Below are 57,226 nucleotides of genomic sequence, written 5' to 3'. Positions count from 1 at the left end.
CAGCAACGAGGTTCTGGATATTGAGGCCCTGTCGATCATCGAGGGTGCACTGCAGGTCTCGGACATGCAGGTCCGCGACATTATGGTGCCGCGCTCGCAGATGACCACCATCAAGGCGACCCAAAGCCCGCGTGAATTCCTGCCGGCAGTCATCGAGGCAGCGCACTCGCGCTTCCCGGTCATCGGCGAGAGCATTGATGACGTGCTCGGCGTGCTGCTGGCCAAAGATTTGCTGCCGCTGCTGCTGGAAGAAAACACCGAACGCTTCAACATCAAGGACATCCTGCGCCCGGCCACCTTTGTGCCTGAGTCCAAGCGTCTGAATGTGCTGCTGAAAGAGTTTCGCGCCACCCGCAACCACATGGCCGTGGTCATCGACGAATACGGCGGCGTTGCCGGCCTGGTAACCATCGAGGACGTGCTGGAGCAGATTGTCGGTGACATCGAAGACGAGCACGATGTCGACGAGGACAGCCAGATCAAGCCGCTGCCGAGCGGCGATTATCTGGTCAAGGGCCTGACCCCCATCGACGAATTCAACGAGCACTTTGAAACCAGCTTCCCCGACGAAGAGTTCGATACGGTCGGCGGCCTGGTGATGAATGCCTTCGGCCATCTGCCCAAGCGCAACGAGGTGGTGGAGCTGGACGGCTTCCGGGTGCGCGTGCTGAACGCCGACAGCCGCCGGGTTCACCTGCTGCGCGTTACCCTGGTCAACCGCTGAGTCCATCGCGATAAGGAACACCCCATGCACGCCCTGCTGAGCCGCCTGCGCGGCCCCGGCCTCGTCGGCCACCTGATTGCCCTGGTCGCCGGGGCGCTCAGCACGCTGTCCTTCGCCCCTTACAACCTCTGGCCACTAGGCATGCTCTCGGTGGCGCTGCTGTATCAGGGGCTCAAGGAGGTCACGCCACGGCAGGCGGCGCTGCGCGGCGGCGCCTGGGGGCTGGGGCTGTTCGCCTCTGGCGTGTCCTGGATCTATATCAGCATCCATCTGCATGGCAACGCGTCACCGCCGCTGGCGGCCTTCCTGACCGGCGGTCTGGAACTGGGCCTGGCCTGTTTCTTTGCCCTGATGGCCTGGCTGTGGGTGCGCTTTTTGCGCCCCGCCGGCGCCTGGCTCGGCAGCCTGAGCTTTGCCCTGCTGTGGTTTGCCCAGGAGATGTTTCGCAGCTGGTTCCTGACCGGCTTCCCCTGGCTGTATCACGGCTACGCCCACAGCCACACCTGGCTGGCCGGCTGGGCGCCGGTGGGCGGCGTCTGGTTGCTGGGCGTGCTATCGGTTTTCATGGCCTGCCTGCTGAGCGAATGGCGCCTGGCGCGCAAGCCGCTGCAACTGGTCGGCGCGGCGCTGCTGTTCGGCTTTATCTGGGGCGGGGGGCTGCTGCTGTCCTACATCGACTGGACCCAGCCAACGGGCAAGCGCCTGAGCGTCAACCTGGTGCAGGCCAATATCGCCCAGTCCAATAAATGGGACCCGGCCTACATTACCCGCACCCTGGAGCTGTATCGCGACCTGACCTACGCCCAGCCACCCACCGACCTGGTGGTCTGGCCGGAAACAGCGGTGCCCATTCTGCAGAGCCAGGGCCAATATTTCGTCGACGGAATCGCCGCCAACCTGGCCGAAGAGGGCCGCACCCTGATCACCGGCATCCCGGTCGACACCCAGGACGCCGATGGCCTGCGCATCTACAACGGCATCATGGTCGGCGGCAGCGAGCCACGCAGCCAGTACCTGAAGCAAAAACTGGTGCCCTTTGGCGAGTACGTACCACTCGAAGACCTGCTGCGCGGGCTGATCGACTTTTTCGACCTGCCCATGTCCAGCTTCAGCCGCGGCCCGGCCGACCAGCCGCCACTTCAGGCTGCCGGCTACGCCCTCGCCCCCCTGATCTGCTATGAGGCCGTCTACCCCGACTTTGCAACCAGACTGGCAGCGCAGAGCGAGCTGCTGATCACCATCAGCAACGACAGCTGGTTTGGTTCTTCGATTGGCCCGCTGCAGCACCTGCAGATGGCACAGATGCGCGCCATTGAGGCCCAGCGCTGGATGATCCGCGCCACCAACAACGGCGTTACCGCACTGATTGATCCACGCGGCAGCATCCGCGAGCGCATACCGCAGTTCCAGCAGGAGGTGCTCATTGGCGAGGTGCAACCCATGACCGGCCTGACGCCCTACCTGCGCTGGCGCAGCTGGCCGCTGGTAGTGCTGGCTGCCTTGGTGCTAGTGCCGTGTACCCTGCGGCGGCGCCAGCCCCGGTAAAGGCGTACGCTCGGCCAGCGCACAGAGTATTTGTTGCAGTAGCAACAGGTCAGCCTCACTAAGGCCCTTGAGCTCCAGCTCCGAGGGCAACTCTGCGTTACCGCCCATCCACTGTCGCGTGTGCGCCATATCCAGAGCCTGATCCAACCGTCGCAGCAAGCGGCTATAGCCACTGTCGGCAGAACGACTGGCCAGCGTCTCTGAAATTCCTGCGCACATGCTGTCACCTCCCGAGCGGATTTGCCCGTACCAGCAGGGTGCGGGCTTTCCTAGAGAATAGACGCGGTTGCGCCCTTGCCAGAGGCCCGACGACGAATGGCACAGCGACTACCTGAGCCGCCCCTGGTGGTGTATCCTGCCCCATTCCTTTTTCCTCCGTACGAGTCACCAGACCCACGCCATGCAAGAACAGTATTCACCAAGTGAGATAGAAGCCGCAGCCCAGGCCGACTGGGACAACGCCAACGCATTCAAGGTTACCGAAACCCCCGATCAGGACACCTACTACTGCCTGTCGATGTTTCCGTACCCCAGCGGCAAGCTACACATGGGGCATGTGCGCAACTACACCATCGGTGACGTGATCGCCCGCTACCAGCGCATGCAGGGCAAGAATGTGCTGCAGCCCATGGGCTGGGACGCGTTCGGCATGCCGGCAGAAAACGCCGCGATGAACAACAAGGTAGCCCCGGCCGCCTGGACCTACTCCAACATCGACTACATGCGCACCCAGCTGAAAAGCCTGGGTCTGGCAATCGACTGGACGCGTGAGATCGCCACGTGCAAACCCGACTATTACCGTTGGGAGCAGTGGCTGTTCACCCGCCTGTTCGAGAAAGGCATCATCTACCGCAAGAACGGTACCGTGAACTGGGACCCGGTCGACCAGACCGTACTGGCCAACGAGCAGGTGATCGACGGCAAGGGCTGGCGCAGCGGCGCAGTCATCGAGAAGCGCGAAATCCCGATGTACTACTTCGCGATCACCAACTACGCCGACGAGCTGCTCAGCTCGCTGGATGAACTGACCGGCTGGCCGGAACAGGTCAAGACCATGCAGCGCAACTGGATCGGCAAGTCCACCGGGATGGAAGTCCAGTTCCCGTACGACAGCGCCAGCATCGGTCATGACGGCACCCTGAAGGTCTTCACCACCCGTCCCGACACGCTGATGGGCGCAACCTACGTTGCCGTCGCCGCCGAGCACCCGCTGGCCAGCCAGGCCGCCGAAGGCAACGCCGAGCTGCAGGCCTTTATCGATGAGTGCAAGCGCGGCGGCGTGGCCGAGGCGGATATTGCCACCCAGGAAAAGAAAGGCCTGCCGACCCCGCTGTACGTGTTGCATCCGCTGACCGGCGAGAAGCTGCCCGTGTGGGTCGCCAACTACGTACTGATGGGCTACGGCGAGGGCGCAGTGATGGCCGTGCCGGCGCACGATGAGCGCGACTTTGCCTTTGCCAGCAAGTACAGTCTGCCGATCAAGCCGGTTATCCGCACCTCCGCCGGTGACCAAACACCCGAGCCGTGGCAAGACGCCTACGGCGAGAAAGGCGAGCTGATCAACTCCGAAGAATTCGACGGCCTGGATTACGACAGCGCCTTCACCGCTATCGGCGAAGTGCTGAAGCAAAAAGGCCTGGGCGAGCCGCGCACCCAATTCCGCCTGCGCGACTGGGGCATCAGCCGTCAGCGTTACTGGGGCTGCCCGATCCCGATTATCCATTGCGACAGCTGCGGCGACGTACCGGTGCCGGATGATCAACTGCCCGTCGTACTGCCCGAAGACGTGATCCCCGATGGCGCCGGCAGCCCGCTGGCGAAGATGCCTGAGTTCTACGAGTGCACCTGCCCGAAATGCGGCGCCGCTGCCAAGCGCGAAACCGACACCATGGATACCTTCGTCGAGAGCTCCTGGTACTACGCGCGCTACGCCAGCCCGCAGTACGATCAGGGTATGGTCGATCCGGCTGCGGCCAACCACTGGCTGCCGGTTGATCAGTACATCGGCGGTATCGAACACGCGATTCTGCACCTGCTCTACGCCCGCTTCTTCCACAAGCTGATGCGCGACGAGGGCTTGGTCAACAGCAACGAGCCGTTCAAAAACCTGTTGACCCAAGGCATGGTTCTGGCCGACACCTACTTCCGCCTTGAAGCCAATGGCTCCAAGACCTGGTACAACCCGGCCGACGTTGATATCGAGCGCGACGGCAAGGGCAAAATCATCGCCGCTACCCTGCGCAGCGACGGCCAGCCGGTCGAGATCGGCGGCACCGAGAAGATGTCCAAGTCGAAGAACAACGGCGTTGACCCGCAGGCCATGATCGACCAGTACGGTGCCGATACCTGCCGTCTGTTCATGATGTTCGCCTCGCCGCCGGACATGAGCCTGGAATGGTCCGACTCCGGTGTTGAAGGCGCCCAGCGCTTCCTGCGCCGCGTTTGGCGCCTGAGCCAGCAGCATCACGCCAAGGGCCCGGCAGCAAAAGCCGACCTCAGCAGCCTGAGCGACGACCAGAAAGCCGTCCGCCGGGCCATCCACCTGGCCATCAAGCAGGCCAGCCAGGATATCGGTCAGCACCACAAGTTCAACACCGCCATCGCCGCCGTGATGACCCTGATGAACGTGCTCGAAAAAGCCCCGCAGGACGCCGAGCAGGATCGCGCGCTGCTGCAGGAAGGCCTTGAGACTGTCGCTCTGGTGCTGGCCCCGATTGCCCCGCACATCAGCCACAGCCTCTGGCAGTCACTGGGCCACAGCGACGCCATCATTGATGCCCGCTGGCCGCAGGTCGACGAGAGCGCACTGGTTCAGGACAGCCTGCAACTGGTGATTCAGGTCAACGGCAAGCTGCGCGGCCATATTGAAGTCGCCGCCGATGCCAGCCGCGAGCTGATTGAAGCCACCGCCCGGGATAACGAGAATGTGCTGCGCTTTACCGAAGGACTGACGATCCGCAAGGTCATCGTCGTCCCCGGCAAGCTGGTCAACATTGTCGCCAACTGATTTTGCAACGGAGAGCCAAGATGTCACTGACTACACCCCGCCTGCTGCTCAGCTGCGCCGTGCTTGGCGCAACCCTGCTCGCCTCCGGCTGCGGGTTTCACCTGCGCGGCACTGGTGTCGACAGCGTTGAGCTGAACCAGCTCGATGTCAGCGCCCACAACCGCTATGGACCAACCTACCAGCAGGTACTGCAAGCCCTGGAAATTGACGGGGTAGAAGTTACCGCGACCGCGCCCTACCAGCTGCAGCTACTGGAAGAAAACCAGAGCCGCCGCGCCGTCAGCTATACCAGCAGTTCCACGCCGGCCGAGTATGAACTGAGCAGCAGCCTGACCTTCCAGATCGCCGACCGTCAGGGCCGGCCGCTGGTCGGCCCGGAAACCCTGGGCACGCAGCGCACCTACGTCAACGACAAGGACAACATCATCGGCACCACCGAGGAAGAGGAGCTGCTGCGCCGGGAAATGCGTCAGGATCTGACCCGTCAGCTGCTATTCCGCCTGTCCAGCATCACCGAAGGGCAACTGTCGAGCTACGAGTCTCGCCTTAACCAGCAGGAAAACTGAGCACCGCATGAAGCTCAACGCGCCCCAGCTGGGCAAGCAGCTCAAGGAAGAGCTGGCGCCGGTCTACGTGGTCAGTGGTGATGACCCACTGCTGTGCGGCGAGGCCTGCGACCTGATTCGCCAGGCCTGCCGCGCCGCCGGCAGCGAAGAACGCCAGGTGTTTGATGTAGACCGCAGTTTCGACTGGGCGCAGCTCTACGAAGCCAGCCACAGCCTGTCACTGTTCGCCCAGAAGCGCCTGCTGGAGCTGCGCCTGCCCTCGGGCAAGCCCGGCGACGCGGGCGCCAAGGCGCTGATCGCCTATCTTGAGCAACCCGCCGAGGACACCACCCTGCTGATCAGCCTGCCCAAGCTCGACGGCAGCACACAGCGCAGCAAGTGGGCCAAGGCGCTGATCGATCATGCCGACAGCCGGTTTGTGCAAATCTGGCCGATTGAGCCACAGCAACTGCCCACCTGGATTCGCGACCGTCTGGCCCAAGCTGGCCTGCAGGCCAGCCCGGACGCCGTCGAGCTGCTCAGCGCCCGGGTAGAGGGTAACCTGCTGGCCGCCGCCCAGGAGATCGAAAAGCTCAAGCTCTACTGCCCTCAGGGGCAACTGACACTGGACACGGTGCAACAGGTAGTCGCCGACAGCGCGCGCTTTGATATCTTCCACCTCAGCGATGCCATGCTGCAGGGCCAGCCACAACATGCCTTGCGCATGCTGCAGGGCCTGCGCGGCGAAGGCGTCGAGGCGCCTGTGGTGCTGTGGGCGGTCAGCCGCGAACTGCGCTCGCTGACCGACATGGCACAGCAGCAGGCGCGCGGCATCCCGCTGGACAAAGTGTTTTCCAGTCAGCGCCCGCCGGTCTGGGACAAGCGCAAGCCGCTGCTGCGCGGCGCCCTGCAACGCCACCCGGCCGATGCCTGGGAGCGCTGGCTGAATGCCGCGCAAACCGTGGATGAGCAAATCAAGGGACAGGCACCGGGCTCACCCTGGGATGGCCTGGCGCGCATTCTAGTTGAAGCGGCCGGCGCCCGCCTGCCGCTTTAGAGAGAGCCGATCAGCGCAGCAGCAGTAACGGACAGTCGGTGCGCTGCAGCATGGCCGTGGTGGTGCTGCCGACCAGGAACTGACGAATCCGCGAGTGGCCGTAGGCGCCCATGACGATCAGATCCGCATCCAGCTCACGGCGACAACCAAGCAGCACGTCCTGCACATCGCCGGCCCGGATATCAGCGCTGGCAGTAAAGCCCTCCTGCTGCAACCGAATGCGTTCGGCCTCGAGCGCCTGCCTGGCGTCAGCGGTATCTGCCCCGACCATCAGCAGGTGAATCGACAACCCGGCAAGCAACGGGCTCTGCAACAACAGATCAAGCCCCTTGCGCACGCTGGGGCTGTTGTCGAAGGCGACCAGCACGCGCTTGGGCACACGAAACTGTCCCGCCGTAACCAGAATAGGTCGATGCAAGGTACGAATGACACTTTCCAGCTGGCTGCCAACCTGACTCGCCGCACTGTCTCCGGCCTCACCCTGCCGCCCCATGACCAGGAGCCGAACCTCAGCTTCGATCTCCTGCAGCGTATCCACCAGGCGGCCATGGCGCTGGCGCACAATCGGATCGCTCACCCCATCAGCGCGCACGCGCTCAGCGGCCGCGTCGAGCATCACCTGACCCTGCTCGCGCAGCAGGCGTGCTCGACGCTCGTCAACTTCAGCCAATTCGCTCAACAGATGCTCACGGCTGCCCAGTCCGATGCTGCCAGACAGGTCAGCCGGGGCGCAGGCAAGCATGGGTTCAAGTACGTGCAACAGCGCCAATGGCGCATTGAGTTGAAGACTGGCCCAGGCGGCGTAGTCACAGACCGCCTCACCCGCTGTAGAACCGTCGATACACGCCAATACCCTTGCTTCACTCATGCTGCTCTCCCTGCCGTCAGTTACAATCAGTGACCGCCAAGGTGGTCTACTGCATCCGGCTTATCATGCTCGCCGAAGCGATCAACGATGGTAGCGCTGGCCTCGTTCAAACCGATCAGGCTCACTGAGGTACCCTCACGACGGAACTTGATAACCACCTTGTCCAAAGCACCAACCGCCGTAATATCCCAAAGATGCGCCTTGCTCAGGTCAATGACCACCCTATCAAGGGCTTCCTTGAAATCAAAGCTGGCAACAAACTTGTCAGCTGAGCTGAAGAAGATCTGCCCCACCACCTGATAGCGACGCTCGCTGCCGTGGGCGTTCAACTCGCTGCCAATGTGCAGGTAGTGGCCAATCTTGTTGGCAAAGAACATCGCCGCCAGCAGCACCCCGACGAACACGCCGTAGGCCAGGTTATGGGTCGCTACAACAACCGCCACGGTCGCCAGCATCACCAGGTTGGTCGACAGCGGATAGCGGCTCAGGTTGATGATCGAATCCCAGCTGAAGGTACCGATGGACACCATGATCATCACCGCGACCAGCGCAGCCATCGGGATCTGCCCTACCCAGTCGCTGGCAAACACCACCAGCACCAGCAGCACGGCGCCGGCAACAAAACAGGACAGGCGGGTACGACCGCCGGATTTCACGTTGATCACCGACTGGCCGATCATCGCGCAGCCTGCCATGCCGCCGATCAGGCTGGAGGCAATGTTGGCCACGCCCTGCCCCTTGCACTCACGGTTCTTGTCACTGCTGGTGTCAGTCAGATCGTCAACGATGGTAGCCGTCATCATTGATTCGAGCAGCCCGACCACGGCCATCGCCGCCGAGTACGGCAGAATAATCTTCAGCGTTTCCAGGTTCAGCGGCACATCCGGCCAGAGGAAAACCGGCAGCGTGTCGGGCAACTCGCCCATGTCGGCCACGGTACGGATATCCAGCCCCAGATAAATTGCTACCGCCGTCAGCAGCAGGATGCATACCAGCGGCGAGGGAATCACCTTGCCGACCCAGGGCAGCAGCGGGAACAGATAGATAATGCCCAGCCCCGCCGCGGTCATGGCATAGACATGCCAGGTCACGCCAGTCAGCTCGGGCAGTTGCGCCATGAAGATCAGAATGGCCAGCGCGTTTACGAAACCAATCACCACCGAGCGCGAGACAAAGCGCATCAACGACCCCAGCCGCAGGTAACCGGCGCCAATCTGCAATACACCGCACAGCAGTGAGGCGGCGAGCAGGTACTGCAGGCCATGCTCACGCACCAGCGTCACCATCAGCAGCGCCATGGCACCGGTAGCGGCCGAGATCATCCCGGGGCGGCCGCCGGTAAAGGCAATCACAACCGCGATACAGAACGAGGCGTACAACCCGACCTTGGGATCTACGCCGGCAATGATGGAGAAGGCAATCGCTTCCGGAATCAGGGCCAGCGCAACGACCAGGCCCGACAGCAGATCACCGCGCACGTTGGAGAACCACTCGCGGCGGACGGTTTCAATCAGATTCATAGGGTGTGTTGCCTGTACAGAAACAAAGAAAACAAAGCATAAGCAAGGTATGCAAAGAGGGTGCGCACGCGTGCACTGCACCAGCCGTGCAGGGCTGGGCGAAGGGCAAAGGTCTACGGTGGCGTAACGCCGTTTTGCTGCAGCATGGGCATTCCGGGCGAGGGTCCGTTAGAGGCCGCGAACTCTAGCACAAATGGCCGGATGAAGCCATTTGCGGGCCTTGCCGAGCAAGGCTGCACCTGTCATTGTCATGGTTTGCTGCCGGAACCTTTGCCGCACTTGGATTTCAAACCGCTCAAGCACGGGGCTTACGCAGCGCCCGACAGAACAGACAAGACCTCAGGGAATCTGCATGCCCACACCCGCACGCCGCAAGGCCCAACTGCACCTGCTCGCCTCACTCAGCCTGATCAGCCTCGGCGCCTGCGCTGACACCCCCACGACCGCCCCGGCCCAGCCCGCTCCCGCACAAATAAGTGCAGCCGCCGCACCACAAGCGCAGACTTTCAACCAATGGCGTGACGCCTTTCGCCAGGAAGCGCTGGACAAGGGCATTGATGCCAGCCTGTTTGATCGTGCATTCGACGGCGTCACCCCCGATGCGGACGTTATCAAGGCCGATCGCAGCCAACCCGAATTTTCGCGCCCGGTCTGGGCCTACCTGGACAGCGCCCTGTCAAACCAGCGCGTAGCGACCGGGCGCAGCCGCCTGAGCGCACAGGAAGAGACTCTGGATGCCATCGAGCAGCGCTACGGTGTCGACCGCCACATCCTGGCCGCTATCTGGGGACTGGAGAGCAACTACGGTCAGAACATGGGCAGCCGGCAGGTGATTCGCTCGCTGGCCACACTGGCCCACGAGGGCCGCCGCCCCGGCTTTGCGCACGACCAGTTGCTGGCCGCGCTGGATATCCTGCAGCACCGTGACATTGAACCCAACGGCATGCTTGGCTCCTGGGCCGGCGCCATGGGGCAGACGCAGTTTATCCCCACCACCTACAACCAGTTCGCGGTGGACTTTGACGGCAACGGCCGACGGGATATCTGGAATTCGCCCGCTGACGCACTCGCCTCGGCCGCCAACTACCTCAAGGCCTCCGGCTGGCACAGCGGGCAGCGCTGGGGGCAGGAAGTGCGCCTGCCTGCCAACTTTGACTACGCGCTGGCCGACCCTGGCGTGAAGAAATCCGTCGCCGAGTGGCAGGCACTGGGCGTACGTCCGACCAATCAGGACAGCTTTGCCGGCAACATGGCCGATCAGCGCGCAGCCCTGCTGCTGCCTGCCGGGCACAAGGGGCCAGCGTTCCTGCTGCAGCACAACTTCAGCACCATCATGCGCTACAACAACTCGTCAAGCTACGCGCTGGCGATCGGCCTGCTGTCCGACCGTTTTCAGGGTGGTGGCCAGATCCAGGGTGACTGGCCGACCGCAGACCGTCCGCTGTCACGCAGCGAGCGTCTGGAGCTGCAGCAGCTGCTGACCCAGCGCGGCCTTGAGCCGGGCGGCATCGACGGCATTATCGGCGCCAACACCCGCAACGCCATCCGCCGCTTCCAGCAGCAGCAAGGCGTACCGGCTGACGGCTACGCTTCTGCCGCACTGCTTGAGCAACTGCGCAAACAGTAGCGTTCCAGACCGGCCCTGCCCTGCTCTGCAGGTCCCGCAGGGCCGCACGCTGTGGTAAACTTCGCGACGGCCAAAAGCCGCCCGTGCCGACCGGCACCCCGTGGAGCCCTACCAGGAGTCCTACCCCCCATGTCCGACAGTTCGCAGAAATCTGTTGCCAGCGGCGAGAAGTTCCGTAACGCCCAAGGCATTGCCGCCATCAAGGACGGCCAGAAGCGCCGTAACAACGCCGAGCCTCAGGTATTCAGCCCCAAACCCAAGTGGCTGCGCGTCAAGGCACCCGGCGGAGACCGCTTTGAGGCGGTCAAGCGCAACGTCAGCGAACACCGTCTGAGCACCGTCTGCCAGGAATCCCATTGCCCCAACATGGGCGAGTGCTGGTCCAACGGCACCGCCACCATCATGCTGATGGGCTCGGTCTGCACCCGCGCCTGCCGCTTCTGCGCGGTAGATACCGGTAACCCGAACGGCTGGTTGGACAAGGAAGAGCCGGAAAACACCGCAAAATCGGTCGAGCTGATGGCCCTGCGCTACATCGTACTCACCTCGGTTGACCGTGATGATCTGGATGATGGTGGTGCGGCGCACTACGCAGCCTGCGTCCGCGCGATTAAAGCGCGTACCCCGCAAGTGGTGGTAGAAGCCCTGACCCCTGATTTTGACGGCGAGCTGAGCGCCATTGAGGCGGTAGTCGATTCCGGCCTTGAAGTCTTTGCCCAGAACGTCGAGACCGTCGAGCGCCTGACCCATGAAGTACGCGACCCGCGCGCCGGCTACCGCAAGACACTGGACGTGCTGGCCCACGCCAAGAAGCACCGCCCCGAGGTGCTGACCAAGACCAGCCTGATGGTCGGCCTGGGTGAAACCGACGACGAGATCCTTGAGACTTTCAGGGAGCTACGTGAGATCGGCGTCGACATCGTCACCCTTGGCCAATACCTGCAGCCCACCCGCAACCACCTGTCAGTACAGCGCTGGGTCAGCCCGGAAGAGTTCAACCGCTACCGCGAAGTGGGGCTGGAGATGGGCTTTATGGAAGTGGCGGCGGGCCCGCTGGTACGGTCCAGCTATCGCGCCGACCGGGTATTTGAGAAGAACAATCTGGGCCTGGCAGCACCGGCACCGGTACCGGGCCAGGCGGTTGACGCCAGTCTGATTCCGACGCTCAACCTCAGCTAAACCGCACAGCAGATTCGGGCGCGCAGCCACGCTGGCGCGCCCGCCCTGCTTTACGCTGCGTCGTACCCCAGACGCTTGCGCAGCACTGACGCCAGCTGCTGCTCTACCTGCGCCACATCAACCGGCTCACTCACGTGCTCACTCAGCTGCGTCATGCGCAGGCCCGCGTAGCCGCAGGGGTTGATGCGCCGAAACGGCTCCAGATCCATATCCAGATTCAGCGCCAGCCCATGAAATGAGCAGCCGCGGCGGACCCTCAGGCCCAGCGAGGCGATCTTGTCGGCGCCAACATACACGCCGGGGGCATCAGCCTTGGGCGCCGCGTCCACGCCGTAGAGCGCGAGCAGATCAACCAGGCTCTGCTCCATCGCTGTCACCAGCTCACGTACACCCAAATTCTTGCGACGCAAGTCCAGCATCAGGTAGCCCACCAGCTGGCCCGGACCGTGATAGGTCACCTGCCCACCACGCTCGACCTTGATGACCGGAATATCGCCCGGCGCCAGCACGTGCTCGGCCTTGCCGGCCTGCCCCTGGGTGAAGACCCGGGGGTGCTGCAGCAGCCATATTTCATCGGGGGTATCGGGGCCACGTTCTTCGGTCAGACGCCGCATGGCCTCCAGGGTGGGCTGGTAATCCACCAGCCCGAGGTGGCGAATCACCAGCTCCGGAGACGCTGCCATCAAAGCACCATGTGCACGCGGCCGGTTGCCTTCAGGTCACGATGCAGCGCTTCAAGCTGCGCCTGCCCGGTCGCGGTGATGACCAGGCGCAGGGACAAAAAACGCCCGTTCTTGCTGTCCTTTACATCGATAGTCGTGGTGTCGATGCCGGGGGCGTGCCTTTCCACCACCTCACAGATAACCTCGGCAAAGTCGTCGCCCGCGGTGCCAATCACTTTGATCGGGTACTGGCAGGGAAACTCGATTTTCGGAGCTTGCGGCTCGTTTACATCAGCCATGGACGTTCTCCTCAATCAAACAGGCCATAGAAGAACAGGCGGATGCTGTCCCACAGACGACCCAGCAAGCCTGCCTCTTCGACAGCCGACAGGGCGACCAGCGGCGCCTTGTGAACAACCTCGTCACCCAGCTTAACTTCTACCTCACCCAGTACATCGCCGACCTGGATCGGCGCGAGGATCGGCTTGTTCAAGGTAATACCGGCCTCAAGCTTGTCGGCTTGGCCCTTGGGCAGCGTCAGCATCAGACCATCTTGCAGGCCAAGTTCAACCTTGTCCTGCTCACCTTTCCAGACAGACTCTTCAGCCAGCACCTGACCCGGCTGGTAGAAGGTCTTGGTTTCGAAGAAGCGGAAGCCCCAGGTCAGCAGCTTCTGGGTTTCAGCGGCACGCGCAGCTTCGCTGGTCGTGCCCATGACCACCGAGATCAGACGCATGTCATCGCGCTTGGCCGAGGCCACCAGGCAGTAACCGGCTTCTTCGGTATGGCCGGTTTTCAGGCCGTCCACCGTGCTGTCACGCCAGAGCATCAGGTTACGGTTGGGCTGGCGGATCTCGTTCCAGACAAATTCCTTTTCGCCGTAAATGGCGTAATGGGATTTGGGGTCATCACGGATGATCGCCTGCGCCAGGGTGGCCAGATCGCGAGCCGAGGCGTAATGGTCTTCAGCCGGCCAACCGGTGGCGTTAACGAAATGGCTGTTGGTCATGCCCAGACGCTGGGCCTGCGCATTCATCAGGTCGGCAAAAGCATCTTCACTGCCGGCGACGTGTTCGGCCAGGGCAATACTGGCGTCGTTACCGGACTGGATAATGACGCCGCGCAGCAGGTCGATGACCGGCACCTGGTTACCCACACGAATGAACATCTTGGAGCCGCCCATACGCCAGGCCTTTTCGCTGACCAGCACCTGATCGTTCTCGCCGATCTGGCCGCGCTTGATCTCCTGGCTGACGATATAGCTGGTCATCATCTTGGTCAGACTGGCCGGCGGCAACGGGTTGTCGGCGTTGTTCTCGACCAGCACCGCGCCGCTGTTGGCGTCGATCAGCAGGTAGCTGGTGGCCGCCAGATCCGGCGCCGACGGCACGATCGGTGCAGCCGCAGAAGGCGCGTTGAGCGTCGGTGTGGCCGGGCTCTGCGCGTGGGCTGCGCCGGTCAGGACAACGGCAGAGGAAATCAGCAGGGTCGAAATCAGTTTTTTCAACATGGTGCTCACAGTTGGTGGTGAAGTGCGTTGTTATTCAGGTACAGCTAATCAGTTAACGGTAACCAGCGTGGGCGTGCCCAGGTTGGCTACGCGCAGGGTTTCGATCATGCGTCGCGCCTCGTCCTGGCTGGACAGCGGCCCAACCCGCACACGGTGAAGGGTACGCGTATCGACCTGCACCGGGCTGACCCAGACGGTACCGCCGACTACGCCCTGCACGCGCTGGCGCAGGGCCTCGGCCGCCTGGTTGGAGGAGAAGGCGCCGACCTGTAGATAGAGGCCGGTCTGCACGTTTTCAACCGGCTCTGGCGGCAGGGCTGCTGCCACCGGCGCCTCACTGACAGCCTCACGGGTTACCAGGTAATTCGGGTTGTTCTGTTGTTGCCAGGCTACCGGATCAATGCCCTGCACCAGCACGTGGGCAGTACCCTGATCGGAATAACCAAGCTTTTTGGCGGCAGCAAAGGACAGGTCGATGATGCGGTCTGAGTAGAACGGGCCACGGTCATTCACCCGCACGATGACCTTGCGGCCGTTTTCCAGGTTGGTGACCTCAACATAGCTCGGCAGGGGCAGCGTCTTGTGCGCGGCGGTCATGCCGTACAGGTCATACAGCTCGCCATTGGCGGTGTTCTGGCCATGAAACTTGGTGCCATACCAGGAGGCCGTCCCCTCCTCGCGATAACTGCGCCCGTCCTGCATCGGATGGTAGCGCTGGCCAAGCACGGTATAGGGCGACGCCTTGTAGGCACCGGTGTGCGGCGTAGGTACGGCGTCGGGAATCTGCGACACATCCTGCATATAGCTGGGCGGGCCGTCATGCAGCGGGCGCGGCGAACTGGCTGCCGGGCTACTGGCAGCGCCACCGCTGCCGCCGGTTTGCGGCGCTGAAGAGCAGGCCACGAGCAGGCCTGCCAGGCTGCTGAGCAGCAGGCAACGCATCGGGGACATGGCAGTGAGCATCATTCGGGCCTGGCCTCACGTAACAGATCTGCGAGTTGGTGCACTACCATGGCATACATGACGCTGCGGTTGTAGCGGGTAATGACGTACAGGTTGTTCAGACCGACCCAGTACTGCATTCGTTCCCCGTTATCAAACTCGAATGCCATCACCTCTTGCTCATCAGGCAATGCGCTCTCGGGCGTCCAGCCAAGGGACTTGAGCTCGGTGACGGTACGCCGGGCCTCAAGCCCCTGGGTTTCAGTGACGCCTTCCTTGACGCGGTCACCCTCCACATTGGCAGCAATCGCCACCTGGGCACCGTGGGTCCAGCCATGCTGGTGGAAGTAATTGGCAACACTGCCGATGGCATCGACCGGGTTATTCCAGATATCCACCTTGCCGTCGCCGTCGAAGTCGACCGCATAGGCCTGGTAGCTGGAGGGAATAAACTGACCGTACCCCATGGCGCCGGCGTAGGAGCCCTTGAGCTCAAGCGGATCGATCTGCTGCTCACGGGTCAGCACCATGTAGCTCATCAGCTGCTTGCGGAAAAAGTCGGCGCGCGGCGGATAGTCAAAACCCAGCGTCGCCAGCGCGTCCAGCACCCGATACGAACCCATGTTGCGGCCGTAGAAGGTCTCGACACCGATAATGGCAAGGATCACCTCAGGCTCTACGCCGTACTCCTTCTCGGCCCGCGCCAGGGTGTCGGCGTGTTCAGCCCAAAAGGCCAGCCCGCGCTCGATACGCTGGTCGGTAATAAAGATGGCGCGATATTCGTGCCAGGGCTTGACCCGCTCGGCCGGGCGCGAAATGGCCTTGATGATGTTGTCCTGATGCTCTGCCTGATCCAGCAGTGCCTGCACATGCTCGGCGCTGAAGCCGTGCTCGCGCTGCATCTGCTCGATAAAGGCCGGCACACCCGGGTGCTCGGGGCTGTAATCCTGGGCCTGGGCCGGCAACACGCAGGTGGCGCCCAGCAACACTGCCGCAGAACGGCAAACCAGTACCGCGCGGGCGCGGCGAAACAGAGAAAATGCAATCAACTTTGTGCCATCCATTTCTTGTGAGTCTGGATTGACATGAGAATGCCGAAGCCCAGCAACAGGGTCACCAGCGAGGTCCCCCCGTAGCTGATAAAGGGCAGCGGCACACCCACCACCGGCAGCAGACCACTGACCATGCCGATGTTGACGAATACGTAGACAAAAAAGGTCAGCGTAATGCTGCCCGCAAGCAGTTTGCAGAATGCATCCTGGGCTTGCAACGTGATCACCATGCCACGGGCGATCACCAGCAGGTACATGCCCAGCAACAGGCAAACACCGACCATGCCGAACTCCTCGGCGAGCACAGCAATAATGAAATCCGTGTGCCCTTCCGGCAGGAAATCCAGGTGCGATTGGGTGCCCTGCAGCCAGCCCTTGCCGAACACCCCGCCCGAGCCGATAGCGGCCTTGGACTGGATGATATTCCAGCCCGAGCCCAGCGGATCACTCTCCGGATTAAGGAAGGTCAGCACCCGCTGCTTCTGATAGCCGTGCATGACAAAGAACCACATCGCCGCAGCCGCCGGCGCCAGCGCCAGCAAGGCGCCAATGATGTAGCGCCAGCGCAGCCCGGCCAGCAGCAGGGCAAAGATGCCCGAGGCAGCAATCAGCAAAGAGGTACCCAGGTCCGGCTGCTTGAGGATCAGCACCGTGGGCACCATAACAATCGCCAACGAGCCGACCACGTGCTTGAAACTGGGCGGCAGCGTGCGCCGCCCGAGATACCAGGCCACGCTCATGGGCATGACCAGCTTCATGATCTCCGACGGCTGAAAGCGCATCACGCCCGGAATCGTCAGCCAGCGCTGGGCGCCTTTGGCCTCGGTACCGACCGCCAACACGGCCACCAACAGCAAAGCGCCACCGACATAGGCCACAGGCACCCAGCGCTCCATAAAACGCGGCTGAAACTGCGCCACCACGATCATCGCAGCGATACCCACGGCAAAGTACGCCAACTGGCGATAGACCATCCCCAGATTCTTGCCGCTGGCCGAATACAGCACGAAGGCATCGACCGCAGCCAGCGCGAGGATCAGCAACAGCAACCAGGGGTCAACATGGATACGTGTCCACAGCGACTCGCGGCTGCGCAACGACTGCCCCGAAACCGGCATCGACTTCATGGTGCGTCCTCCTGCTCGGCTGCGCCCTCTTCCGGCGCCTGCGGCAGGCGCGGCAAGACCCAAGCATCAAAGACAGCGCGAACCACCGGCCCGGCCACACGCCCACCCGATTCGCCGTTCTCGACCAGCGCCGCCACCGCGATCATCGGCTTTTCCGTGGGCGCAAAACCGACAAACAAGGCGTGGTCCCGGTGCCGCTCGCGCAGCGCCGCCGAGTCGTAGCGCTCACCCTGAGCAATCGCCACCACCTGCGCGGTACCACTTTTGCCAGCCATGTTGTAAGGCGCGTTGGCCGCCGCTGCACGGGCAGTACCGTGCGGTGACTGCATCACGTCCTGCATGGCCTGGGTGATGAAGTCCCAGTCGCTTTCATTGCGAATCTGGATGTTCGGCGGCGTATCGGACTCGTCCGGCAGCAAGCCTTCTGCTTCTTTGAGCAGACGCGGACGATGCCAGACACCACGACTGGCGATCAAGGCAGTGGCCTGTGCCAGCTGCAGCGGCGTCGCCAGCATATAGCCTTGGCCGATACCGGCAATCAGCGTCTCGCCCGGGTACCAGGGCTGACGGTAGCGACCACGCTTCCAGTCGCGTGAGGGCATCAGGCCGGCGGCCTCTTCGTACATGTCGATGGACACCCGCTGACCGATGCCGAACTGGCTCATGAAGTCGTGCAGCCGGTCGATGCCCAACTTGTGTGCCAGATCATAAAAATAGGTGTCATTGGAACGGGCGATGGCATAGGGCATGTCCACCCAGCCGTCGCCGGCACGGTTCCAGTTGCGGTATTTGTGGCTGACATTCGGCAGTTGGTAGAAGCCCGGGTCATAGACCCGGCTGGTGCGCGTGACCACGCCAGCATCCAAACCGGCCAGAGCAACAATGGGCTTGATGGTCGACCCCGGCGGGTACTGACCGCGCAGCACGCGGTTAAACAGCGGCTGGTCGAGTGAATCGCGCAGCGCGCCGTAGTCGGCGTAGCTGATACCGGTGACAAACAGGTTGGGGTCAAAACCGGGCTTGCTGACAAAGGCCAGCACCCCGCCGGTGTTCGGGTCAATCGCCACCACCGCGCCGCGCCGATCACCCAGCGCTTCTTCGGCCACCGCTTGCAGCTCGGCGTCCAGCTCCAGGGTCAGGTCACTGCCGGATATCGGCTCCGTGCGTTTGAGCACCCGCAGCACTCGACCACGGGCATTGGTTTCCACTTCTTCATAACCGACTGTGCCGTGCAGCAACTGCTCGTAAAAGCGCTCGATACCGGTCTTGCCGATGTAGTGGGTGCCGGCGTAGGCCACCGGATCGATGGACTTGAGTTCCTGCTCGTTAATGCGCCCCACATAGCCCAGCGCATGGGCAAAGTGGTCCGCATAGGGGTAGTAGCGCACAAAGCTCGCCTGCACCTCAACGCCGGGCAGGCGGAACTGGTTGATGGCGATACGGGCGATCTGTTCCTGGGTCAGCTCGAACATCACCGGCACCGACTCGAAGGGGCGGCGCGCCTGAGACAGACGACGCTCAGCCTGAGCCAGGTCTTCGTCATTGAGCGCCAGCAGCGAGCGCAGCAACTCAAAGGTAGCCGGCAGATCCTCAACCCGGTCACGGGTAATGGTCAGACTGTAGCTGGGCCGGTTCTCCGCGAGTACCACGCCGTTGCGGTCGTAAATACGGCCACGGGTAGGCGGAATCGGCTGCACGTGAACCCGGTTATTTTCCGACAGGGTCGAGTGATGCTCGTACTGGGTCACCTGCAGGTAGTACATGCGCGCCACCAGGGCGCCCACCAGCGCGACCACAAACACCGCTGCCAGCGCCAGGCGGCGCTGCACGATGCGGGCATCAATATTGTGGTCTTTCAGGTGAATCGGCTTGGCCATGAATCACTTGTGATAGGGATGACGATTGAGAATGGTCCAGGCCCGATACAGCTGCTCGGCGAGCAGGATGCGCACCAGCGGGTGCGGCAGCGTCAATGGCGACAGCGACCAGCGCTGATCGCTGCGCGCCGTCACCTCGTCCGGCAACCCCTCCGGCCCGCCCACCATCAGGTTGACGGTGCGCGCATCCAGACGCCAACTCTCCAGTTGCTCGGCAAGGGTCTCGGTAGACCAGGCGCGACCATTGACCTCCAGGGTAACGATACGTTCCCCCGGCTGCACAGCCGCCAGCATCTGCTCGCCTTCGCGCCGCATCAGGCGCGCGACATCCGCGTTCTTGCCACGCGTGGTCAGGGGAATCTCCACCAGCTCCAGCGGCAGCTCAGGCGGCAGACGCTTGGCGTACTCCTGGTAGCCCTGCTCGACCCAGCGCGGCATGCGCGACGCCACACTGATCAGGCGAATGCGCAAACCGGCCTACTCGGTCGGTTGCTGCTGAGCGGCGCGACGCGACTCGGCGCTCTGCCAGAGGCGCTCCAGGTCGTAGAACTCACGGGTGGCCGGCTGCATGATGTGGACCACCACATCGGCCAGATCAACCAGCACCCACTCGCCGGACTCCTTGCCCTCGACACCCATCGGCTGGCGCCCGGCGTCCTTGGCCTTCTCGACCACGTTGTCTGCCAGCGCCTTGACCTGGCGGTTGGAGGTACCACTGGCGATGATCATGTAGTCGGTCACGCTGGTGTGCTCACGAACATCGATCTTGACGATGTCCTTGGCCTTGAGCTCTTCCAGGGCATCGACGGCCAGCTGGACCAGTTCTTCAATCTGCATGGGGGTTTTCAATCCTCGGTTGAGGGCCGGTACAGCCCTTCGTTGTCAATATAGTCAAGCACCGCGTCCGGCAACAGAAAGCGCGGCGACGCGCCCGCTGCAACCAGCGCACGAATATGTGTGGCGGAAATCGCCAACGGCGTCTGCGACAGGCAAATGATCTGCCCATGGCTACGCTCAGGCTGGCTTGCGCTACGCGCGGCCAGCAGGTCTTTAAGTACCTCGGGGACTTCCAGGTCGTAATCGGGCCGCTGCAGCACAACCAGATTGGCCAGTTGCAGCAGGTCTTCCCAGCGGTGCCAACCCGGCAATCCGCAAAAGGCATCCCAGCCCAGCACCATAAACAGCGCAACCTCCGTGCCCAGCTCGGCGCGCAGGGTTTCCAGGGTTTCTACGGTGTACGACGGGCGTTCGCGCCGCAGTTCCCGATCATCCACCTGCAAGTCACCCTGCTGCCCTACCGCCAACTCCACCATGCGCAACCGCGCATCGGCGCTGGCGCCGGGCTGATCGCGATGGGGTGGCCGGGCGCTTGGGATCAGTCGCAGCTCATCCAGCTGCAACTGCTCACGGACTTCCACGGCACTGCGCAGATGACCGAAGTGAATCGGGTCAAAGGTGCCGCCCAGCAGACCAACACGGCGCATCAGCGACGGCTCACTGACGAATATGACCGTCGCCAAAGACCACGTACTTCTCGCTGGTAAGCCCTTCCAGACCAACCGGGCCACGGGCATGAATCTTGTCGGTGGAGATACCGATCTCCGCGCCCAGGCCATACTCGAAACCATCGGCAAAGCGGGTCGAGGCATTGATCATCACCGAACTGGAGTCCACCTCGGCAATGAAGCGGCGAGCCCGGGTGTAATCCTCGGACACCATGGCATCGGTGTGCTGCGAGCTGTAGGTATTGATATGCTCGATGGCCGCATCCATATCGGCGACCACGCGGATCGACAGGATCGGCGCCAGATACTCGGTCGACCAGTCTTCCTCTGTTGCTGCAACGGCGTCAGGCAGCAGTGCGCAGGTGGCCGGGCAGCCACGCAGCTCAACGCCCTTGGCCGCATACAACGGCGCCACGCGTTGCAGGAAAGGCCCGGCAATGGCCTCGTTGACCAGTAGGGTTTCCATCGCGTTGCACACACCATAACGGTGGGTCTTGGCGTTGATGACAATGGCTTCGGCCTTGTCAAAATCGGCGCGGTCATCCACGTAAACGTGACAGATGCCGTCCAGATGCTTGATGACCGGCACCCGAGCCTCACGGCTGATGCGCTCGATCAGGCCCTTGCCGCCGCGCGGCACGATCACATCGACGTAGTCGGGCATGGTGATCAGCGCGCCAACCGCCGCGCGATCAGTGGTTTCTACCACCTGCACAACGTCATTCGGCAAACCGGCAGCGGCCAGGCCCTGACGCAGGCACTCGGCAATCGCACGGTTGGAATGGATGGACTCGGAGCCGCCACGCAAGATGCAGGCATTGCCCGACTTCAAGCACAGACTGGCCGCCTCGACCGTCACGTTCGGGCGGGACTCATAGATAATGCCGATCACGCCCAGCGGCACCCGCATCTTGCCAACCTGAATACCAGAGGGCAGAAACTTCATGTCACGCAGCGCACCAACCGGATCGTCCAGGGATGCAACCTGACGCAAACCCTCGACCATGGCGGCCAGGCGGGCCGGTGTGAGCGCCAGACGATCCAGCATGGCGTCATCCAGACCATTGTCACGGCCGGCCTGCAGGTCCAGCTGGTTAGCCGCAACCAATTGCTCGGTGGCCGCTTCGATCGCCTCGGCAGTGGCCAGCAAGGCAGCATTTTTGACGGCGGTTGGGGCACGGGCAATCACGCGCGAGGCCTTACGGGCCTGCTGCCCCAGCGTCGTCATGTATACCGCTACCTGTTCCGCACTCATGCTATCTCCTGCCACCGGTTGACCAAATGCGGCATTATAGCCGGGTCACCAATGGCTTGACAGCGCCGCCTGCGGTCGCTGTGCAATTCAATGTGTCATCCACCGCCTGCTACCATGAGCCCATGTCCGATACCCGCACCCGCATCCCCTCCCCAACACCCTTGCCAGAGCATTTCTTTCAGCAGGATGCCCGCCAGTTGGCGGTTGCCCTGCTGGGCAAGGTGATTCGCCGCCGGCTGAACGGCCAGTGGCTGGCGGCGCGCATCATCGAGACCGAGGCGTACCTGCTGGAGGAGCGCGGCAGCCACGCCTCGCTCGGCTACACCGAGGCCCGGCGCGCCCTGTTCATGGCGCCCGGCACTATCTACATGTACTACGCCCGGGGCGGCGACTCGATGAACTGCAGCTCACTGGGCGAAGGCTGCGGCGTGCTGCTCAAGTCCGGCTATCCGGTGGTCGACACGCTCAGCCCAGCCGACAGCCTGGCGCAGATGCAAGCACTCAACCCCAGCGCCAGCGGCGGCGTTCGCGCACCAGAGCGGCTGTGCGCCGGGCAAACACTGCTGTGCCGTTCGCTGCAGATCCGCGTACCTGACTGGAACGCGCGGCGCTTTAGCGCTGACCAGCTGCTGCTCGACGACGACGGCTACCAACCCAGCCAAGTGCTGCGCGCCCCACGCCTGGGCATCCCCACCGGCCGCGACGAACACCTGTTCTACCGCTGGGTCGACGCGGCCTACAGCCGGCACTGCACGCGCAACCCGGCCAGACGCGGCCAGATTGAGGGCCAGCACTTTCACAACCTGAAGCTGGAAACCGCGCAACAACAGGCGCAACAGGAGAGCCGCCCATGCTGAGCGACCTGACCCAGTGGCTCGGCGCCCATACGCAATGGCTCGGGGTGGCAATCTTTCTGGTGTCGCTCACCGAATCGCTGGCGGTCGCCGGCCTGGTCGTGCCGGGCGTGTTCCTGCTGTTCGCCTTCGCCGCACTGGCCGCCAGTGCCGACATGTCGCTGCTGGAAGCCATTGCCTGGGCGTTCTGCGGTGCGGTCATTGGTGATTTGCTCAGCTTTGCCCTGGGGCGCTGGTTTCACCAGGATATCCGCCGCCTGTCCCTGTTCCGCCGTCACCCGCAATGGATCGACCGCGGCGAGCGTTTTTTTCGGCGCTACGGCTGGGTGAGCGTGGTGCTGGGCCGTTTCATCGGTCCTATCCGCCCCATCATCCCGCTGGTTGCCGGCATGTTCGACATGCCGGCCTGGCGCTTTGTTGCCATCAACCTGCTGTCAGCGCTGGTCTGGGCCCCGGCCTACCTGATCCCGGGCTACTCGGCCGGGCGAGCTGCGCGCTGGGCGGTACCGCCGCTGTTCTGGAATCAGGCACTGAGCATCGCGGTGGGCGCAGTGATTGTGGTCGGTGGCAGTCTCTACCTGCTGCGTCTGCAGCGGCGCTGGAGCGCTCTGGCTGCAGCCGCACTCTGTTTGCTGGCACTGCTGGTGCTCAGCGCCAACCAGAGTGCACTGGCCATTTTCAGCGACACCCTGGTCAGCAGCAGACAGTTCCTGCAGTTGCCACGGAGTGAACGACTCGCCCTTCTGCACCCCAGCCTGCTGCTGGTTACCCTGCCCATTGCCGCCCTACTGTTGTTGCTGCGCCAGTGGGGCGCCGTCGGCCTGCTGCTGCTGACCCTGGCCTTCGCGCTGCTGCTGGACTGGATTATCGGCTTGAGTCTGATCGCCGCCACCAGCTCGCTGGTGCTGGCGGTGCTGGGCGCACTGCTGGTGATCTGCAACCGGGAACGGCCATTCTGGTGGCGCGCCAGCTGGCTGCTCTACCCACTGCCGTTCCTGGCCCTGTTGCTGGGTAACCTGTTGCAATACCAGGCGCTGGAACCGCTGGAACTGCTGCGTGCGCTGTTGTGCGCCGCCAGCGCCAGCCTGCTGGCCTGCTGGCTGATTGAGCGCTTTGGCCCGCTGCCAAGGCCGCCGCGCACAGCCCGCTGGGCCATCGCGCTATGGCCCTATCTGGTCGCCGCCTGGCTGCTGTGGTGAGCCACTGATTCGGCACGCTATCGATTAGCGCTCAGGCCTGCACCTGCTGCAACCAGTCGCCAATGCGCTGCAAGCGCTCATCCGGCCGATCAATGGCGAGCAACTGGTTCTTCTGCTCCAGCGGCAGCGGTAGAAGGCTGGTCAGTTGCCAGGCCAGGCGCTGTTGACTGTCCTCAACCGGCGGCAGATCCAGGCGCTGTACCAGCGGATGCTGCAGCAACGCCTGGTGCAAACTGAGCAGTTCGTCGTGATCAGCCAGCAGGGCCGCATCCAGCTGTTCCGGGATCCAATGCGCCTGCGCGGTCACCAGCCCATCCTCGGCCACCTCTACCTCGCTCAGCCGAGCCCGGCGTCCGCCCAGCACACGAATACCCAGCAAGCCATTGTCGCGCTGCTGCCAATCAATAATGCGCGCCTCGCAGCCGATCGCACCAAAGCGCAGGTTGCCCGACCCCACTTCCGAGCCAGACTCCAGCCCGACCACGACAAAGCCCTGCTGCTGACGGAAGCAGCGGCTGACCATATCCAGATAGCGCGCCTCGAAAATCTGCAGATCCAGATGGCAGCCGGGCACCAGCAGGGACTTCAACGGAAAGAGTGCTGTTGCTTCGCTCATGCGTTTCCCCCGGAGGCCGCCTGCTCAGCGCCCTCTTGTCAATCTCGCCCACCCGACATAGCCTGCCGACAGGTGGTTGGATCATTCAGCAAACCAATGAAAGCCTGCATCGCATTGACCCCCACCCGCCCCCTTGCAAACATGCTGGCGTAGACACCTTCGCGCCGCAGGGTAACACTGCCGGGCGCACCCCACACAATAAGAGTCACGGAGAGCAATATGACAGCCATTCCCGTATCTGAACTTACTTCCCTCATCGGCAAGGACATGGGGCATTCTGATTGGCTGCTGGTCGATCAGGAGCGCGTCAACCAGTTCGCCGAGTGCACTGGCGATCACCAGTTCATTCACATCGACGAAGAAAAAGCCAAGAAGACCCCGTTCGGCGGCACCATCGCCCATGGTTTCCTGTCGCTGTCGCTGGTGCCGACCCTGTCCGAAGGTCTGCTGCCGCGTCCGGAAGGTCTGAAAATGGCCGTCAACTACGGCATGGACAGCCTGCGTTTCATCCAGCCGGTGCGCGTTGGCTCGCGTGTGCGCCTGCACAGCACCATCATTGACGTTACCGAGAAAAACCCGGGCCAGTGGCTGCTCAAAGCCCGCAACACCCTGGAAATCGAAGGCGTGGACAAGCCCGCATTCATCTCCGAAGGCCTGTCGCTGTACTTCGTCTGATCTAATCAGACACTCAGAGGCTCCCGACCAGCCGCACGCCGGTCGGGGGGCTACTCTCCCCAGCGCGGAATAAGCGCCTGCTCCATTCCCAACTGCCCCAGAATTCGCGCCACCACAAAATCGACCAGATCATCAATCGACTGCGGCTTGTGATAAAAGCCGGGGCTCGCCGGCATGATCACCGCGCCCATTTGGCTGAGCTTCAGCATGTTTTCCAGATGAATGCTCGACAGCGGCGTCTCGCGCGGCACCAGAATCAGCTTGCGACGCTCCTTCAGCGCCACATCGGCGGCGCGCTCGATAAGGTTATTACTGGCGCCGGTCGCAATCGCAGACAGCGTACCGGTTGAGCAAGGACACACCACCATCGCCGCGGGCGCGCCACTACCTGAGGCCACCGGCGCCATCCAGTCCTGCTTGCCGTAGACCTTGATCTGCCCTTGCGCGGCCTCGAACTGTTCGGCCAGGTACTGCTCCAGCGCCTGTGGCTTGGGCGGCAGTTGCCACTCGGTTTCGGTGGCGACCACCAGCTGCGCCGCCTGCGAGATCAGAAACGACACCTCAACGCCCGCCTCGACCAGGCAACCAAGCAGGCGCATCGCGTACTGCACACCCGATGCACCGGTAACCGCCAGTGTGACCCGTTCAGCCATGACGCGCCTCCAGCGCCTGAATCAAGCGCTGGTGAATACCGCCAAAGCCGCCGTTACTCATCACCACCACCCGCGTTTGCGGCGTTGCCGCAGCCACTACCTGCTCGACAATGGCATCCAGATCATTGGCCACCTGCGCCGGAACCGGGCTATCCGAGACCACGCCATCCAGCGACCAGTCCAGTCCGGCCGGCTGATACCAGAACACCTGTGAGGCATCGGCGACACTGGCGGGCAGCGCCGCCATATGGCTGCCAAGACGCATGGTGTTGGAGCGCGGCTCAATGACTGCAATCAGCGGCGCATCGCCAATCTGCGCGCGCAAGCCGGCCAGCGTGGTGGCAATGGCCGTGGGGTGGTGGGCAAAATCGTCGTACACGCTAATGCCGTTGATCTCGGCCAGCTTCTCCATGCGCCGCTTGGCATTACGGAAACCGCCCAGAGAGGCAATCCCCTGCGCCGGCGTCACGCCGACATGGCGCGCGGCCGCCAGAGCCGAGAGTGCATTGGCCACGTTGTGCTGGCCGGTTTGCTGCCATTCGGCAACGCCCTGCAGCTCACCATCGAGCCAGACCTCAAAGCGGGAGCCGTCGTCACTCAGCAGGCGCGCCTGCCAGGTTCCGCCCTCACCGGTGGTCTGACAGGGCGTCCAGAAGCCCATCTTGATCACGCGTTGCAGCGCCTCGTCCTGCGCCGGGTGGATGATCAGGCCGGATGCGGGAACGGTGCGCACCAAGTGGTGAAATTGACGCTCGATGGCCGCCAGGTCAGGGAAGATATCCGCATGGTCAAATTCCAGGTTGTTCAGCACCGCCGTGCGCGGACGGTAATGCACAAACTTGGAACGCTTGTCGAAGAAGGCGCTGTCGTATTCGTCTGCTTCCACCACAAAGAAGGGCGTACCGCCAAGGCGGGCGGAAATACCAAAGTTCTGCGGCACCCCGCCAATCAGAAAACCGGGCGACATACCCGCATCTTCCAGCAGCCAGGCCAGCAGGCTGGAAGTAGACGTCTTGCCGTGGGTGCCGGCTACCGCCAACACCCAACGATCCTGCAGTACGTGACGGGCCAGCCATTCCGGGCCGGACACGTAGGGCATGCCCTGATCGAGCATGTACTCCACCGCCGGGTTACCGCGCGCCATGGCATTACCGACAATGACCAGATCCGGCGCCGGCGTAAGGTGCGCCGGGTCATAGCCCTCCTGCAGTACGATCCCCTGCTCGGCCAGTTGCGTGCTCATGGGCGGGTAGACGTTGGCATCGGAGCCGCTGACCTCATGGCCCAATTCGCGGGCCAGCAGGGCCAGTGACCCCATGAAGGTGCCGCAGATACCGAGAATGTGGAGGTGCATGAATAATCCTTGTCCCTGTCGTAGGGCTACAGTTTACGCTGAAAGCGGGAACAGGATGGCGACACGCGAGCGCATGTCAAGCATTCGCGCCTGCACTCGGCAGGCAACCGCTTTGCGGCAATCAGGGGCGCATCCGCCCGGATGACTTTGAACGCGCCCTGCGCCCGGAGTTCGCCAGACCATCTGGTCAGTTGCGCCTGCTCAAACGACTACCGACCGAGCTCAGACGACAGGCGGTCAGCAAAAAATGCCCCCCTTGCCGCCATGGTGTCCATACTCAGACCAGAACGACAATAAAAACCGCCGCAGCCCGCTAGGGCCCGGCGGTTTTTTGCGTGCTGCGATTGCAGATTGCACAGGGCTGATGCAGGATGCTGAGAGTGACCACTAAAAACTCCATAGACACTTAATGACCAATCACAGGGGATTCGTATGCGCATAGTACAAGCCGATGTTGACCACCTCGACGAAGTGACCCCGCTGTTCATCAAGTACCGCGAGACCTACGGGCAACTGGCCAAGCCGGAAGCATCCCGCCGCTTCCTTGAAGCGCGCCTGGTGCACGAGCAGGCCATCATTCTGGTCGCTGAAGACGACGACACCGGCAAGGCGCTGGGCTTCTGCCAGTTCATTCCGAGTTTTTCCGCATTGACGCTGTCAGCCAGCTGGGTGCTCAAGGGCATCTATGTGATTGAAGAAGCGCGCCGCCAGCTGGTAGCCGACAAACTGATCAATCACGCCAAAAACCTGGCCCGCGAAGCCGGCATCGAGCGCATGACCGTAATGACCGGCGAAGACAACATTGCCGCCCAAAGCCTGTATCGCTCCCTCGGTTTCAGCAACGACCACGATTTCATGTACTTCGCCCTGAAACTGAAATAAGCCTGCCCGCCCGGGCGGCCGACGCCGTCCGGTGACCTGCCCCGGGATGACGGTTGATGCCAGCGGAGTCTGCCCCGGCCGTTCTGAAGCGGGTGATGGGAGAGTGCCCTGCCCCTGCCGAACTACGACCAAGGTTCACCCTGTTTTTGCTTGGTATCACCCGCCCGATGCGCCTATAATGCCGGCCACTTTTACACTACGGCCCCTCAGGTAACCCATGAGCTACGACAAGATCCCCGCCGGCAAAGACATTCCCAACGACATCTACGTCGCCATCGAAATCCCAGCCAACCACGCGCCGATCAAGTACGAGATCGACAAGGACAGCAGCGCGCTGTTTGTTGACCGTTTCATGGCCACCCCGATGTTCTACCCGGCCAACTACGGCTACATCCCCAACACCCTGGCAGACGACGGCGACCCGCTGGACGTGCTGGTTGTTACCCCGCACCCGGTTGCTCCGGGCTCGGTCATTCGTGCCCGCCCGGTTGGCGTGTTGCACATGACTGATGATGGCGGCGGAGATGCCAAACTGATCGCCGTACCGCACGACAAACTGACCGTGCTGTACCGTGACATCAAGGAATACACCGACCTGCCGGAACTGCTGATTCAGCAAATCCAGCACTTCTTCGAGAACTACAAGGATCTCGAAGCTGGCAAGTGGGTCAAGATCGACCGTTGGGGCAACGCTGAAGAAGCCCGTGCGGAAATCGTCAAGGCTGTAAACGCTTACCAAAAATAAGCGTTTCGCCCCGCTAAAAAGCCGGCCACAAGCTGGCTTTTTTTATGCCTGCACGTCAGAGTCTGGCCATGACTGATCGCTATTTCGACCACCTGGGCGCGCGTTTTGCCGAACGCATCTATGACAGTCCCAAAGGCGCCATTCGCCTCGCCGTCCTGCAGCGCGATATGCTGCAGTGGCTGCCTGCGCTTATGCAGGCCGACACGCCGCTGCGCATCCTCGACATCGGGGCCGGGCTTGGGCAAGTCAGCGGCTGGCTGGCAGGGTTGGGGCATCAGCTGACCGTCGCCGAGCCATCGGACGTGATGCTGGCCCGGGCCCGCGAGCGTATCGACGCGAGCAATCCCCCGCAACCGGTGCGCTACCTGCAGTTGCCGCTGCAGGCGCTCGCCGAACAGGGTGAACAATACGATCTGGTGGTCTTTCACGCGGTACTGGAGTGGCTGGCGGAACCGGCAGCAGCGCTGCAGCAACTGACCTCGCTGCTGTTACCGCACGGCGCCCTGTCGTTGGCGTTCTATAACCGCGATGCGCTGATCTACAAGAATCTGGTCAAGGGACAGTTCAAGAAGCTGCGCAAGAAACCGCTGTCCGGCCAGGGCAAGAGCGGCCTGACACCGCAGCAACCGCTGGACCCACGCGAGGTGCAGCTCTGGACCCGGGCCGCCGGGCTTGAATGCCTGGGCACCAGCGGCGTGAGGGTGTTTTACGACTACATGCCGGAGCCGTTCTGCAGCAACAGTAGCCTCGAGGACCTGATCGACTTTGAGCTGCAATACAGTCGACACCCGACCTACCAGCACTTGGGGCGCTACCTGCACTGGTGGCTGCGCCGCGCCTAGCCGCGCACTACCCGGTTGCGCCCTTCTCGCTTGGCCTGATACAGACCAGCGTCGGCACGCTCGAGCAGCGTATGGCCATCATCGCCAACCTCGCTCGGCTCAGCCACAGCAATACCCAGGCTGATGGTGACATCCAGCGCCCCGGCCTCAAGCTCAAACGGCTGACGACAAAAAGCCAGACGCAAGCGTTCGGCCATCAGCCCAAGCTCCTGCTCATCGGCAACCAGCGCCAGCACCGCCAGCTCTTCCCCACCCAACCGGATCGCCAAATCATGCGGACGAATGGCCGCCACCATACGCTGCCCGGACTGGATCAGCACCTGATCCCCGCCAGCGTGCCCGTGCTCGTCGTTGATGCGCTTGAAATGATCCAGATCGCCGTAGATGAACCCCACTTTCAGCTCCTCGCGCTCTGCCCGACTGACCAAGGCAGGCAGCATGGTGCGCAGCCCCTGGCGATTCCACAGCTGGGTCAGCGGATCAATCAGCGCCCGTCGTTCCGCAGCACCCAGCGCTTCCTGCAACCAGGCCGCATCCATACGCAGCTGATGGGCGACAAACAAGGCCTCAAACAACTGCCGAAAGTCCCCCAACGCATCACGTTCAGCGTCGGTCAAGCCCCGTGGCATAGTGTCATGCACACAGAACGATCCAATCCGGCTGCCGTTCGGCGCATGCAGCGCGATACCGGCGTAAAACCGCACAAAGGGATAACCCGTTACGGCAGGGTTATCAAAAAAACGCTCATCGCTGTGCGCATCCTGCACGTACAGAATGTCTTCAGACAAAATGGTGTGACCACAGAAGGACACATCACGCGGCCCTTCAAGATCGGTCGCGCCAATGCGCCCCTTGAACCACTGACGGTCAGTGTCGATCAGAGTCACCAGCGTGCTGCTGACGCCAAATAGCCGCTGGGCGATGCGCAGCAACGCGTCGATATGGGGATCGGGCGGGGTATCCAACAGCTGCATGGACCTGAGCGCTGCCAGACGCTGTGACTCATCTACTGGAATAGCTGCCTCAATCATTGCTCCCCCTCACCGCGCAGGGCCTAACGCCCCGACATCGCCTCTAACTCGCCGGCATCCAGCGATCCGCACGCCAGAGCCAGGCAAACCAGCCGCCCAGAAACAACGAGCGTAACGCCATAAACGTCAAAAAACCAAACCAGACCAGGTGATTGTTCAGCCCCTGCAAGCCCCAGGCCAGCGGCAGATAGCAAACCAGCGCCAGCAACATCGTATTGCGCATGGCCAGTGCCCGCGACGCGCCGATAAATAATCCGTCCAGAAGATAGCTCCAGACCGTCACCAACGGCATGATCGCGACCCACCCCAGGTACTGCTGCGCCTGTGCTCTGACACCCGGCAGGTCGGTCAACAGCGCGATCAGCAGATCGCCGCCAAGCGCAAATGCCAGCATAAACGCCAGACTCAGCAGCAGCGACCAGCCGGTGGTTATAACCAGTACCTGCCGCAATGCGCGCCTGTCACGCTTGCCCAGCGCGTGACCACCCAGCGCCTCCAGTGCGTGCGCCAGCCCATCAAGTGCATGGGAGGTAATCAGCAAGAAGTTGAGCAGTACGGCATTGGCCGCCACCACCTCGTCTCCCAGGCGCGCGCCCTGCACAACCAGCAGATAGAACACCGACTGCAGCGCCAGCGTGCGGATCAGAATGTCACGGTTAACTCGCAGCAGGAGCGCCGCGCCCTTGAGCTGCACCGCCCGCAGCCAATTGAAGCGGCCGGGGTACTGCCGCAGGACCGGCCCTAGCAACGCCAGTCCGAGCAACAGCCCGCACAGGTCACCACACACGCTGGCCCAGGCCGCCCCCTCGACACCCAGACCGAGCAGCGCGACCAGCAGCAGATCCAGCGCTATGTTGACCAGATTCACCGTCAGCAATATGGCGAAGGGCGCGCGGCTATTCTGAGCGCCGATAAACCAGCCGATCAGTACAAAGTTGATCAGCGCCGCCGGCAGACTGATCAGGCGGATCTGGAAGTAGGCCCGCGCGTGCTCAAGCAGCTCGGCGCTGCTGTTCAGGTAGTGCAGCCCCAGCTCCAGCAATGGCGTACGCAGCAACCACACCAGCAGGCTGATCAACACCGCGAGCCAGGCCGATTGCAGCAGAATACGCCGCAGCTCGGCGCCATCGCCCTCGCCGCAGGCCTGCGCCGCAAAACCGGTGGTGCCCATGCGCAGGAAGCCCGCCAGCCAGACAACGAAGGTGAACAGGGTGCTGCCAACAGCCACCGCGCCGAGATGATAGGCCGCGTCCAGGTGGCCGATCACCGCCGTGTCGACCAGACCGACCAGCGGCACGCTGATATTCGAGAGAATCAGAGGAAGGGCAATGGCCCAGACGCGACGCTGGGCGGCGCGATCCTGCCAGTAGGCCAGCCAGCGCCGGGAATGTACCAAGGTTCAGCCCCCTGCGCGCTTGACCTTGTAGCCTTCGGCGCTCAGCAGTTCACATACCTGCTCGGCCTTGTCTCCCTGGATCTCGATCACCCCGTCTTTAACCGCACCACCGCAGCCACAGCGGTTCTTCAGGCGCTTGGCCAGCGCCTTGAGGTCATCGGCATTGAGCAGCACGCCGCTCACCGTGGTCACGGTTTTACCGCCACGCCCTTTGGTTTCACGGCGCACCCGAGCAATGCCATCACCCTCGGGCACCGCCTGCTCGGCGCAGCGGCATTCAGTCTGAGGCTGTTCACAGTCTGGGCACATGCGCCCAGAGTCAGTGGAATAGACCAGGCCACCCAGGGCCTGCAAACCAGTCTTTTTCATGCAGGAAGATCCAAAGAAGGGTGTTTCAACAAACGCGCCAGGGCTTCCTGCGAGTCAGGTGCGTACTGCTCGCCAGCACGTCGCCAGTCATCGTGCAGATCGACCCAACGGGCCGCCTGCACTTCCTCCGGCTGCAGCCGCAAGGGGCCATCCCAGCAACAACTGAAGACCCCGGCCCACAGGCGGCTGTCAGGCGAATCAAAGTAAAAGCGGAAGTGTTCGGTCAGCGGCACGCCCTGCACCCCCAACTCCTCAGCCAACTCCCGCTCGGCCCCCTCCAGGTAACTTTCGCCTGCGGCGACCACGCCGCCAGCCGCCACATCCCAAAAGGCAGGATACAGCCGCTTGTGGGCGGTGCGTTGATGCACGCACAACTCACCACGACTGTTGAACACAAAAATAAAGGTGCAGCGGGTAATCAGCCCCCGCGCCTGCGCCTCGGCGCGGGTGACCTCGCCGAGCGGCTGGTCGTGCTCATCAACATACACCACCCGCTCAGCCCCTGAGGCCTTGAGATAGGCCTCAACCTGTTGTTGATCCACGTATCAGCCCTGTTCCAGCAAGCGGTGCAGCTCGATCAGGCCGGCGTTGGCGCGCGACAGGTAGTTGGCCATGACCAGCGAATGGTTGGCCAGCATGCCAAAGCCATCACCATTGAGCACCATGGGGCTCCACAGCGTCTGCTGGGTCGCCTCCAGCTCACGGATAATCTGCTGCAGGCTCACCAGCGCATTCTTCTTCTCCAGCACATCACCAAAGTCATGCTCAACAGCGCGCAGCAGCTGCACCAGCGCCCATGAGGTGCCACGTGCTTCATAGAACACATCGTCAATTTCGAGCCAGGGCGTGGTCTCACCCAACTTACCGCCATCGGTCAGCGGGGCGCGCCCGACACTGGCAGACAGGCGCTGCGACAGCGAGCCAAGACGGGTACTGACGTCGCTGACCCAGCTGGACAGGTTGTCGGCACGGGAATAGAAATTGGCCTCACCCCGGCCCAGACGGGCGATGTAGCTATCGAGTGCCTTGACGCCGTCGCGGTACTCGCTTTCGCTGGCGGGCATGGCCCAGCTGTTGTGATCAAAGTGAAAGCGCGGCTCGGCCTTGACCAGATCCCGGTCCTCGGTGGACTGCGACTGGGAGCGCGCCATGTCACGACGCAGTGCACGGGTCATGTCCCGCACCTGCACCAGCACGCCGTATTCCCAGCGGGGCATGTTATCCATCAGCAGACCGGGCGGCATGATGTCGTTGCTGAGGTAGCCACCGGGCTTGTCCAGCAGCGTGACAACCAGCCCGCGCACGGTTCTGGCGGTGTACTCACCACTTACCTGGTCGGCCTTGGGGGTACCGACAACCGGCTCCAGACCCGGCTCTTGACTCCAGTACCAGCCCACCAGCAGCAGAATCAGCAGAACCAGCAGCACAGGCACCAGCAGCAGCTTGCTCAGCCAGGGGTTATCGGTGCCGTGAGATGAAGATTTTCCTTTGCCAAATGCCATATCCGCACTCCTGTAACTGTCATGCGCCCAGCATATCATCGCCGGCCACTGCCTGCCCGCCCGATCAGGCCGAAGGCTCTATCTTGCTGCCACTGCGCGCAGGCACATTGCCATCCTTCATCAAGCTGTCACACAACTGACACTATTATCGCACCCGTCTCGACCTGCCGAGGGCTCGCTCATGCGCCTGAAAACCCTGACCCTGTTCAACACCTGTCTGCTGGCTGCCGTCGGCATCGCCCTGGCCGCCAGCCTCTGGTGGGCCCAACAGGCGCTTAAGGTCCCTTACACGCTGATGGACGCCTACCTCAACATTGTCAGCCAGACCCAGGCCCTGCAGCGCGATACCGAGGCCTACCGGCTGAGCGGCGACGCCGTGCGCCTGCAGCAGGCGCAGCATACTGCCGAGGCTTTGCAGCAAAGCCTGCAGGCTTTTCCGGACGATATCCGCCAGCCACTCGCCGCCCCGCTGACCACCTTTATCGAATTCATGCAGACCGACCTGCTGGCGGTGGGCAAGCTGTCGGGCGACCCGCAAGGATTGCTGACCCAGGCCGAGCGTGAAATGCAGGCCGAGCTGGATCACATGGCCAGCTACGCCCGCGACGGCCAGCAGCAAGGTGCTCGCCAGGCGATGGAGTACGTGCGCCTGACCGATGAACTGCAAGGCGACCTGCTGCGTATCAGCCTGGCGCGAGGCAAGCTGTTCAGCCAGAACGACCCGACCCTGCTGGCCAACCTGCAGCGCCTGGTCAAGGCCGCGCAGGAGCGCGCCAGCGCGCTTGATGCCCTGCCCCTGCTCGGCGTGGTGGAAGAAAAGGACAGCAGCAACGACCCCTTCGCCTCCCTGCTGGGGGTGACCACCAGCAACAGCAGCGAAGCAACCGACCCCGGCGCCGATTACAAGCGCACCCTGCTGTCACTGCTTAACCGCTATCCGGGCGAGCTGGAACGCACCAGCGCACTGATCGTCGAGCGCGCCCAGCTGCAGAGCATCACCGGTGAACGTATCGACAGCCTGCAGGCGGGCGCCGCCCAGATGCGCCCGGCACTCACCGCCGCCCGCGACGGCATCACCAGTCAGGTGCGCAACGTCCAGCTGGCCATTATCGGGCTCATTATTGTTATCGCCCTGCTGATCGAGCGCTCGCAGCGGGCCCTGTCCAAGGCGATCGGCCGCTTTGCGCCGGTGCTCTCGACCTACGCCGAAGGCGACTTTACCCAACCGGTGGAGTCCAGCTCACGCATCAGCGAGCTGAAACAACTGGAGCTGGCAGCCAATCAGTTGCGCCAATATCTGATCGAACTGGTGACCACCATCAACCAGCAAGCCGAGGCCCTGAGCGGCACCAGCGACGACTTGGAGCGCCTGTCGGCCGACACCCACGACCGCGCCGCCCAGCAGCAACGCGACACCCAGTCAATCAATCAGGACATTGGCGGCATGGACGAAGCCATCCGCCTGGTCGCCACCAATGCCGGCGAAAGCGCCGAGCTGGCCCGCGTCGCCAACCGTGAAGTACGTGACGGCCAGCAAGTCATCGGTGGCACCATCGCCCAGATGCAGCAACTGGTGCAGGAGGTGCAGGCCAGTGCCCGCACCATCGACCGTATGGTGGCCGAATCCGACACCATCGGTGGCGTGCTGCAGGTGATCCAGGGCATTGCCGAGCAAACCAACCTGCTGGCGCTCAATGCAGCCATCGAGGCCGCACGGGCCGGTGAGGCCGGCCGCGGCTTTGCGGTGGTCGCAGACGAAGTGCGCGGCCTGGCCCAGCGTACCGCCGGCTCCACCCAGGAGATTCGCCAGTTGATCGAACGCCTGCAAGAGGTCGCCCGCCAATCGGCCGGGCAAATGGAGGAGCAGGTCAAGCAGGCGCGCCACACCGCCGAGCAGGGCCAGCTGGCTGATGCGGCACTGGGGCGTATCGTTAATGCGATCGACCGTATCACCGAGCTGGCCGAGCACATTGCGACCCATACCGACGCCCAATCGGACCGTGTGCGCACCATTCGCGAAAACAGCCAGCAGATCCACCAGCTCAGCGACGCCAATCTCAGCATGGTCGGCCACACCCGCCAGCACACCCAGCAAATCAGCCAGCGCAGCCGCGCGCTGTTGTCGGCTGTCTCGGCGTTTCGCATCTGAGCAAGCGCTGACCCGATCCACACGCCAGGGGGCATGCGGAATTGGTCAGCGCGTCCTTGTCCTATTTGGCAACACTTGCGCGGCTGCTCTGCGGCGGCCGCGCCCTTTCGCCAGCCCCACGCACACCGTATGATGACCCTCTGTTTTTCAGGCCGGTTATCCCATGTCCGCGTTTCGTTTCGTCCTGTTCACGCTGCTCTTATGCGCCAGCGCTGCCCACGCCCAGTTCACCGATAGCCGCAGCGGCAGCAGCCTGCTGCAGGGCAGTAGCAATCAGGCCGACTTTCTCCCGGTCCACCAGGCTTTCCGACCGGGCGTACTGGACTCCGACAGCCAGCGCCTGGCCCTGATCGTCGACATCGCACCCGGCTACTATCTCTACCGTCACCGCCTGCAGGTCACTACCGACACGGGCAAAACCCTGCAAATGCAGCTGCCCGAGGGGGTTCACAAGACCGACGAGTACTTCGGTGATGTGGAGGTGTACTACAACCAACTGCAGATTACACTGGACCCGGCAGCACTGCCTGCCGACACGCGCAGCCTGAATCTGGGCTTTCAGGGTTGCGCAGATGCAGGCCTGTGTTACCCACCCGAGACGGTCAGCCTGGCGCTGACCGCAGCCGCTGGCGGCGACACCGCCAGCACGCCGGCAGATAGCAACACCAGCGAGCCCGCGCCTGCTGACGAGCGCGGCGGTCTGGTTACCCTGCTGCTGTTCTTTGCCGCCGGCCTGGGCCTGACGTTCACACCTTGCGTGCTGCCGATGCTGCCAATCCTGTCCAGCATGGTATTGGGCCGCAGCCAGATCGGTCGCGGCCGCGCCATGAACCTGGCGCTGGGCTATGTGCTGGGCATGGCCGTCACCCTGGCCATTGTCGGCGCGCTGATCGGCAGCTTTGGCGCCGCGCTGAATCTGCAGGCGCGCCTGCAATCGCCCTGGCTGCTGGGCACCTTTGCGGTGTTCTTTGTGCTGTTCGCTCTGGCCATGTTTGGTGTCTTTGACCTGCGCCTGCCGGGCTTTATGCGTGAACCACTGGAGCGCCTGAACCGGCGCGCCCACGGCGGCTCGCTGCCCGGCGCAACGGCCATGGGCGCGCTGTCTACGCTGGTGGTATCGCCCTGCATTTCTGCGCCGCTGGCCGGCGCGCTGGTATATATCAGCAGCACCGGTGACACCCTGGGCGGCGGCATCAACCTGTTTGCCCTGGGCCTGGGCATGGGCACACCGCTGCTGCTGGTCACCCTGTTCGGTAAAAGCCTGCTGCCCGGCTCCGGCCCCTGGATGGAAACGGTCAAGCACCTGTTCGGCTTTGGCCTGCTGGCGGTAGCCATCTGGCTGCTGGAGCGGGTTCTGCCCGGCCCATTGAGTCTGGCGCTGTGGGCGGCGCTGGCAGCCGGTCTTGCGGTACGCCTGGCGTCGCTACAAAGCGGGCAGTATCTGCGCCAGACCATCGCCCTGCTGTTTGGCCTGTACGCGGCAGCCGCCCTGTTTGGTGCGCTGGCGGGGGGCGAAGATCCACTGCGCCCGCTGCAGCCGCTGACCGGCGGTGGCAACAGCGCCAGCAGCGCATTTTTCACCACCGTGGACGACCCCGCCCAACTGCAACAGGCGCTGACGCAAGCGGCTGAACGCGGCCAGCCAGCCATCGTCGACCTGTACGCCGACTGGTGCATCAGCTGCAAGGTCATGGAACGCACCATCCTCAACAAGCCCGACATCCAGACGCTACTGGGCAGTCACCTGCGGCTCAAGCTGGATGTGACGGACAACACCCCCGCCCAGCGCGAGTGGCTGACCCGTCAGCAGCTGTTCGGACCACCGGCCTACCTGTTTTTTGCCGCCGACGGCAGCGAACAACGTGACCTGCGCATTCAGGGCGAAGTCTCAAAGGACGAATTCGCCGCACTCGCCCGCCGCGCTGGCCAAAAATAAGTTTGCGCTATAATGCTGCCATCATGCTGACATCTGATGTCAATATTCCACTTATGGACAGGCCGGACTGATTGCGGCAAACTGCCAAAAAAACTCGACCGACGAGTCACCCGTCACACTATGGAATCAACGCAACATGGCCAGCATCCTGGTTCTGCACGGACCTAACCTGAATCGCCTGGGCAGCCGCGAGCCCGGCGTTTACGGCGCCACCACCCTGGAGCAGATCAACCAGCACCTGCGTGAGTTCGCCAGCCAGCGCGGCCATCACCTGCTGAGCCTGCAAAGCAATGCCGAGCACGAACTGATTGAGCGCATTCACGCTGCCGGCGATGAAGCCATCGACTTCATCATCATCAATCCTGCTGCTTTTACCCATACCAGCGTGGCAATACGTGACGCATTGCTCGCAGTGAGCATCCCATTCATCGAAGTTCACTTATCCAACGTGTATAAGCGCGAACCTTTCCGTCATCACTCCTACTTTTCGGACGTTGCCGAAGGAGTGATTTGCGGTCTCGGCGCCCAGGGCTACGAGCTGGCCCTGCAGGCAGCCATAGAGAAGATCGAACAACACTGAATTACGCAAACCTGATCTGGAGTGCATGCATCAATGGACATTCGCAAAGTCAAAAAACTGATCGAACTGCTGGAAGAGTCCGGTATCGACGAACTGGAAATTCATGAAGGCGAAGAGTCTGTGCGCATCAGCCGCCACAGCAAGCAGGTCGCCGCTCCGCAATATCAGGTTGCTCCGGCTCCGGTGGCCGCAGCCCCCGCACCCGCTGCTGCCCCGGCTGCAGCCGATGCACCGGCCGCCCCGGCCGAGCCCAGCGGTCACCTGGTACGCTCGCCGATGGTTGGCACCTTCTACCGCTCGCCGTCTCCGACTGCTGCGGTATTCGTTGAAGTTGGCCAGAGCGTCAAGGCCGGCGACGTGCTGTGCATCGTCGAAGCCATGAAGATGATGAACCACATCGAAGCTGACAAGAGCGGCGTAGTGCAATCGATTCTGGTCGAGAACGGCCAGCCGGTCGAATTCGATCAACCGCTGTTCAGCATCGCCTGAGCCCAACCTGGAGGCTGCGATGCAAAAAGTACTTATTGCCAACCGAGGTGAAATTGCCCTGCGGGTTATCCGCGCGTGCAAGGAACTCGGTCTGAAAACCGTGGCGGTGCACTCCACCGCCGACCGTGAACTCATGCACCTGGCCATGGCCGACGAATCTGTCTGCATCGGCCCGGCTCCGGCGACCCTGTCCTACCTGAACATCCCGGCGATCATCAGCGCGGCGGAAGTGACCGGCGCCGACGGCATCCACCCCGGCTACGGCTTCCTGGCCGAGAACGCCGACTTTGCCGAGCAGGTCGAGAACTCCGGCTTCACCTTCATCGGCCCCAGCGCCGCCGTGATCCGCCTGATGGGCGACAAGGTGTCGGCCATTGCCGCCATGAAGGAAACCGGTGTACCCACCGTGCCCGGCTCCGACGGCCCGCTGCCCGAAGACGAAGCCGAATGCCTGAAGATTGCCCAGCGCGTTGGCTACCCGGTCATCATCAAAGCAGCCGGCGGCGGCGGCGGTCGCGGCATGCGCGTTGTGCATGAAGAGTCCGAGCTGATCAAGTCGATCAAGCTGACCCAGGTTGAAGCGGGCGCCGCCTTCGGCAACCCCATGGTCTACCTGGAGAAATTCCTGACCAACCCGCGTCACGTGGAAGTTCAGGTACTGTCTGACGGTCAGGGCAACGCTGTTCACCTGGGCGATCGCGACTGCTCGCTGCAGCGCCGCCACCAGAAGATCATCGAAGAAGCACCAGCACCTGGCATCGACGAGAAGGCCCGTGCCGAGGTTCAGGCCCGCTGCGTTCAAGCCTGTATCGACCTGGGCTACCGCGGTGCCGGCACCTTCGAATTCCTTTACGAGAACGGCGAGTTCTACTTCATCGAGATGAACACCCGCGTTCAGGTCGAGCACCCGGTCTCCGAAATGGTTACCGGCATCGACATCGTCAAGGAGCAGATCCTGGTCGCCTCCGGTCAGCCGCTGAGCATCACTCAGGATGACGTTGTCATCCGTGGCCACGCCATCGAGTGCCGCATCAACGCCGAAGACCCGCGCACCTTCATGCCCAGCCCCGGCACCGTGACGTTCTATCACGCACCTGGCGGCAACGGCGTACGCGTTGATTCGCACCTGTACAGCGGTTACAAGGTCCCGCCGAACTACGACTCGCTGGTCGGCAAGCTGATTACCTACGGCGCCAGCCGTGACGAAGCGCTCGCGCGCATGCGCAACGCAATCGACGAGCTGGTGGTCGACGGCATCAAGACCAACACCCCGCTGCACCGTGAACTGGTACGCGACCCCGGCTTCTGCAAGGGCGGCGTCAACATTCACTATCTGGAGCACAAGCTGGGGTTGAAGTAACCCCCAGCTAGAAGCTAGAAGCTAGAAGCTAGAAGCTAGCGATGCTATCCATACCGGGGTACGAATTGTCGTATCCCGGTTTTTTCTTTCAGCTTCAAGCTATAAGCTTCCAGCTTTTTGAGGTTAATCATGTCCTGGCTGCAACTCCGTCTTGCCATCACCCCCGAACAGGCACCCGCACTGGAGGACCAGTTGCTGGAGCTGGGGGCGGTATCGGTTACCTTCATGGACGCCGAAGATCAGCCCATTTTCGAGCCGGACCTGGGCACCACACCGCTCTGGTCGAACACCCATTTGCTCGCGCTATTCGAGGCCGACACCGACGGCGAGGCGCTGCTGCAGCACCTGCGCCTGCTGTGGCAGGCCGACTTGCCGGCCCATGAGCTGGAGCAAATCGAGGATCAGGACTGGGAGCGCAGCTGGATGGACAACTTCCACCCCATGCGCTTTGGCCAGCGGCTGTGGATCGTGCCCAGCTGGCACGCCGCGCCCGAACCGGACGCCGTCAACCTGCTGCTCGACCCTGGTCTGGCCTTTGGCACCGGCACCCACCCGACGACCTCGCTATGCCTGCAGTGGCTCGACGCCCAACAGCTGCACGGCAAAACGTTAATCGACTTTGGCTGCGGCTCGGGCATCCTGGCTATCGCCGGCCTGCTGCTGGGTGCAGAGCATGCGGTGGGCACCGATATCGATATTCAGGCGCTGGAAGCCTCACGCGACAATGCCCAGCGCAACCAGATTGCCGCTGAACACTTCGACCTCTACCTGCCCGAGCGCATGCCCGCAGCTCCCGCGGATGTGCTGGTAGCCAATATCCTCGCCGGCCCGCTGGTCAGCCTGGCGCCGCAACTGGCCAGCCTGGTCAAACCCGGCGGACTGCTGGCGCTGTCGGGCATCCTTGCAGAACAGACCGACGAGATCCTGCAGGCTTACCAGGGCGACTTTGAGCTGGACCCGGTCGCAGAACAGGACGGCTGGATTCGTGTGAGCGGCAAGCGGCGATGACAGCGCGCGGTTAATACGGGCAAAATGGCGCTTTCGCCACCTACTCCACGTAACAGGACAGCCGGCCAGACATGAGCGAACTGCAGGTCACCCAGTGCCCCTTCTGCAAGACCCACTTTCGCCTCACTCAGGAGCAGCTGCAGGCTGCTGCCGGTAATGTGCGCTGCGGCGCCTGCCTGAAGGTGTTCAACGCTCTGACTGCCGGGCAGAACCAGTCCGCTGCCGAGCCCGCTGCCAGTCAAGCTGTCGACAAGCAGCAAACCCTGCTGATCCACGACGATCTGGAGCTGGATGAACTCGACCTGGAGGCCCTCGGCCTGGATGAGTCGATCCTGGACGAGCTGACGCCGCGCGAGGAGCCACCCAAGCCAGCCCCGCTCGAACCCACACCGGCCAGTTTTGAGCTGCTTGACGATGACGAGCCCGAGCTGACCCTCGCCGAGACCGCCCGCCGGGACGAGGAGCGTGTCGAGCCCGGCTTCAGCAGCATCGACAGCGATGATGAGCTGGATCTGAACGAAGCCTTTATAGCCACACCGAAGGCCCGCGACTTTGCGCCGGTTTTCGCATCCGAGCCAGAACCGGAAGACGAGCCGGAGGTTGAAGCAGAGCCGCCAGCCAAGCCTGCCCGCGCCCATCAGGTGCCCCTGCAGGACACCGACAACAGCGCCATCTTCCGCCGCGGCCAGCCCGAAGAGCCGCTCTACGCCAACGACGAACAGGCCGACAGCAGCGAGCAGCCAGAACCGGCGCAAGACACCGACAACGAAGGGCGCACCGAACCGCGCCTGGATAATGGCAGCGTCCTGCCAGAGCTGGAAGATGAACCGCTGCAGCTGGCTGCCCCCTTGAGCCGCCGCCGCGCCCGCAGCAACCTCTTGTGGGGCGCCTTGTGCCTGCTTGCCATCCTCGGTCTGGCAGCCCAGGCCATTTACTACAACTTTGACGCTTGGGCACGCGACAACCAGCTGCGCCCGGTCATGCAAGACATCTGCCTGGTTGCCGGCTGCCAATTGCCGGCCCGCGTAGATATCGGCCAGATCCGCAGCAGCAATCTGCTGGTCAGGCCACACCCGGAGTTTCCCAACAGCCTGGATATCAACGTGATCATCTATAACCGGGCCGACTACTCCCAACCCTTTCCGGTTATCCGCATGCAGTTCAGCAACAGCCGAGGCGAGACGGTCAGCAGCAAGGACTTCCGCCCCGAGGAGTACCTGGCCGGCGAGCTGGCCGGGCGCAACCTGATGCCGTCGCAAACCCCTATCCATATAGCCCTGAACATGGTCGCCCCGGGCAGCGCGGCCGTCAGCTACCAGCTGGACTTTGTGGCTCCCTGACAATGACGCCGTCAGGGAGTCATCCTTTCGTCGACTACCCGAGCACATTCGCCGGGAGCTGACCTAAACTGGCTGTACAAAAAACGCCCAGTACAGTCTTTAACCGGCCATACTTTGCGGGTATCATGGCGACCCTTTTCGCACTTCATCACCCTGACCGGGACTCCGGACGGGATGCCGTGCCGTTGTTAAAGCACAGACCACCGGGCATTACAGGGATGGACCAGCAGTGATCAGTATCGGACCTTACCAGTTAGCCAATCGCGTCATTCTGGCCCCCATGGCCGGGGTTACCGATCAGCCCTTCCGGCAGCTGTGCCGCCGCCTGGGCGCCGGTCTGGTGGTATCCGAGATGGTCACGAGCGATACCCGCCTGTGGAACAGCCGCAAATCCCGCCTGCGCCTGCAGCACGACGGCGAACCCGAACCACGCTCGGTACAGATCGCCGGTGGCGACCCCGAGATGATGGCCGAGGCCGCGCGCATGAACGCCCAGCTTGGCGCTCAGATCATCGACATCAACATGGGCTGCCCGGCCAAGAAGGTCTGCAACAAGGCAGCCGGCTCCGCCCTGCTGCGCGATGAGCCGCTGGTAGCCGCCATCTGTGAAGCCGTGGTGCAGGCGGTGGACATTCCCGTCACGCTAAAAATCCGCACCGGCTGGGACCCCGAGAACCGCAACGCCCTGCGTGTTGCGCGTATTGCCGAAGACAGCGGCATTCAGGCGCTGGCCGTGCACGGCCGGACGCGCTCGGAGCTGTACACCGGCCATGCCGAGTACGACACCATCGCAGCGGTAAAGCAAAGCATCTCGATTCCGGTATTTGCCAACGGCGACATCGACAGCCCGCAAAAAGCCGCCAAGGTACTTGAGCACACCGGAGCCGATGCAGTAATGATCGGCCGCGCCGCCCAGGGGCGTCCCTGGATATTCCGTGAAATAGACCATTACCTGCGCGGCGGTGAGCTGCTGGCCGAGCCTGCGCTCGCCGAGCAGGAGCAGATTCTGATGCAGCACCTTGAGGCGCTGCACGGCTTCTATGGCGCTGAACACGGCGCCCGTATCGCCCGCAAGCACGTCAGCTGGTACCTGCAGACCCTGCCGGGAGCCAGCGAGTTTCGCCGCGACTTTAACCGCATCACCGACGCTGAGCAGCAGGCACGCGCCATTGCCGGCTACTTCAGCCGCCTGTTGGACGGAGATCTGGCAGCATGAATTTCGACACAACCCTACCTGATGGAAACCCCACTGTGAGCGACAGCAGTCAATCCACCCTCCCCCCCAGCGGGATCAACGACACCCGCGATCAAAAAACGCTGCGCGACAGCGTCGAGGACGCCCTGCACAACTACTTTCAGCACCTTGAGGGCCAGGACGTGACCGACGTCTACAACATGGTGCTGTCAGAAGTCGAAGCGCCGCTGCTCGAGAGCGTAATGAACTACGTCAAGGGCAACCAGACCCGCGCCTCCGAGGTGCTGGGCCTGAATCGCGGCACGCTGCGCAAAAAGCTCAAACAGTACGGATTGCTCTGACGCCGCAAGCCAGAATTGTCTCCACTTGAAGCTTGAGGCTTGTAGCTTGAAGCTGACTTTTTGAACCTAGCCTGGATCCAAGATGACCGACCAAACTACCCGCCAGCCGGTACGCCGCGCGCTGATCAGTGTTTCTGACAAAACCGGTATCGTCGATTTTGCCCGCGAGCTGAGCGCCCAGGGCGTTGAAATCCTCTCCACCGGCGGCACCTACAAGCTGCTCTGCGAGCAGGGCATCAAGGCTGTTGAAGTCGCTGACTACACCGGCTTCCCGGAAATGATGGACGGCCGGGTCAAGACCCTGCACCCGAAAATCCACGGCGGCATCCTGGGTCGCCGTGACATCGACGGCGCCGTTATGTCCGAGCATGGCATCCAGCCCATCGACATGGTCGTAGTCAATCTCTACCCCTTCGCCGCTACGGTAGCAAAGCCCGGCTGCACCCTGCCTGACGCCATCGAGAACATCGACATCGGCGGCCCGACCATGGTCCGCAGCGCCGCCAAGAACCACAAAGACGTTGCCATCGTGGTCAACGCCGGCGACTACAGCAGCATCCTCGACGCTCTCAAGAGCGGCGGCCTGAGCTACGCCCAGCGCTTTGATCTGGCACTGAAAGCGTTCGAGCACACTGCGGCCTACGACGGCATGATTGCCAACTACCTGGGCACCATCGAGCAGACCCGCGACACCCTGAGCACCGAAGACCGCGCCGCCTTCCCGCGCACCTTCAACAGCCAGTTCATCAAAGTGCAGGACATGCGCTACGGCGAAAACCCGCACCAGGCCGCCGCCTTCTACAAGGAAGCAGCACCGGCCGAGGCCAGCATCGCCACCGCCACCCAGCTGCAGGGCAAAGAGCTGTCCTACAACAACGTGGCCGACACCGACGCCGCGCTGGAATGCGTCAAGGGCTTCACCAAACCGGCCTGCGTTATCGTCAAACACGCCAACCCTTGCGGCGTTGCCGTTGTACCGGAAGATGAAGGCGGCATCCGCAAGGCCTATGACCTGGCCTGGGCAACCGACAGCGAATCCGCCTTCGGCGGCATCATCGCCTTCAACCGTGAGCTGGACGGCGACACTGCTGCCGCCATCGTTGAACGTCAGTTTGTTGAGGTAATCATTGCCCCGCGCATCAGCGTTGAGGCCCGCGCCGCCGTCGCCGCCAAAGCCAACGTTCGCCTGCTCGAGTGCGGCGAATGGGGTACCGACCGCCAGGCCGACTGGGACTACAAGCGCGTCAACGGTGGCCTGCTGGTGCAGAGCCGTGATATCGGCATGATTACCGCCGACGACCTGAAAGTGGTGACCAAACGCGCGCCGACCGAGCAGGAAATCCACGATCTGGTCTTCGCCTGGAAAGTCGCCAAGTTCGTCAAATCCAACGCCATTGTCTACGCCAAGGGCCGTCAGACCATCGGTGTCGGCGCAGGCCAGATGAGCCGCGTCAACTCCGCTCGCATCGCTGCCATCAAGGCCGAGCATGCCGGCCTGCAGGTTGCCGGCGCGGTCATGGCCTCCGACGCTTTCTTCCCGTTCCGCGACGGCATCGACAACGCTGCCAAGGTCGGTATCAGCGCCGTCATCCAACCGGGCGGCTCCATGCGCGATCAGGAAGTGATCGATGCGGCTGATGAAGCCGGCATGGCAATGGTATTTACGGGCATGCGCCACTTCCGTCACTAATCCCTGAGCCACAAGCCGCAAGCCGCAAGCTGCAAGCAGGAGCACGTCGTAAGGCGTTTTCCCTTGCAGCTTGAAGCTTGAAGCTTGCAGCTCTCTCCACAGGAGAGTTACATGAACGTACTGATTATCGGCAGCGGCGGCCGCGAGCACGCGCTGGCGTGGAAAGTGGCGCAGGACGAGCGCGTCGAGAAGGTCTTTGTCGCGCCGGGCAACGCCGGCACCGCGATCGAAGCCAAATGTGAAAACGTCGCCATCGACGTGCTGGCTCTGGACCAGCTGGTTGCCTTTGCCAAGGACAACGTCAGCCTGACCATCGTCGGCCCGGAAGCCCCGCTGGTCGCCGGTGTTGTTGACCGCTTCCGCGAGCACGGCCTGCCCTGCTTTGGCCCCACCGCCGGCGCCGCGCAGCTGGAAGGCTCCAAGGCCTTCACCAAGGACTTTCTGGCCCGCCACCAGATCCCGACCGCCGAGTACCAGAACTTCACCGACGTCGAGCCCGCACTGGCCTACCTGCGCGAGAAAGGCGCGCCCATCGTCATCAAGGCCGACGGCCTGGCAGCCGGCAAGGGCGTGATCGTTGCCATGACCCTTGATGAAGCCGAAGCCGCCGTACGCGACATGCTGGCCGGCAATGCCTTTGGCGAGGCCGGCTCACGCGTTGTCATCGAAGAATTCCTGGATGGCGAAGAAGCCAGCTTTATCGTCATGGTTGATGGCGAGCACGTGCTGCCCATGGCCACCAGTCAGGATCACAAGCGCGTTGGCGACGGCGACACCGGCCCCAACACCGGTGGCATGGGCGCCTACTCCCCTGCTCCGGTTGTCACCAGCGACGTGCATCAGCGCGTAATGGACCAGGTAATCTGGCCGACCGTGCGCGGCATGGCCGCTGAAGGCAACGTCTACACCGGCTTTCTGTACGCCGGCCTAATGATTGATGCAGCCGGCAACCCGAAGGTCATCGAGTTCAACTGCCGCTTTGGCGACCCGGAGACCCAGCCGATCATGCTGCGCCTGCAGTCCAGCCTGGTTGAGCTGATTGAAGCGGCAAACGCCGGCACCCTGGATAAGGTCGACGCCACGTGGGATCCGCGTTGCAGCCTGGGCGTCGTGCTGGCTGCCGGCGGCTACCCGGCTGACTATGCCAAAGGTGACGTGATCCAGGGTCTGGATGTCGCCGTCAGCGACAGCGGCAAGGTTTTCCACGCTGGCACCGCGCTGAAAGACGGCCAAGTGACCACCAGCGGCGGCCGCGTTCTGTGCGCCACCGCACTGGGCAACAGCGTGCGCGAAGCCCAGCAGGGTGCCTATCGCCTGGCGGAGCAGATCAGCTGGAACGGCTGCTTCTACCGCAAGGACATCGGCTACCGCGCCATCGCCCGCGAAAGCTGAGTACCAGCCGGCATGCCTGTGCCCCGTCCAGCGGGGTTTTCAGGCATGCCAACGGGCGCACCCGCCCAATTTACCGCCCAGCGCAGGGGCTCAACTGCCTGCCAATAACATGCACGCGAGCAAAAGCGCACAGACAGACAACAGACTGTCCGCTTGATCCGTTTCGAGCGAGTCCACACTGGGCTATACTGGCCGACGAATCGTTGAAACCGGATATCCAAACCAAGGACAGGACCCCACGTGAAGCCAGTCAGTTCACTGCTGCTCGCCCTGCTGCTCGGCATCGCCTTCACGTTCACCAGTTGGGTTGATACGGTTGAAAGCAGCACGCCTGCCTACCGTACCTTCGTCGACCCCGGTGGCGATCTGACGTTGCAGGACATTCTCTCCAATCGCTACGCGAACCGCTTTATTCCGGCGCCGGAAGGCCCTTTGCGCCTGCCCGGCAACAACGGCACCCTGTGGGTCGAATTTACCCTCGACTCAGTCCAGGACAAGCTGCTGACCATCGATAACCCCGCTATCGGCCTGATTGAAGTCTACCGCCTGACCCAGAACGAGCCGCGCCAGCTCTACCGCACCGGCACCAGCCAGCCCTTCAGCAGCCGCCCGCTGCCCTTTCACGGCTACGCATTCCCGCTCGATGGCAGCAGCGCCGCCGGCGACACCCTGCTACTGCGCCTGAGAAACGACTACCCGCTGGCTGCTCGCATCGTATTGCAGGATATTGCCGCCGCCGCGGCAGAGCACTCCATGCAGCAGACCGTCCAGGGCATTCTGGTGGGGCTGCTGCTTGCCCTGTTCCTGCATGGCATGCTGCACGGCCTGATCGGACGCGATCCATTCCACCTGCTGCTGGCGGCTGCAGGCCTGGTACTCGCCGCCAGCAACGTTACAGCCCTGAACTGGATCGTCAGCCTGCTGCCGCAGCTGCACGGCCAACCGGGGCAGATACTGCTGTTAAGCGCCTACCCCTTGCTGGCCCTGTTACTGCTCAGCCAGCTCAGCGGGCGACAGACCAAGGGGCTGCAACGCGGCGTGTATGGCCTGGCCATCGCCAGCGCCATGCTGGTTACCATCGCCGCCGCGTTCCCGCCCCTGTTCCGCTTTATCTCAAACCTCGTTCTGATTGGCCTGCCAGCCTGCATGCTGATCATTCTTGGCATTGTGCATACCACACAACAGCAGTGGGATCGCCCCTTCAGCTTTGGCGCCGTGCTTCTGCTGGGACAGGGCCTGGTTGCCGAGTACGTCGGCAAGCAACTGCCACACGCCTACCTGGCTGATCTGCTGCTCTGGAGCGCGCTGGTCAGCTTCAGCTGGAGCCTGTACCGCCGCCTGCAACTGCAACTCACGCGCCGCATTCGCGAGCGCCAGGACAGCGCCACCGCTCGCGCCGAGCAGCGCGCCAAGGCCGAGTTTCTGGCCCGTATAAGCCACGAGATACGCACCCCCATGAACGGCGTGCTGGGCATGAGTGAGCTGCTGCTGGACACCGCTCTGTCGGCCAAGCAGCGCGACTACGTGCAAACCATTCACGGCTCGGGCAATGACCTGCTCAACCTGATCAACGAAATTATCGATATGTCGCGCCTGGAATCAGGCCAGCTGACGCTGGAGCGCGTACAGTTTGACCTGCATGCACTGGTCAACGATTGTCTGGACATCTATCGCATACGCGCCGAGGCACAAGGTGTCGAGCTGATCGGCTTTGTACACCCGGAGGTGCCCCGTACACTGCAGGGCGATCCGACCCGCCTGCGGCAGGTGCTGATGAACCTGCTGGCCAACGCCCTGCATCAGACCGACTCGGGCGAGGTACTGCTGGTGGTTGGCCTGGAGAAACGCGACAACACCCCGCAGCTGCGCTTTGCCGTGCAGGACACCGGCGAGAACATGCCCGAAGAAGCCCGTGACAGCTTGCTCAACAGCGACTTCAAGGTCACCCGCTTCCTCGACCAGTCCGACACCGACGGCAAACTGCCGCTGGTCATCACCCGCCAGTTGATTGGCATGATGCACGGCCAGATCGGTATCAAGGCCAGCGGCGAGCAGGGCAACACCGTCTGGTTTACCCTGCCGGCAACCCATCTGGACAACCCGGCTGAAGAGGCCTCTGCCGAGGGCCGCAGCCTGGTTGACCGCAGCATCCTGATCGTTGACGACAACGCTACCTGCCGCAAGGTACTGCAACAGCAAACCACCGCCTGGGGCATGCGCGCCCAGAGCGCCTCAAGCGGTCGCGAGGCGCTGGCCACGCTGCGCAACCAGGCCAACCTGGGCAACCCCTTCGACATCATCCTGCTTGATCAGTCCATGCCCGGCATGAGCGGCGTCGAACTGGCCAGCCGCATCAAGGATGACGCTGTGCTAGGCAATGACCTGCTGATCATCATGCTGACCGGCATCAATCAGGTCCCCAGCCGAGTGATTGCTCGCAATGCCGGCATTCGCCGCATTCTCAGCAAGCCGGTTGCCGGTTACACCCTGCGTACAACCCTGATTGACGAGTGGAGTCAGCGCCGCGCGGCGTCCGGCGACAGCGCTGATCGCGACCAGCACGAAACCGAGCAGGACAGCGGCATGGATGGGGATTACCGCGTTCTGATTGCCGAAGACAACGCCATCTCCACCAAGGTAATCCTAGGCATGCTGGCCAAGCTCGGGGTGTCGGCAACGGCGGTGGACAACGGCGCCCGGGCGGTCGAGGCCGTGCAGCAGCAAAGCTTTGATCTGGTGCTGATGGATTGCGAGATGCCGGAAATGGACGGCTTTACTGCCGCGGAGCAGATACGTCGCTGGGAGCAACGCAGCGGCACCCAGCCCATCCCGGTGATTGCGCTGACCGCTCACATTCTGCCGGAGCACCGCGAGCGAGCGCGCAAGGCCGGCATGAACGGCCACATGGCCAAGCCCGTCGAGCTCAACCAGCTGCGCGAACAACTGCAGCACTGGCGCGCGTTGAAGAACGACACCCTCAGCCTGCTGTAATACAGCAGGCTGGGCCAACTCAAGAGATCGCTACGCAGCAGTTGCGCCGGCGTAGTCTGCCCACCAGTTCAGCCAGATGTCATTCCACATGAGCCACCTCCAGAACAGCTCTGCAGCGCGGCCCACTGGCCACGCTTTACAGACGCCACTCTAGAAGCATAGGACAACCCGAGCTATTTGAAAGCCGCTATAGGCGCAATAGCGCCAACCTTCAGCGGCTCTTGCGCCCTGCCCCGCTGCCGTTGCGCGAGCGCTTGCTCTGACTCTTGCCAGCACCTGTTTCGCGCGGCGGCAAACCGGTGTGCTGAGTCAGCGTACGGCCGGCCTTTTTGCTGCCGGTTGGGGTAGAGTTCTTGCGCCGCGCACTCTGATAGCTGCCCACCGCCGGCTGGAAGCTGGGAATCAACTGGTGCTTGCCGTTGCCGATCAGGTCAGCGCGCCCCATGCTCTTGAGCGCTTCACGCAACAACGGCCAGTTGTTCGGGTCGTGGTAGCGCAGAAACGCCTTGTGCAGACGACGCTGACGCTCGCCTTTGACGGTACCCACCGAGTCGCTCTTGTAGGTCACCTTGCGCAGCGGGTTCTTGCCCGAGTGGTACATGGCGGTTGCCGTGGCCATGGGCGAGGGATAAAACGCCTGCACCTGATCAGCGCGGAAGCCGTTGCGCTTGAGCCACAGCGCCAGGTTCATCATGTCTTCATCGGTGGTGCCCGGGTGGGCCGCGATAAAGTAAGGGATCAGGTACTGCTCCTTGCCCGCTTCCTTCGAGAACTTCTCGAACATCTGCTTGAAGCGGTCATAGCTGCCGATACCGGGCTTCATCATCTTGCTGAGTGGCCCTTCCTCGGTATGCTCGGGCGCAATCTTCAGATAGCCCCCAACATGGTGCGTCACCAGCTCCTTGACGTACTCCGGCGACTCGACCGCCAGGTCATAGCGCAGGCCCGAGGCGATCAGGATCTTCTTCACCCCCGGCAATGCGCGCGCCTTGCGGTACAGCTCGATCAACGAGGAGTGGTCGGTATTGAGGTTGTCACAGATGCCCGGATACACGCACGAGGGCTTGCGACAGGCCGCCTCGATTTCCGGGCTCTTGCAGGCAATGCGGTACATGTTGGCAGTCGGGCCGCCCAGATCGGAGACCACCCCGGTAAAGCCCGGCACCTTGTCACGCATGTCCTCGATTTCACGGATGATCGAGTCGTGCGAACGGTTCTGGATAATGCGCCCTTCGTGCTCGGTGATCGAGCAGAAGGTACAACCACCAAAGCAGCCGCGCATGATATTGACCGAGAAGCGAATCATCTCGTAGGCCGGAATACGCTCGCCACCATAAACCGGGTGCGGCACCCGCGCGTAGGGCAAGCCGAAGACGTAGTCCATCTCCTCGGTGCTCAGCGGAATCGGCGGCGGGTTGAACCAGACATCGCGATCACCGTGACGCTGCACCAGCGCGCGAGCGTTACCAGGGTTTGTCTCCAGATGCAGCACGCGGTTGGCATGGGCGTAGAGCACCGGATCACCCTTGACCTTCTCGAAGGCCGGCAGACGGATCACCGTACGGTCACGCTCAAGGCGCGGGTGCGGCAGCAGTTCGATTACCTGAACCTCGTCAGCCGCCGACTCGGGCTCCGGCCCCTTGGCCTGCTCCACTGCGCAGGCAGCGGTGTCCTGGGTGTTGACGTAAGGGTTGATGATCTTGTCGATCTTGCCGGGCCGGTCGATGCGGGTAGAGTCCAGCTCAAACCAGCCTTCGGGCGTATCGCGGCGAATAAACGCAGTGCCGCGCACATCGGTAATGTCCTGAATCGGCTCACCGCGACTCAGGCGATGGGCTACCTCGACAACAGCCCGCTCGGCGTTGCCGTAGAGCAGGATATCGGCCTTGGCGTCGACCAGCAGCGAGTGCCGCACCTTGTCCTGCCAGTAGTCATAGTGGGCGATACGCCGCAGCGAGGCTTCGATACCACCGAGCACAATCGGCACATCCTTGAAAGCCTCCCGGCAGCGCTGGCTGTAGACCAGACTGGCGCGATCCGGGCGCTTGCCACCCTGTCCGCCGGCGGTGTAGGCATCATCGGAACGTACCTTGCGATCAGCCGTGTAGCGGTTGATCATCGAGTCCATATTGCCGGCAGCCACCCCAAAAAACAGGTTGGGCTTGCCCAGCTTCATGAAGTCCTGCTTACTGTGCCAGTCAGGCTGGCTGATGATGCCGACGCGGTAGCCCTGGGCTTCCAGCAGACGGCCAATGACTGCCATACCGAACGACGGATGGTCGACATAGGCATCGCCGGTGACGATGATCACATCGCAGCTGTCCCAGCCGAGCTGATCCATTTCCTCGCGACTGACCGGCATGAATGGCGCCGGGCCAAAGCACTCGGCCCAATAACGCGGATAGTCGAACAGCTGATGCTTGGCGACCGGAATAGAGACGGCCATGTTCACTCCTCCCCGTAGCCGGAGTACGAGCCCGGTGCGAGGTTTTCAAAACGGGTGTATTTGCCCAGAAACGCCATCCGTGCCGTGCCGATGGGGCCGTTACGCTGCTTGCCGATAATCAGCTCCGCAATACCCTTGTCCTGGGTGTCGGGGTGATAGACCTCATCACGATAGACAAACATGATGACGTCGGCGTCCTGCTCGATCGCACCAGACTCACGCAAGTCGGAGTTGATCGGGCGTTTGTTGGGTCGCTGCTCAAGCGAGCGGTTGAGCTGCGACAAGGCAATGACCGGGACGTTGAACTCCTTGGCCAGCGCCTTGAGCGAGCGGGAAATTTCGGAAATTTCGTTGGTGCGGTTTTCCGATGCGGCGCCGCCGATACGCATCAGCTGCAGGTAGTCGATCATGATCAACCCCAGGTCGCCGTGCTCACGCACGATCCGACGGGCTCGGGTACGCATCTCCATCGGCGACAGGCCTGCGGTGTCGTCGATAAACAGCTTACGGTCGTTGAGCATGTTGACCGCCGAGGTCAGACGCGGCCAATCCTCATCATCCAGGCGGCCGGAGCGCACCTTGGTCTGGTCGATGCGGCCGAGCGAAGACAGCATACGCATGATCAGCGACTCACCTGGCATCTCCAGCGAGAACACCAGCACCGCCTTGTCGCTGCGCATCACCGCATTCTCAACCAGATTCATGGCAAAGGTGGTTTTACCCATCGACGGACGACCAGCGACGATAATCAGGTCAGCCGGCTGCAAGCCAGAGGTCATGTTGTCCAGCTCGGTAAAGCCGGTGGAAAGGCCGGTAATGGAGCCTTCACTGTTGAACAGCGTGTCGATGCGATCGATCGCCTTGGTCAGCAGCGCATTGACCCCTTCCGGGCCACCGGTCTTGGGCCGACTCTCGGCAATCGAGAAAATCTTGCGCTCGGCATCATCGAGCACCTCGGTCGCCTGCATACCCTTGGGGTTGAAGGCGGTATCGGCAATCTCGGTGCTGACACTGATCAACTGACGCAGGGTGGAGCGCTCGCGGATGATCTGCGCATAGGCACTGATGTTGGCTACCGAGGGGGTATTTTTGGCCAGTTGCCCGAGGTAGGCCAGACCACCCACCTGATCGGTCAGCCCTTCCTTGTCCAGCTCTTCAGCCAGGGTCACCACGTCAAACGGCAGGTTGCGCGAGGCCAGGCGCACCAGCGCCTGAAAGATCAACCGATGGTCGTGGCGATAAAAATCACTGTCAGTCAGCTGCTCGGCGACTCGCTCCCAGGCCATGTTGTCCAGCATCACCCCGCCAAGTACTGCCTGCTCGGCCTCAATCGAGTGCGGGGGCACCTTCAAGGCAGCGGTCTGCAGGTCCAGCTCGGGACGGTCGGTGTACAGTGATTCGGTCATGGGAGTGCGCTCAAAACAGCCTGATCAGAAATGCAACACGGCGCCTGTCCGCAGACAGGCGCCGTGTTGAAGTCTAACGACAAAGCCCCGGCAAATCATCCGCTCAAGGCGGATAGCGCGAGGCCAATCGTTATTAGCCGGCTACAACAACCAGCTTGACGGTAGCGTCAACGTCGGTGTGCAGCTGCACATCGATGTCGAACTCGCCAACGGTACGCAGCGCGCCGTCGGGCAGACGGACTTCGCTCTTCTCGATGGCAACGCCAGCTGCAGTCACAGCGTCGGCGATGTCACGAGTACCGATGGAACCGAACAGTTTGCCCTCTTCGCCAGCGTTAGCAGCGATGGTGACAGTCAGATCAGCCAGTTTGGCAGCGCGGGCTTCAGCCTCGGCTTTCTTCTCGGCAGCGATCTTTTCCAGTTCAGCGCGGCGTGCTTCAAAAGCAGCTACGTTGTCAGCAGTCGCCGGAGTGGCTTTGCCGAAGGGCAGCAGGAAATTGCGAGCGTAACCAGCTTTAACAGCGACTTTGTCGCCCAGGTTACCCAGGTTCGCGATCTTTTCGAGCAGGATAACTTCCATTGCGATGACCTCTTTAATTCAACCTTGACCGTTTGAGTCATCGTTGCCGCCGCCGGAAACCGGCTTAAGGCGGGAACGGAAATCAAACAGACTATCAATAAACGCCAAAATCATGATCAGGGGGTACAGCACTTGCCACACGAACAGTAACGCCACATACAGCACCACCAGCGGGCCGATACCCAGACGCTTGATGCCGACTACGCCGTGTACCAGCGCCAGGCCGGCAAACAGCAGCGGCACGGTAGCAACCGGCGCGAGCAACACCAGGCCATCGACCTGAGGCCCGCCAAACACGGCCAGGACCAGCACCACGCCCATCCAGGGTGCCAACCGCAGACGGTGAAACTCCTCGCGGAATCCACCCGGGTTGTACAACCGGGCTTGCCAGGCGCGCGCCAGTATCAGGCTAACCAGCGTCATGGCCGCATGGGTTGCACCCATCAGGCCAGCCAGCAACGGCACCAGCATGGTCTGGAGGCGCGCAAGCGCTGCCTCGTCAACCTCGCCCAGCTCACTGAGCATCTGCGGCAGGGCCGCCTGAATCTGCTCGGCCAGCTGCTGCAAGGGCGCCTGTAACGTCGCCATCAACACCAGGGCAAACACCAGCCCCAGCGGCGCTGTCGCCATGACTACCAGCGACCATTCGCTGCGCTGACGCAATAACAGCGCCAGCGCGGCACTACCCAGCAGTACCAGCAGCGGGGTCGGATCGCCTATCAGGGCCCAGGCCAGCGCGGGCAGCGCGCCCCAGACCACAACCGACATACCTTCCGACCAACCGCGGCGCAATAGCACCAGCGCCAGTACTACTGCACCGAACCAGAACAACAGGGGGACGGCGACTGACAAACCCACCACCAGGGTGGCTTGCCGACGACCGCGCATTATGAATTCAGCGAGCCCCTGCATGCCGATTCGGCTTCCCGATCAATTACTTTTGGCTACCAATCAACGACCGTGGCCGTCGGTGTAAGGCAGCAGAGCCAGGTAGCGGGCGCGCTTGATAGCAACGGCCAGCTGACGCTGGTACTTGGCCTTGGTACCGGTGATACGGCTCGGGACAATCTTGCCGGTCTCGGTGACATAGGCCTTCAGAGTGTTGAGATCTTTGTAATCGATCTCTTTTACGCCTTCAGCGGTAAAACGGCAGAACTTTCTGCGACGGAAAAAACGTGCCATGGCAGCGTCTCCTTAATTCTGGAATGGGAACTGAAAAAACTTACTCGTCGTCACCGTTGTCGTCGGCGTCGTTGCTGTTGTCAGCATTGTCGTTGGAATCGTTGTCGTCGTTGCGCTCGCGACGCTCGCGACGCTCACCACGACCACTTTCCTCGGACTTGAGCATGTCAGACTGTTCGGTAACGGCTTCGTCACGACGGATGACCATGTTGCGGATAACGGCATCGTTGTAACGGAAGTTTTCGCTCAGCTCATCCAGTGCCTTGGCGCTGCACTCAACGTTCATCATGATGTAGTGAGCTTTGTGGATCTTGTCGATCGGGTAAGCCAGCTGGCGGCGGCCCCAATCTTCCAGACGGTGTACTTTGCCGCCGTCTTCTTCGATCACTTTGCTGTAGCGCTCAACCATCGCGCTAACCTGCTCGCTCTGGTCCGGGTGAACCAGGAATACGATTTCGTAATGACGCATATAAGCTCCTTACGGGTTATAGCCAGCTGCCCAAACAGTCTGGCAAGGAGTGGAACATAGGGTTTGGGGCGGCCATTCTAGTGAAGCGCCGCTCGGCTTGCAAGGGAAATGCCAGTAGCAGTCCGGAGGCAGGCAAAACCTGACCTGGAAGCTGGAAGCTGGAAGCTGGAAGCTGGAAGCTGGAAGCTGGAAGCCAATAGCGTTGGCGGAAAGCTAGGGATGGTCTGAAGTAGTTGTGTATTTCTGGCTGACTTCAGCCCCTGCCGATTTTAAAAGCGGCAAATCGATCAAAAACGCTCAGATCACCCGCTTATTTCTGTGTTTTTAGCCGCCGCGAGCACCTCGCGGCAGCCATTTTCCACATTACAGGCGCACCTCTCCTGCATTCGCCAGTAAATGTCGGCGCGCCATCCACAGGTTCGACAGAGCGAACAGTGTCACCAGTTGCGCCGTGTTTTTGGCCAAGCCGCGAAAGCGCACCTTGGTGTAACCGAACTGGCGCTTGATTACCCGGAACGGATGCTCGACCTTGGCGCGCACCTGAGCCTTGGC

Annotated in this window: 54 protein-coding genes (1 of these 54 cut by a window edge); 25 read left to right on the top strand and 29 right to left on the bottom strand. The window is 62.5% G+C overall.

Annotated features, from left to right (window positions below; genetic code table 11):
* Both BM116_RS04050 and lnt read left to right on the top strand, forming a co-directional pair.
* Positions 1–724 carry the 3' portion of a CorC family transporter gene (locus BM116_RS04050; RefSeq protein ID WP_083723681.1) on the top strand. The gene continues 116 nt to the left of window position 1, outside the view, so only the last 724 of its 840 coding nucleotides appear in the window; its start codon lies beyond the left edge, outside the window; it ends in the stop codon at positions 722–724.
* Between the two features lie 24 nt (positions 725–748).
* Complete coding sequence (gene lnt, locus BM116_RS04045) at positions 749–2,269, top strand: apolipoprotein N-acyltransferase (protein WP_083723683.1); 1,521 nt, start codon at positions 749–751, stop codon at positions 2,267–2,269.
* Here the strand turns inward: lnt and BM116_RS04040 are convergent.
* Positions 2,231–2,488, bottom strand: a complete 258-nt coding sequence (locus BM116_RS04040; RefSeq protein ID WP_090475004.1) for a hypothetical protein — start codon at positions 2,486–2,488, stop codon at positions 2,231–2,233. The genes lnt and BM116_RS04040 overlap by 39 nt on opposite strands.
* Before the next feature lie 181 nt (positions 2,489–2,669).
* On the opposite strand from BM116_RS04040, the gene leuS reads away from it, so the two are divergent.
* From leuS to holA, 3 genes are read left to right on the top strand one after another with little or no spacing between them, the layout of a single operon-like run.
* Positions 2,670–5,276, top strand: a complete 2,607-nt coding sequence (leuS, locus tag BM116_RS04035; protein ID WP_083723685.1) for a leucine--tRNA ligase — start codon at positions 2,670–2,672, stop codon at positions 5,274–5,276.
* Positions 5,277–5,296: 20 nt separating this feature from the next.
* Entirely contained in the window at positions 5,297–5,842 is a 546-nt protein-coding gene (locus BM116_RS04030) for an LPS-assembly lipoprotein LptE (RefSeq protein WP_083723687.1), read from the top strand.
* Positions 5,843–5,849: 7 nt separating this feature from the next.
* Complete coding sequence (gene holA, locus BM116_RS04025; RefSeq protein ID WP_083723689.1) at positions 5,850–6,878, top strand: DNA polymerase III subunit delta; 1,029 nt, start codon at positions 5,850–5,852, stop codon at positions 6,876–6,878.
* 10 nt (positions 6,879–6,888) lie between these two features.
* On the opposite strand, the gene BM116_RS04020 is transcribed toward holA, so the two are convergent.
* Together BM116_RS04020 and BM116_RS04015 are read right to left on the bottom strand one after the other, a co-directional pair.
* Positions 6,889–7,746, bottom strand: a complete 858-nt coding sequence (locus tag BM116_RS04020) for a universal stress protein (RefSeq protein ID WP_083723691.1) — start codon at positions 7,744–7,746, stop codon at positions 6,889–6,891.
* Between the two features lie 26 nt (positions 7,747–7,772).
* On the bottom strand, positions 7,773–9,266 hold the full coding sequence (locus tag BM116_RS04015) for a SulP family inorganic anion transporter (protein ID WP_407920297.1): 1,494 nt from the start codon (positions 9,264–9,266) through the stop codon (positions 7,773–7,775).
* Positions 9,267–9,618: 352 nt separating this feature from the next.
* On the opposite strand from BM116_RS04015, the gene BM116_RS04010 reads away from it, so the two are divergent.
* Positions 9,619–10,893 carry a lytic murein transglycosylase gene (locus BM116_RS04010; RefSeq protein WP_083723693.1) on the top strand — a complete coding sequence of 425 codons (1,275 nt, stop codon included), beginning with the start codon at positions 9,619–9,621 and terminating at the stop codon, positions 10,891–10,893.
* A 129-nt stretch (positions 10,894–11,022) separates the two neighbouring features.
* The gene (lipA, locus tag BM116_RS04005) at positions 11,023–12,072 is read left to right on the top strand and encodes a lipoyl synthase (protein WP_083723695.1); all 1,050 of its coding nucleotides are present in this window, start codon (positions 11,023–11,025) and stop codon (positions 12,070–12,072) included.
* Between the two features lie 50 nt (positions 12,073–12,122).
* Here lipA and lipB read toward each other — a convergent pair whose 3' ends face one another.
* From lipB to BM116_RS03950, 11 genes are read right to left on the bottom strand one after another with little or no spacing between them, the layout of a single operon-like run.
* Complete coding sequence (lipB, locus tag BM116_RS04000; protein WP_083723697.1) at positions 12,123–12,755, bottom strand: lipoyl(octanoyl) transferase LipB; 633 nt, start codon at positions 12,753–12,755, stop codon at positions 12,123–12,125.
* The gene (locus tag BM116_RS03995) at positions 12,755–13,033 is read right to left on the bottom strand and encodes an HP0495 family protein (RefSeq protein WP_083723699.1); all 279 of its coding nucleotides are present in this window, start codon (positions 13,031–13,033) and stop codon (positions 12,755–12,757) included. The genes lipB and BM116_RS03995 overlap by 1 nt, the downstream gene beginning before the upstream one ends.
* A gap of 11 nt (positions 13,034–13,044) precedes the next feature.
* Positions 13,045–14,244: a D-alanyl-D-alanine carboxypeptidase family protein gene (locus BM116_RS03990; RefSeq protein ID WP_083723701.1), complete on the bottom strand. Its 1,200-nt coding sequence runs from the start codon at positions 14,242–14,244 to the stop codon at positions 13,045–13,047.
* A 48-nt stretch (positions 14,245–14,292) separates the two neighbouring features.
* Positions 14,293–15,195 (bottom strand): septal ring lytic transglycosylase RlpA family protein, encoded by a 903-nt coding sequence (locus BM116_RS03985; RefSeq protein ID WP_090475016.1) that lies wholly within the window; start codon positions 15,193–15,195, stop codon positions 14,293–14,295.
* A gap of 11 nt (positions 15,196–15,206) precedes the next feature.
* Complete coding sequence (gene mltB, locus BM116_RS03980) at positions 15,207–16,232, bottom strand: lytic murein transglycosylase B (RefSeq protein ID WP_407920299.1); 1,026 nt, start codon at positions 16,230–16,232, stop codon at positions 15,207–15,209.
* Positions 16,232–17,365, bottom strand: coding sequence for a rod shape-determining protein RodA (gene rodA / locus BM116_RS03975; protein ID WP_083723707.1), 1,134 nt, complete (start codon positions 17,363–17,365; stop codon positions 16,232–16,234). The genes mltB and rodA overlap by 1 nt, the downstream gene beginning before the upstream one ends.
* A complete protein-coding gene (gene mrdA / locus BM116_RS03970) occupies positions 17,362–19,242 on the bottom strand; it encodes a penicillin-binding protein 2 (protein ID WP_083723709.1) in 1,881 nt (626 codons plus the stop codon). The genes rodA and mrdA overlap by 4 nt, the downstream gene beginning before the upstream one ends.
* 3 nt (positions 19,243–19,245) lie before the next feature.
* Complete coding sequence (rlmH, locus tag BM116_RS03965) at positions 19,246–19,713, bottom strand: 23S rRNA (pseudouridine(1915)-N(3))-methyltransferase RlmH (RefSeq protein ID WP_083723711.1); 468 nt, start codon at positions 19,711–19,713, stop codon at positions 19,246–19,248.
* Positions 19,714–19,719: 6 nt separating this feature from the next.
* Positions 19,720–20,079, bottom strand: coding sequence for a ribosome silencing factor (rsfS, locus tag BM116_RS03960; RefSeq protein ID WP_083723713.1), 360 nt, complete (start codon positions 20,077–20,079; stop codon positions 19,720–19,722).
* Between the two features lie 8 nt (positions 20,080–20,087).
* Positions 20,088–20,726, bottom strand: coding sequence for a nicotinate-nucleotide adenylyltransferase (nadD, locus tag BM116_RS03955; protein WP_083723715.1), 639 nt, complete (start codon positions 20,724–20,726; stop codon positions 20,088–20,090).
* A gap of 10 nt (positions 20,727–20,736) precedes the next feature.
* Positions 20,737–22,002: a glutamate-5-semialdehyde dehydrogenase gene (locus BM116_RS03950; RefSeq protein ID WP_235846689.1), complete on the bottom strand. Its 1,266-nt coding sequence runs from the start codon at positions 22,000–22,002 to the stop codon at positions 20,737–20,739.
* Between the two features lie 122 nt (positions 22,003–22,124).
* Between BM116_RS03950 and BM116_RS03945 the strand changes: the two genes are divergently transcribed.
* Both BM116_RS03945 and BM116_RS03940 read left to right on the top strand, forming a co-directional pair.
* Positions 22,125–22,859, top strand: a complete 735-nt coding sequence (locus BM116_RS03945; protein ID WP_083723717.1) for a DNA-3-methyladenine glycosylase — start codon at positions 22,125–22,127, stop codon at positions 22,857–22,859.
* Entirely contained in the window at positions 22,853–24,055 is a 1,203-nt protein-coding gene (locus BM116_RS03940; RefSeq protein ID WP_083723719.1) for a DedA family protein, read from the top strand. The genes BM116_RS03945 and BM116_RS03940 overlap by 7 nt, the downstream gene beginning before the upstream one ends.
* A 31-nt stretch (positions 24,056–24,086) precedes the next feature.
* On the opposite strand, the gene BM116_RS03935 is transcribed toward BM116_RS03940, so the two are convergent.
* Positions 24,087–24,671 (bottom strand): LON peptidase substrate-binding domain-containing protein, encoded by a 585-nt coding sequence (locus BM116_RS03935; protein ID WP_083723721.1) that lies wholly within the window; start codon positions 24,669–24,671, stop codon positions 24,087–24,089.
* Between the two features lie 219 nt (positions 24,672–24,890).
* Between BM116_RS03935 and BM116_RS03930 the strand changes: the two genes are divergently transcribed.
* A complete protein-coding gene (locus BM116_RS03930) occupies positions 24,891–25,346 on the top strand; it encodes a MaoC family dehydratase (RefSeq protein WP_083723723.1) in 456 nt (151 codons plus the stop codon).
* 50 nt (positions 25,347–25,396) lie between these two features.
* Here BM116_RS03930 and BM116_RS03925 read toward each other — a convergent pair whose 3' ends face one another.
* Together BM116_RS03925 and mpl are read right to left on the bottom strand one after the other, a co-directional pair.
* The gene (locus BM116_RS03925) at positions 25,397–25,999 is read right to left on the bottom strand and encodes a flavin prenyltransferase UbiX (RefSeq protein WP_083723725.1); all 603 of its coding nucleotides are present in this window, start codon (positions 25,997–25,999) and stop codon (positions 25,397–25,399) included.
* Complete coding sequence (gene mpl / locus BM116_RS03920) at positions 25,992–27,353, bottom strand: UDP-N-acetylmuramate:L-alanyl-gamma-D-glutamyl-meso-diaminopimelate ligase (RefSeq protein ID WP_083723727.1); 1,362 nt, start codon at positions 27,351–27,353, stop codon at positions 25,992–25,994. Before mpl ends, BM116_RS03925 begins: the two co-directional genes overlap by 8 nt.
* A gap of 432 nt (positions 27,354–27,785) precedes the next feature.
* Between mpl and BM116_RS03915 the strand changes: the two genes are divergently transcribed.
* From BM116_RS03915 to BM116_RS03905, 3 genes are all read left to right on the top strand, one after another.
* Entirely contained in the window at positions 27,786–28,235 is a 450-nt protein-coding gene (locus BM116_RS03915; RefSeq protein WP_083723729.1) for a GNAT family N-acetyltransferase, read from the top strand.
* Between the two features lie 217 nt (positions 28,236–28,452).
* Positions 28,453–28,980 (top strand): inorganic diphosphatase, encoded by a 528-nt coding sequence (gene ppa / locus BM116_RS03910; RefSeq protein ID WP_083723731.1) that lies wholly within the window; start codon positions 28,453–28,455, stop codon positions 28,978–28,980.
* 68 nt (positions 28,981–29,048) lie between these two features.
* Positions 29,049–29,822, top strand: a complete 774-nt coding sequence (locus tag BM116_RS03905) for a methyltransferase domain-containing protein (RefSeq protein ID WP_083723791.1) — start codon at positions 29,049–29,051, stop codon at positions 29,820–29,822.
* Here the strand turns inward: BM116_RS03905 and BM116_RS03900 are convergent.
* The 5 genes from BM116_RS03900 to BM116_RS03880 are packed head-to-tail and all read right to left on the bottom strand — an operon-like array spanning position 29,819 to position 34,159.
* Positions 29,819–30,853, bottom strand: coding sequence for a GGDEF domain-containing protein (locus tag BM116_RS03900; protein WP_083723733.1), 1,035 nt, complete (start codon positions 30,851–30,853; stop codon positions 29,819–29,821). The genes BM116_RS03905 and BM116_RS03900 overlap by 4 nt on opposite strands.
* A gap of 43 nt (positions 30,854–30,896) precedes the next feature.
* Positions 30,897–32,249 carry an MATE family efflux transporter gene (locus BM116_RS03895; RefSeq protein ID WP_235846688.1) on the bottom strand — a complete coding sequence of 451 codons (1,353 nt, stop codon included), beginning with the start codon at positions 32,247–32,249 and terminating at the stop codon, positions 30,897–30,899.
* Between the two features lie 3 nt (positions 32,250–32,252).
* Positions 32,253–32,618 (bottom strand): translation initiation factor Sui1, encoded by a 366-nt coding sequence (locus BM116_RS03890; protein ID WP_083723735.1) that lies wholly within the window; start codon positions 32,616–32,618, stop codon positions 32,253–32,255.
* A complete protein-coding gene (locus BM116_RS03885; RefSeq protein ID WP_083723737.1) occupies positions 32,615–33,160 on the bottom strand; it encodes an NUDIX hydrolase in 546 nt (181 codons plus the stop codon). The genes BM116_RS03890 and BM116_RS03885 overlap by 4 nt, the downstream gene beginning before the upstream one ends.
* Before the next feature lie 3 nt (positions 33,161–33,163).
* Positions 33,164–34,159, bottom strand: a complete 996-nt coding sequence (locus BM116_RS03880; protein WP_083723739.1) for a DUF2333 family protein — start codon at positions 34,157–34,159, stop codon at positions 33,164–33,166.
* Between the two features lie 142 nt (positions 34,160–34,301).
* Between BM116_RS03880 and BM116_RS03875 the strand changes: the two genes are divergently transcribed.
* From BM116_RS03875 to BM116_RS03820, 12 genes are all read left to right on the top strand, one after another.
* Entirely contained in the window at positions 34,302–36,269 is a 1,968-nt protein-coding gene (locus BM116_RS03875) for a methyl-accepting chemotaxis protein (RefSeq protein WP_083723741.1), read from the top strand.
* 163 nt (positions 36,270–36,432) lie between these two features.
* Complete coding sequence (gene dsbD / locus BM116_RS03870) at positions 36,433–38,205, top strand: protein-disulfide reductase DsbD (protein ID WP_083723743.1); 1,773 nt, start codon at positions 36,433–36,435, stop codon at positions 38,203–38,205.
* A gap of 136 nt (positions 38,206–38,341) precedes the next feature.
* The gene (gene aroQ, locus BM116_RS03865) at positions 38,342–38,785 is read left to right on the top strand and encodes a type II 3-dehydroquinate dehydratase (protein WP_083723745.1); all 444 of its coding nucleotides are present in this window, start codon (positions 38,342–38,344) and stop codon (positions 38,783–38,785) included.
* Between the two features lie 33 nt (positions 38,786–38,818).
* Positions 38,819–39,274: an acetyl-CoA carboxylase biotin carboxyl carrier protein gene (accB, locus tag BM116_RS03860; protein WP_083723747.1), complete on the top strand. Its 456-nt coding sequence runs from the start codon at positions 38,819–38,821 to the stop codon at positions 39,272–39,274.
* A gap of 19 nt (positions 39,275–39,293) precedes the next feature.
* A complete protein-coding gene (accC, locus tag BM116_RS03855; RefSeq protein ID WP_083723748.1) occupies positions 39,294–40,634 on the top strand; it encodes an acetyl-CoA carboxylase biotin carboxylase subunit in 1,341 nt (446 codons plus the stop codon).
* 129 nt (positions 40,635–40,763) lie between these two features.
* Positions 40,764–41,642 carry a 50S ribosomal protein L11 methyltransferase gene (gene prmA / locus BM116_RS03850; RefSeq protein ID WP_083723749.1) on the top strand — a complete coding sequence of 293 codons (879 nt, stop codon included), beginning with the start codon at positions 40,764–40,766 and terminating at the stop codon, positions 41,640–41,642.
* Between the two features lie 71 nt (positions 41,643–41,713).
* Positions 41,714–42,982: a zinc-ribbon and DUF3426 domain-containing protein gene (locus BM116_RS03845; RefSeq protein ID WP_083723751.1), complete on the top strand. Its 1,269-nt coding sequence runs from the start codon at positions 41,714–41,716 to the stop codon at positions 42,980–42,982.
* A 280-nt stretch (positions 42,983–43,262) separates the two neighbouring features.
* Positions 43,263–44,198 (top strand): tRNA dihydrouridine synthase DusB, encoded by a 936-nt coding sequence (gene dusB, locus BM116_RS03840; RefSeq protein ID WP_235846697.1) that lies wholly within the window; start codon positions 43,263–43,265, stop codon positions 44,196–44,198.
* Entirely contained in the window at positions 44,195–44,518 is a 324-nt protein-coding gene (fis, locus tag BM116_RS03835; RefSeq protein ID WP_083723755.1) for a DNA-binding transcriptional regulator Fis, read from the top strand. Before dusB ends, fis begins: the two co-directional genes overlap by 4 nt.
* Before the next feature lie 82 nt (positions 44,519–44,600).
* A complete protein-coding gene (purH, locus tag BM116_RS03830; RefSeq protein WP_083723757.1) occupies positions 44,601–46,208 on the top strand; it encodes a bifunctional phosphoribosylaminoimidazolecarboxamide formyltransferase/IMP cyclohydrolase in 1,608 nt (535 codons plus the stop codon).
* Between the two features lie 111 nt (positions 46,209–46,319).
* Entirely contained in the window at positions 46,320–47,600 is a 1,281-nt protein-coding gene (gene purD, locus BM116_RS03825) for a phosphoribosylamine--glycine ligase (protein ID WP_083723759.1), read from the top strand.
* A gap of 240 nt (positions 47,601–47,840) precedes the next feature.
* A complete protein-coding gene (locus BM116_RS03820; protein ID WP_083723761.1) occupies positions 47,841–50,591 on the top strand; it encodes a response regulator in 2,751 nt (916 codons plus the stop codon).
* Positions 50,592–50,802: 211 nt separating this feature from the next.
* Here the strand turns inward: BM116_RS03820 and BM116_RS03815 are convergent, their stop codons facing one another.
* From BM116_RS03815 to BM116_RS03785, 7 genes are all read right to left on the bottom strand, one after another.
* The gene (locus tag BM116_RS03815) at positions 50,803–53,037 is read right to left on the bottom strand and encodes a YgiQ family radical SAM protein (protein WP_083723763.1); all 2,235 of its coding nucleotides are present in this window, start codon (positions 53,035–53,037) and stop codon (positions 50,803–50,805) included.
* 2 nt (positions 53,038–53,039) lie between these two features.
* A complete protein-coding gene (dnaB, locus tag BM116_RS03810) occupies positions 53,040–54,443 on the bottom strand; it encodes a replicative DNA helicase (protein ID WP_083723765.1) in 1,404 nt (467 codons plus the stop codon).
* 133 nt (positions 54,444–54,576) lie between these two features.
* Positions 54,577–55,023 (bottom strand): 50S ribosomal protein L9, encoded by a 447-nt coding sequence (rplI, locus tag BM116_RS03805; protein ID WP_083723767.1) that lies wholly within the window; start codon positions 55,021–55,023, stop codon positions 54,577–54,579.
* Positions 55,024–55,041: 18 nt separating this feature from the next.
* The gene (locus tag BM116_RS03800; RefSeq protein WP_235846687.1) at positions 55,042–55,911 is read right to left on the bottom strand and encodes a YybS family protein; all 870 of its coding nucleotides are present in this window, start codon (positions 55,909–55,911) and stop codon (positions 55,042–55,044) included.
* Between the two features lie 63 nt (positions 55,912–55,974).
* Complete coding sequence (gene rpsR, locus BM116_RS03795; protein WP_083723771.1) at positions 55,975–56,205, bottom strand: 30S ribosomal protein S18; 231 nt, start codon at positions 56,203–56,205, stop codon at positions 55,975–55,977.
* Between the two features lie 40 nt (positions 56,206–56,245).
* Positions 56,246–56,674, bottom strand: a complete 429-nt coding sequence (rpsF, locus tag BM116_RS03790) for a 30S ribosomal protein S6 (protein ID WP_083723773.1) — start codon at positions 56,672–56,674, stop codon at positions 56,246–56,248.
* A 363-nt stretch (positions 56,675–57,037) separates the two neighbouring features.
* The coding region (locus BM116_RS03785; protein WP_139222351.1) for a transposase at positions 57,038–57,226 on the bottom strand (189 nt) is incomplete at its 5' end.

Source organism: Halopseudomonas pachastrellae (assembly GCF_900114765.1).
Taxonomy (GTDB): domain Bacteria; phylum Pseudomonadota; class Gammaproteobacteria; order Pseudomonadales; family Pseudomonadaceae; genus Halopseudomonas; species Halopseudomonas pachastrellae.
The sequence above is the reverse complement of the archived record's forward strand: the minus strand, read 5'-3'. Positions and strand labels throughout refer to the sequence as shown.

What these genes read in the sequence shown, in the direction of transcription:
- prmA (WP_083723749.1), top strand. Translation starts at nt 40,764, where the DNA reads ATGTCCTGGCTGCAACTCCGTCTTGCCATCACCCCCGAACAGGCACCC.
- BM116_RS03940 (WP_083723719.1), top strand. Translation starts at nt 22,853, where the DNA reads ATGCTGAGCGACCTGACCCAGTGGCTCGGCGCCCATACGCAATGGCTC.
- BM116_RS03915 (WP_083723729.1), top strand. Translation starts at nt 27,786, where the DNA reads ATGCGCATAGTACAAGCCGATGTTGACCACCTCGACGAAGTGACCCCG.
- rplI (WP_083723767.1), bottom strand. Translation starts at nt 55,023, where the DNA reads ATGGAAGTTATCCTGCTCGAAAAGATCGCGAACCTGGGTAACCTGGGC.
- BM116_RS03945 (WP_083723717.1), top strand. Translation starts at nt 22,125, where the DNA reads ATGTCCGATACCCGCACCCGCATCCCCTCCCCAACACCCTTGCCAGAG.
- rpsR (WP_083723771.1), bottom strand. Translation starts at nt 56,205, where the DNA reads ATGGCACGTTTTTTCCGTCGCAGAAAGTTCTGCCGTTTTACCGCTGAA.
- lipB (WP_083723697.1), bottom strand. Translation starts at nt 12,755, where the DNA reads ATGGCAGCGTCTCCGGAGCTGGTGATTCGCCACCTCGGGCTGGTGGAT.
- lipA (WP_083723695.1), top strand. Translation starts at nt 11,023, where the DNA reads ATGTCCGACAGTTCGCAGAAATCTGTTGCCAGCGGCGAGAAGTTCCGT.
- dnaB (WP_083723765.1), bottom strand. Translation starts at nt 54,443, where the DNA reads ATGACCGAATCACTGTACACCGACCGTCCCGAGCTGGACCTGCAGACC.
- purD (WP_083723759.1), top strand. Translation starts at nt 46,320, where the DNA reads ATGAACGTACTGATTATCGGCAGCGGCGGCCGCGAGCACGCGCTGGCG.
- rodA (WP_083723707.1), bottom strand. Translation starts at nt 17,365, where the DNA reads ATGAAGTCGATGCCGGTTTCGGGGCAGTCGTTGCGCAGCCGCGAGTCG.
- BM116_RS04010 (WP_083723693.1), top strand. Translation starts at nt 9,619, where the DNA reads ATGCCCACACCCGCACGCCGCAAGGCCCAACTGCACCTGCTCGCCTCA.
- mrdA (WP_083723709.1), bottom strand. Translation starts at nt 19,242, where the DNA reads ATGGCCAAGCCGATTCACCTGAAAGACCACAATATTGATGCCCGCATC.
- BM116_RS03905 (WP_083723791.1), top strand. Translation starts at nt 29,049, where the DNA reads ATGACTGATCGCTATTTCGACCACCTGGGCGCGCGTTTTGCCGAACGC.
- rpsF (WP_083723773.1), bottom strand. Translation starts at nt 56,674, where the DNA reads ATGCGTCATTACGAAATCGTATTCCTGGTTCACCCGGACCAGAGCGAG.
- BM116_RS03845 (WP_083723751.1), top strand. Translation starts at nt 41,714, where the DNA reads ATGAGCGAACTGCAGGTCACCCAGTGCCCCTTCTGCAAGACCCACTTT.
- dusB (WP_235846697.1), top strand. Translation starts at nt 43,263, where the DNA reads ATGGCCGGGGTTACCGATCAGCCCTTCCGGCAGCTGTGCCGCCGCCTG.
- BM116_RS04020 (WP_083723691.1), bottom strand. Translation starts at nt 7,746, where the DNA reads ATGAGTGAAGCAAGGGTATTGGCGTGTATCGACGGTTCTACAGCGGGT.
- BM116_RS03880 (WP_083723739.1), bottom strand. Translation starts at nt 34,159, where the DNA reads ATGATATGCTGGGCGCATGACAGTTACAGGAGTGCGGATATGGCATTT.
- dsbD (WP_083723743.1), top strand. Translation starts at nt 36,433, where the DNA reads ATGTCCGCGTTTCGTTTCGTCCTGTTCACGCTGCTCTTATGCGCCAGC.
- BM116_RS03815 (WP_083723763.1), bottom strand. Translation starts at nt 53,037, where the DNA reads ATGGCCGTCTCTATTCCGGTCGCCAAGCATCAGCTGTTCGACTATCCG.
- BM116_RS04015 (WP_407920297.1), bottom strand. Translation starts at nt 9,266, where the DNA reads ATGAATCTGATTGAAACCGTCCGCCGCGAGTGGTTCTCCAACGTGCGC.
- BM116_RS03950 (WP_235846689.1), bottom strand. Translation starts at nt 22,002, where the DNA reads ATGAGTGCGGAACAGGTAGCGGTATACATGACGACGCTGGGGCAGCAG.
- holA (WP_083723689.1), top strand. Translation starts at nt 5,850, where the DNA reads ATGAAGCTCAACGCGCCCCAGCTGGGCAAGCAGCTCAAGGAAGAGCTG.
- rsfS (WP_083723713.1), bottom strand. Translation starts at nt 20,079, where the DNA reads ATGCAGATTGAAGAACTGGTCCAGCTGGCCGTCGATGCCCTGGAAGAG.
- leuS (WP_083723685.1), top strand. Translation starts at nt 2,670, where the DNA reads ATGCAAGAACAGTATTCACCAAGTGAGATAGAAGCCGCAGCCCAGGCC.
- BM116_RS03995 (WP_083723699.1), bottom strand. Translation starts at nt 13,033, where the DNA reads ATGGCTGATGTAAACGAGCCGCAAGCTCCGAAAATCGAGTTTCCCTGC.
- BM116_RS03875 (WP_083723741.1), top strand. Translation starts at nt 34,302, where the DNA reads ATGCGCCTGAAAACCCTGACCCTGTTCAACACCTGTCTGCTGGCTGCC.
- mpl (WP_083723727.1), bottom strand. Translation starts at nt 27,353, where the DNA reads ATGCACCTCCACATTCTCGGTATCTGCGGCACCTTCATGGGGTCACTG.
- BM116_RS03900 (WP_083723733.1), bottom strand. Translation starts at nt 30,853, where the DNA reads ATGATTGAGGCAGCTATTCCAGTAGATGAGTCACAGCGTCTGGCAGCG.
- accB (WP_083723747.1), top strand. Translation starts at nt 38,819, where the DNA reads ATGGACATTCGCAAAGTCAAAAAACTGATCGAACTGCTGGAAGAGTCC.
- BM116_RS03800 (WP_235846687.1), bottom strand. Translation starts at nt 55,911, where the DNA reads ATGCGCGGTCGTCGGCAAGCCACCCTGGTGGTGGGTTTGTCAGTCGCC.
- accC (WP_083723748.1), top strand. Translation starts at nt 39,294, where the DNA reads ATGCAAAAAGTACTTATTGCCAACCGAGGTGAAATTGCCCTGCGGGTT.
- ppa (WP_083723731.1), top strand. Translation starts at nt 28,453, where the DNA reads ATGAGCTACGACAAGATCCCCGCCGGCAAAGACATTCCCAACGACATC.
- BM116_RS03990 (WP_083723701.1), bottom strand. Translation starts at nt 14,244, where the DNA reads ATGTTGAAAAAACTGATTTCGACCCTGCTGATTTCCTCTGCCGTTGTC.
- fis (WP_083723755.1), top strand. Translation starts at nt 44,195, where the DNA reads ATGAATTTCGACACAACCCTACCTGATGGAAACCCCACTGTGAGCGAC.
- BM116_RS03890 (WP_083723735.1), bottom strand. Translation starts at nt 32,618, where the DNA reads ATGAAAAAGACTGGTTTGCAGGCCCTGGGTGGCCTGGTCTATTCCACT.
- BM116_RS03985 (WP_090475016.1), bottom strand. Translation starts at nt 15,195, where the DNA reads ATGTCCCCGATGCGTTGCCTGCTGCTCAGCAGCCTGGCAGGCCTGCTC.
- aroQ (WP_083723745.1), top strand. Translation starts at nt 38,342, where the DNA reads ATGGCCAGCATCCTGGTTCTGCACGGACCTAACCTGAATCGCCTGGGC.
- BM116_RS04030 (WP_083723687.1), top strand. Translation starts at nt 5,297, where the DNA reads ATGTCACTGACTACACCCCGCCTGCTGCTCAGCTGCGCCGTGCTTGGC.
- BM116_RS03935 (WP_083723721.1), bottom strand. Translation starts at nt 24,671, where the DNA reads ATGAGCGAAGCAACAGCACTCTTTCCGTTGAAGTCCCTGCTGGTGCCC.
- lnt (WP_083723683.1), top strand. Translation starts at nt 749, where the DNA reads ATGCACGCCCTGCTGAGCCGCCTGCGCGGCCCCGGCCTCGTCGGCCAC.
- BM116_RS03930 (WP_083723723.1), top strand. Translation starts at nt 24,891, where the DNA reads ATGACAGCCATTCCCGTATCTGAACTTACTTCCCTCATCGGCAAGGAC.
- purH (WP_083723757.1), top strand. Translation starts at nt 44,601, where the DNA reads ATGACCGACCAAACTACCCGCCAGCCGGTACGCCGCGCGCTGATCAGT.
- BM116_RS03925 (WP_083723725.1), bottom strand. Translation starts at nt 25,999, where the DNA reads ATGGCTGAACGGGTCACACTGGCGGTTACCGGTGCATCGGGTGTGCAG.
- nadD (WP_083723715.1), bottom strand. Translation starts at nt 20,726, where the DNA reads ATGCGCCGTGTTGGTCTGCTGGGCGGCACCTTTGACCCGATTCACTTC.
- BM116_RS04040 (WP_090475004.1), bottom strand. Translation starts at nt 2,488, where the DNA reads ATGTGCGCAGGAATTTCAGAGACGCTGGCCAGTCGTTCTGCCGACAGT.